At 53.9% G+C, this 56288-nt stretch carries 57 protein-coding genes, 1 tRNA gene and 1 pseudogene (1 of these 59 running past the window's edge); 34 read left to right on the forward strand and 25 right to left on the reverse strand.

Annotated elements, in window-relative coordinates:
* The first annotated feature begins 481 nt into the window (after window positions 1-481).
* The 3 genes from HMPREF3039_RS04195 (at window position 482) to HMPREF3039_RS04205 (ending at window position 3335) form a co-directional block, all read left to right on the forward strand.
* Window positions 482-1921, forward strand: coding sequence for a tetratricopeptide repeat protein (locus HMPREF3039_RS04195; protein WP_067569292.1), 1440 nt, complete (start codon window positions 482-484; stop codon window positions 1919-1921).
* Window positions 1922-2139: 218 nt separating this feature from the next.
* Entirely contained in the window at window positions 2140-2742 is a 603-nt protein-coding gene (locus HMPREF3039_RS04200; RefSeq protein ID WP_067569295.1) for a hypothetical protein, read from the forward strand.
* Window positions 2743-3011: 269 nt separating this feature from the next.
* Complete coding sequence (locus HMPREF3039_RS04205; protein WP_067569298.1) at window positions 3012-3335, forward strand: hypothetical protein; 324 nt, start codon at window positions 3012-3014, stop codon at window positions 3333-3335.
* A gap of 103 nt (window positions 3336-3438) precedes the next feature.
* Here the strand turns inward: HMPREF3039_RS04205 and HMPREF3039_RS04210 are convergent, their stop codons facing one another.
* On the reverse strand, window positions 3439-3954 hold the full coding sequence (locus HMPREF3039_RS04210) for a low molecular weight protein-tyrosine-phosphatase (protein ID WP_067569301.1): 516 nt from the start codon (window positions 3952-3954) through the stop codon (window positions 3439-3441).
* 867 nt (window positions 3955-4821) lie between these two features.
* On the opposite strand from HMPREF3039_RS04210, the gene HMPREF3039_RS13600 reads away from it, so the two are divergent.
* The 12 genes from HMPREF3039_RS13600 to HMPREF3039_RS04275 all read left to right on the forward strand — a co-directional run bounded on the left by HMPREF3039_RS13600 (window position 4822) and on the right by HMPREF3039_RS04275 (window position 17394).
* On the forward strand, window positions 4822-5427 hold the full coding sequence (locus HMPREF3039_RS13600; protein ID WP_147549912.1) for a hypothetical protein: 606 nt from the start codon (window positions 4822-4824) through the stop codon (window positions 5425-5427).
* Window positions 5424-6233: a sugar phosphate isomerase/epimerase family protein gene (locus HMPREF3039_RS04220; RefSeq protein WP_067569307.1), complete on the forward strand. Its 810-nt coding sequence runs from the start codon at window positions 5424-5426 to the stop codon at window positions 6231-6233. Before HMPREF3039_RS13600 ends, HMPREF3039_RS04220 begins: the two co-directional genes overlap by 4 nt.
* Window positions 6230-7375, forward strand: a complete 1146-nt coding sequence (locus tag HMPREF3039_RS04225) for an NAD(P)/FAD-dependent oxidoreductase (RefSeq protein WP_067569310.1) — start codon at window positions 6230-6232, stop codon at window positions 7373-7375. Before HMPREF3039_RS04220 ends, HMPREF3039_RS04225 begins: the two co-directional genes overlap by 4 nt.
* Window positions 7376-7383: 8 nt before the next feature.
* The gene (locus tag HMPREF3039_RS04230) at window positions 7384-8379 is read left to right on the forward strand and encodes a glycosyltransferase family protein (RefSeq protein ID WP_067569314.1); all 996 of its coding nucleotides are present in this window, start codon (window positions 7384-7386) and stop codon (window positions 8377-8379) included.
* Window positions 8380-8490: 111 nt separating this feature from the next.
* Window positions 8491-9327 (forward strand): glycosyltransferase family 2 protein, encoded by an 837-nt coding sequence (locus tag HMPREF3039_RS14535; RefSeq protein ID WP_067569317.1) that lies wholly within the window; start codon window positions 8491-8493, stop codon window positions 9325-9327.
* 21 nt (window positions 9328-9348) lie between these two features.
* A complete protein-coding gene (locus tag HMPREF3039_RS04240) occupies window positions 9349-11205 on the forward strand; it encodes a hypothetical protein (protein ID WP_067569320.1) in 1857 nt (618 codons plus the stop codon).
* A 95-nt stretch (window positions 11206-11300) separates the two neighbouring features.
* A complete protein-coding gene (gene guaB, locus HMPREF3039_RS04245) occupies window positions 11301-12752 on the forward strand; it encodes an IMP dehydrogenase (RefSeq protein ID WP_067569323.1) in 1452 nt (483 codons plus the stop codon).
* Between the two features lie 10 nt (window positions 12753-12762).
* Window positions 12763-14286: a glutamine-hydrolyzing GMP synthase gene (gene guaA, locus HMPREF3039_RS04250; protein ID WP_067569326.1), complete on the forward strand. Its 1524-nt coding sequence runs from the start codon at window positions 12763-12765 to the stop codon at window positions 14284-14286.
* 75 nt (window positions 14287-14361) lie between these two features.
* Window positions 14362-14967, forward strand: coding sequence for a sugar O-acetyltransferase (locus HMPREF3039_RS04255; RefSeq protein ID WP_067569329.1), 606 nt, complete (start codon window positions 14362-14364; stop codon window positions 14965-14967).
* Window positions 14964-15593 carry an HAD family hydrolase gene (locus HMPREF3039_RS04260; protein WP_067569332.1) on the forward strand — a complete coding sequence of 210 codons (630 nt, stop codon included), beginning with the start codon at window positions 14964-14966 and terminating at the stop codon, window positions 15591-15593. The genes HMPREF3039_RS04255 and HMPREF3039_RS04260 overlap by 4 nt, the downstream gene beginning before the upstream one ends.
* 73 nt (window positions 15594-15666) lie before the next feature.
* The gene (locus HMPREF3039_RS04265; RefSeq protein ID WP_067569335.1) at window positions 15667-16653 is read left to right on the forward strand and encodes an AEC family transporter; all 987 of its coding nucleotides are present in this window, start codon (window positions 15667-15669) and stop codon (window positions 16651-16653) included.
* Window positions 16654-17046: 393 nt separating this feature from the next.
* Window positions 17047-17394 carry a hypothetical protein gene (locus HMPREF3039_RS04275; protein WP_067569341.1) on the forward strand — a complete coding sequence of 116 codons (348 nt, stop codon included), beginning with the start codon at window positions 17047-17049 and terminating at the stop codon, window positions 17392-17394.
* A 134-nt stretch (window positions 17395-17528) separates the two neighbouring features.
* Here HMPREF3039_RS04275 and HMPREF3039_RS04280 read toward each other — a convergent pair whose 3' ends face one another.
* The 8 genes from HMPREF3039_RS04280 to HMPREF3039_RS13605 form a co-directional block, all read right to left on the reverse strand.
* Window positions 17529-18596 (reverse strand): 3-deoxy-7-phosphoheptulonate synthase, encoded by a 1068-nt coding sequence (locus HMPREF3039_RS04280; RefSeq protein ID WP_067569344.1) that lies wholly within the window; start codon window positions 18594-18596, stop codon window positions 17529-17531.
* Between the two features lie 158 nt (window positions 18597-18754).
* The gene (locus tag HMPREF3039_RS04285; RefSeq protein ID WP_067569347.1) at window positions 18755-19396 is read right to left on the reverse strand and encodes a type II secretion system protein; all 642 of its coding nucleotides are present in this window, start codon (window positions 19394-19396) and stop codon (window positions 18755-18757) included.
* Window positions 19397-19563: 167 nt separating this feature from the next.
* Window positions 19564-20040, reverse strand: coding sequence for a preprotein translocase subunit SecG (secG, locus tag HMPREF3039_RS04290; RefSeq protein WP_082770191.1), 477 nt, complete (start codon window positions 20038-20040; stop codon window positions 19564-19566).
* A 41-nt stretch (window positions 20041-20081) separates the two neighbouring features.
* Entirely contained in the window at window positions 20082-20420 is a 339-nt protein-coding gene (locus HMPREF3039_RS04295) for an aspartate 1-decarboxylase (protein WP_067569353.1), read from the reverse strand.
* A 73-nt stretch (window positions 20421-20493) separates the two neighbouring features.
* Window positions 20494-21429 (reverse strand): riboflavin biosynthesis protein RibF, encoded by a 936-nt coding sequence (gene ribF / locus HMPREF3039_RS04300; RefSeq protein ID WP_067569356.1) that lies wholly within the window; start codon window positions 21427-21429, stop codon window positions 20494-20496.
* Between the two features lie 4 nt (window positions 21430-21433).
* Window positions 21434-22168: a tRNA pseudouridine(55) synthase TruB gene (gene truB, locus HMPREF3039_RS04305; protein ID WP_067569359.1), complete on the reverse strand. Its 735-nt coding sequence runs from the start codon at window positions 22166-22168 to the stop codon at window positions 21434-21436.
* Entirely contained in the window at window positions 22165-23133 is a 969-nt protein-coding gene (locus tag HMPREF3039_RS04310) for a DHH family phosphoesterase (protein WP_231863844.1), read from the reverse strand. The genes truB and HMPREF3039_RS04310 overlap by 4 nt, the downstream gene beginning before the upstream one ends.
* 131 nt (window positions 23134-23264) lie before the next feature.
* Complete coding sequence (locus HMPREF3039_RS13605; protein ID WP_156469858.1) at window positions 23265-23432, reverse strand: hypothetical protein; 168 nt, start codon at window positions 23430-23432, stop codon at window positions 23265-23267.
* Window positions 23433-23654: 222 nt separating this feature from the next.
* Between HMPREF3039_RS13605 and HMPREF3039_RS04315 the strand changes: the two genes are divergently transcribed.
* A complete protein-coding gene (locus HMPREF3039_RS04315) occupies window positions 23655-24506 on the forward strand; it encodes a metallophosphoesterase (protein ID WP_067569366.1) in 852 nt (283 codons plus the stop codon).
* 82 nt (window positions 24507-24588) lie between these two features.
* Entirely contained in the window at window positions 24589-25644 is a 1056-nt protein-coding gene (locus HMPREF3039_RS04320) for an SIR2 family protein (protein WP_082770192.1), read from the forward strand.
* 16 nt (window positions 25645-25660) lie between these two features.
* Here HMPREF3039_RS04320 and HMPREF3039_RS04325 read toward each other — a convergent pair whose 3' ends face one another.
* The 4 genes from HMPREF3039_RS04325 to rfaD are packed head-to-tail and all read right to left on the reverse strand — an operon-like array spanning window position 25661 to window position 29634.
* Window positions 25661-26638 (reverse strand): glycosyltransferase family 8 protein, encoded by a 978-nt coding sequence (locus HMPREF3039_RS04325; RefSeq protein ID WP_067569373.1) that lies wholly within the window; start codon window positions 26636-26638, stop codon window positions 25661-25663.
* Between the two features lie 18 nt (window positions 26639-26656).
* Window positions 26657-27682 (reverse strand): glycosyltransferase family 2 protein, encoded by a 1026-nt coding sequence (locus HMPREF3039_RS04330; RefSeq protein WP_167506774.1) that lies wholly within the window; start codon window positions 27680-27682, stop codon window positions 26657-26659.
* Between the two features lie 22 nt (window positions 27683-27704).
* A complete protein-coding gene (locus HMPREF3039_RS04335) occupies window positions 27705-28628 on the reverse strand; it encodes a glycosyltransferase family 9 protein (protein WP_067569393.1) in 924 nt (307 codons plus the stop codon).
* Window positions 28629-28647: 19 nt separating this feature from the next.
* Entirely contained in the window at window positions 28648-29634 is a 987-nt protein-coding gene (gene rfaD, locus HMPREF3039_RS04340) for an ADP-glyceromanno-heptose 6-epimerase (RefSeq protein WP_067569396.1), read from the reverse strand.
* A gap of 303 nt (window positions 29635-29937) precedes the next feature.
* On the opposite strand from rfaD, the gene HMPREF3039_RS04345 reads away from it, so the two are divergent.
* The 5 genes from HMPREF3039_RS04345 to HMPREF3039_RS04370 all read left to right on the forward strand — a co-directional run bounded on the left by HMPREF3039_RS04345 (window position 29938) and on the right by HMPREF3039_RS04370 (window position 35906).
* Window positions 29938-31068, forward strand: coding sequence for a glycosyltransferase (locus HMPREF3039_RS04345; protein ID WP_067569400.1), 1131 nt, complete (start codon window positions 29938-29940; stop codon window positions 31066-31068).
* Window positions 31069-31149: 81 nt separating this feature from the next.
* A complete protein-coding gene (locus HMPREF3039_RS04350; RefSeq protein ID WP_156506013.1) occupies window positions 31150-31923 on the forward strand; it encodes a hypothetical protein in 774 nt (257 codons plus the stop codon).
* A 173-nt stretch (window positions 31924-32096) separates the two neighbouring features.
* Entirely contained in the window at window positions 32097-33383 is a 1287-nt protein-coding gene (locus HMPREF3039_RS04355) for a glycosyltransferase (RefSeq protein ID WP_147549923.1), read from the forward strand.
* A gap of 90 nt (window positions 33384-33473) precedes the next feature.
* Complete coding sequence (locus HMPREF3039_RS04360) at window positions 33474-34472, forward strand: glycosyltransferase family 10 domain-containing protein (protein WP_067569409.1); 999 nt, start codon at window positions 33474-33476, stop codon at window positions 34470-34472.
* Window positions 34473-34874: 402 nt separating this feature from the next.
* Window positions 34875-35906 (forward strand): glycosyltransferase family 10 domain-containing protein, encoded by a 1032-nt coding sequence (locus HMPREF3039_RS04370; RefSeq protein WP_067569415.1) that lies wholly within the window; start codon window positions 34875-34877, stop codon window positions 35904-35906.
* A 41-nt stretch (window positions 35907-35947) separates the two neighbouring features.
* Here HMPREF3039_RS04370 and HMPREF3039_RS04375 read toward each other — a convergent pair whose 3' ends face one another.
* The 10 genes and pseudogenes from HMPREF3039_RS04375 to HMPREF3039_RS04410 all read right to left on the reverse strand — a co-directional run bounded on the left by HMPREF3039_RS04375 (window position 35948) and on the right by HMPREF3039_RS04410 (window position 43491).
* Window positions 35948-36499 (reverse strand): hypothetical protein, encoded by a 552-nt coding sequence (locus HMPREF3039_RS04375; protein ID WP_067569418.1) that lies wholly within the window; start codon window positions 36497-36499, stop codon window positions 35948-35950.
* A gap of 48 nt (window positions 36500-36547) precedes the next feature.
* Window positions 36548-36787 (reverse strand): hypothetical protein, encoded by a 240-nt coding sequence (locus HMPREF3039_RS04380; RefSeq protein WP_067569421.1) that lies wholly within the window; start codon window positions 36785-36787, stop codon window positions 36548-36550.
* A 117-nt stretch (window positions 36788-36904) separates the two neighbouring features.
* Entirely contained in the window at window positions 36905-38770 is a 1866-nt protein-coding gene (locus tag HMPREF3039_RS04385; protein WP_067569424.1) for an SLC13 family permease, read from the reverse strand.
* 222 nt (window positions 38771-38992) lie between these two features.
* A pseudogene (locus tag HMPREF3039_RS14590) lies at window positions 38993-39131 on the reverse strand (DNA-binding response regulator); the annotation flags it as partial.
* A 401-nt stretch (window positions 39132-39532) separates the two neighbouring features.
* Window positions 39533-39685: a hypothetical protein gene (locus tag HMPREF3039_RS13615; RefSeq protein ID WP_156469859.1), complete on the reverse strand. Its 153-nt coding sequence runs from the start codon at window positions 39683-39685 to the stop codon at window positions 39533-39535.
* Window positions 39686-39965: 280 nt separating this feature from the next.
* A tRNA-Tyr gene (locus HMPREF3039_RS04390) sits at window positions 39966-40051 on the reverse strand.
* A 101-nt stretch (window positions 40052-40152) separates the two neighbouring features.
* Complete coding sequence (locus HMPREF3039_RS04395) at window positions 40153-40638, reverse strand: bifunctional nuclease family protein (RefSeq protein ID WP_067569428.1); 486 nt, start codon at window positions 40636-40638, stop codon at window positions 40153-40155.
* Window positions 40639-40658: 20 nt separating this feature from the next.
* Complete coding sequence (locus HMPREF3039_RS04400; RefSeq protein WP_231863845.1) at window positions 40659-41186, reverse strand: gamma carbonic anhydrase family protein; 528 nt, start codon at window positions 41184-41186, stop codon at window positions 40659-40661.
* A gap of 148 nt (window positions 41187-41334) precedes the next feature.
* Complete coding sequence (locus tag HMPREF3039_RS04405; RefSeq protein ID WP_197483300.1) at window positions 41335-42567, reverse strand: transglutaminase domain-containing protein; 1233 nt, start codon at window positions 42565-42567, stop codon at window positions 41335-41337.
* Between the two features lie 21 nt (window positions 42568-42588).
* Window positions 42589-43491 (reverse strand): hypothetical protein, encoded by a 903-nt coding sequence (locus HMPREF3039_RS04410; RefSeq protein ID WP_156506014.1) that lies wholly within the window; start codon window positions 43489-43491, stop codon window positions 42589-42591.
* Between the two features lie 418 nt (window positions 43492-43909).
* On the opposite strand from HMPREF3039_RS04410, the gene HMPREF3039_RS04415 reads away from it, so the two are divergent.
* Together HMPREF3039_RS04415 and HMPREF3039_RS04420 are read left to right on the forward strand one after the other, a co-directional pair.
* The gene (locus HMPREF3039_RS04415) at window positions 43910-44563 is read left to right on the forward strand and encodes a nitroreductase family protein (RefSeq protein ID WP_067569440.1); all 654 of its coding nucleotides are present in this window, start codon (window positions 43910-43912) and stop codon (window positions 44561-44563) included.
* Between the two features lie 7 nt (window positions 44564-44570).
* A complete protein-coding gene (locus HMPREF3039_RS04420; protein ID WP_067569443.1) occupies window positions 44571-45149 on the forward strand; it encodes a fused DSP-PTPase phosphatase/NAD kinase-like protein in 579 nt (192 codons plus the stop codon).
* Window positions 45150-45230: 81 nt separating this feature from the next.
* Here the strand turns inward: HMPREF3039_RS04420 and HMPREF3039_RS04425 are convergent, their stop codons facing one another.
* The gene (locus HMPREF3039_RS04425; protein ID WP_067569446.1) at window positions 45231-47159 is read right to left on the reverse strand and encodes a beta-galactosidase; all 1929 of its coding nucleotides are present in this window, start codon (window positions 47157-47159) and stop codon (window positions 45231-45233) included.
* 141 nt (window positions 47160-47300) lie between these two features.
* Here HMPREF3039_RS04425 and gpmA point away from each other — a divergent pair, with 141 nt between their 5' ends.
* The 5 genes from gpmA to HMPREF3039_RS04450 all read left to right on the forward strand — a co-directional run bounded on the left by gpmA (window position 47301) and on the right by HMPREF3039_RS04450 (window position 51721).
* The gene (gpmA, locus tag HMPREF3039_RS04430) at window positions 47301-48065 is read left to right on the forward strand and encodes a 2,3-diphosphoglycerate-dependent phosphoglycerate mutase (RefSeq protein WP_067569449.1); all 765 of its coding nucleotides are present in this window, start codon (window positions 47301-47303) and stop codon (window positions 48063-48065) included.
* A 13-nt stretch (window positions 48066-48078) separates the two neighbouring features.
* Window positions 48079-49098 (forward strand): 2-hydroxyacid dehydrogenase, encoded by a 1020-nt coding sequence (locus HMPREF3039_RS04435; RefSeq protein WP_067569452.1) that lies wholly within the window; start codon window positions 48079-48081, stop codon window positions 49096-49098.
* 153 nt (window positions 49099-49251) lie between these two features.
* Window positions 49252-49476, forward strand: coding sequence for a hypothetical protein (locus HMPREF3039_RS04440; RefSeq protein WP_067569455.1), 225 nt, complete (start codon window positions 49252-49254; stop codon window positions 49474-49476).
* A gap of 177 nt (window positions 49477-49653) precedes the next feature.
* Window positions 49654-50142: a carbohydrate-binding protein gene (locus HMPREF3039_RS04445; protein WP_067569458.1), complete on the forward strand. Its 489-nt coding sequence runs from the start codon at window positions 49654-49656 to the stop codon at window positions 50140-50142.
* Between the two features lie 169 nt (window positions 50143-50311).
* The gene (locus HMPREF3039_RS04450; protein ID WP_067569461.1) at window positions 50312-51721 is read left to right on the forward strand and encodes a DHA2 family efflux MFS transporter permease subunit; all 1410 of its coding nucleotides are present in this window, start codon (window positions 50312-50314) and stop codon (window positions 51719-51721) included.
* A gap of 24 nt (window positions 51722-51745) precedes the next feature.
* Here the strand turns inward: HMPREF3039_RS04450 and HMPREF3039_RS04455 are convergent, their stop codons facing one another.
* Window positions 51746-52216 carry an acyl-CoA thioesterase gene (locus tag HMPREF3039_RS04455; RefSeq protein WP_067569464.1) on the reverse strand — a complete coding sequence of 157 codons (471 nt, stop codon included), beginning with the start codon at window positions 52214-52216 and terminating at the stop codon, window positions 51746-51748.
* A 239-nt stretch (window positions 52217-52455) separates the two neighbouring features.
* Between HMPREF3039_RS04455 and HMPREF3039_RS04460 the strand changes: the two genes are divergently transcribed.
* The 5 genes from HMPREF3039_RS04460 to HMPREF3039_RS04485 all read left to right on the forward strand — a co-directional run.
* The gene (locus HMPREF3039_RS04460) at window positions 52456-52716 is read left to right on the forward strand and encodes a hypothetical protein (RefSeq protein WP_067569467.1); all 261 of its coding nucleotides are present in this window, start codon (window positions 52456-52458) and stop codon (window positions 52714-52716) included.
* A 630-nt stretch (window positions 52717-53346) separates the two neighbouring features.
* A complete protein-coding gene (locus HMPREF3039_RS04470) occupies window positions 53347-53916 on the forward strand; it encodes a chromate transporter (protein WP_067569472.1) in 570 nt (189 codons plus the stop codon).
* Entirely contained in the window at window positions 53916-54479 is a 564-nt protein-coding gene (locus HMPREF3039_RS04475) for a chromate transporter (RefSeq protein WP_067569475.1), read from the forward strand. The genes HMPREF3039_RS04470 and HMPREF3039_RS04475 overlap by 1 nt, the downstream gene beginning before the upstream one ends.
* Window positions 54480-54847: 368 nt before the next feature.
* On the forward strand, window positions 54848-55747 hold the full coding sequence (locus HMPREF3039_RS04480; RefSeq protein WP_067569478.1) for an SDR family oxidoreductase: 900 nt from the start codon (window positions 54848-54850) through the stop codon (window positions 55745-55747).
* 414 nt (window positions 55748-56161) lie between these two features.
* Window positions 56162-56288: the 5' end (the start) of an acyltransferase family protein gene (locus HMPREF3039_RS04485; protein WP_067569481.1), read on the forward strand. It continues 1025 nt past the right edge of the window; only the first 127 of its 1152 coding nucleotides appear in the window; its start codon is at window positions 56162-56164; its stop codon lies off the right edge, out of view.

Raw genomic sequence — 56288 nt, forward strand, 5'->3', positions numbered from 1 at the left:
ACTGAGCTAACGAGGCGTTTGATGATGTGCGTTCTCTATGAGAGCAACCGGATGGTACTCCGTCAAAGCCATCGATCCGGCGGGCACCACCACCGCCTATCTTCCCTGGTTTGTGATACCTCAGGAATTCGGGAAATCTCCTATGACGCCTATGGAAAAATGATCCAGGACACTTCCTTTGGGAACCAAATATCTAATAATTCTAGTTTAGATGTATGCATATTAGTAAAAAACACGTGAAGTAGCAGAAAAAAGATTGAAACAAGATTCTAGTGCTGTTAAAGCTAAATCCTTTGCAAGAATTATAGATGCATGACAGTGAAATTCACGAATCCAAAACGCTGGTCGTGATCTCCATGGCCCAACAGGCAACGAAAAACAGGCGCGATAGAGTTTCTAAATATTTGATTCAATCCCAACGTTATTACTTTGAATATCAGATTATAATATAATATATACAAAATTTAAACTTCATCAAAATATGATTAAATATATATTATATCTTTTCTATTTCTCCACATGCTCAATAGGGGCTGCAGAACTCAATACACTAGGTGATATACAAATTCGAGAAGAAGAAAATTCACAACCTTTCAGACTGGTTCTCGACGATTTCTACGATTGGAAAAATGATTTTTTCAACCCCACCGAAAAGGAAAGTAATGTCTATAACCTCCTTGACAACGCAAATATTCCTGTAAATAAAATTGTAGAAACCCTCCAATCTCTGGAGAAAACAGGAAACGATTGTGCGGCTCGTGCATTGGCCGGCATCTATTTACAAGGAACACAAGTCCCATATAACCGTGTTGAAGCCCTCAAAATCCTGCAAAAGGCAGCAATACGGGGAGACAAGATCGCCAAACGAATCACAGGACAACTGCTTCTTGACCCTCAATATACGGATTATTCCCCTCAACTTGCATTTTCCTATTTACAGGAAGCAAAAGAAGGGGGAGATGAAGAAGCCGGTGTTTTTCTTGCTGTCACACGCATCTTAGAGCTCCATCCCCAGAAAAATTCTGTAGCAGGACTTCAGGAGCTAACAGCACTGTCCAAGAAAGGGAACCCATTGGCCCAGATGTACCTGCTTCTTACAAACAGAGCTCTTCTCATGCAAGCGGGAAAAGACACGGAGAAGACGGATGCAGAAATGAACCAACTGGCTTCCTCATCCTCCCGCCTGACTTATATTGCAGCTCTGAACCAGAGCGGCGAACACCGGAAGGAGTACCAGGAAAAGCTTGCAAAGGCCAATCACCCCCTTGGAATAATTTTAAAAGCCAAATATTATATAGAAGAAGGGGATTGGAACATGGGGGCTTTCATGCTGTCCAAGCCACCTGTCGACAAAATACCGGAAGCTCAAAATCAATTGGGGGGATTTCTGTTTCTCTGCTTCATGAATCAACCCGACCCGGATCTTAAAGAACATCTGGGCAGGGAATTTATCTCTTTGTTTCAAGCCGCTTCTGCTCAGCATCATCAGAGATCAGAGTATAGACTTGCTTCCTTACTAATATTTGCAGGGCCATCTTTCATTAAAAACTATTCAGACCAGGAAAAATTGCGGATGCTTGAAATTTTAAAACGAGCAGCTCGTACAGATGACGCCGAGGCCCTGAACAATTATGGTTACCAGTACCTGATAGGTTTTTATACAAAGAAGGATTTGAAAGAAGGCGAAAAATGGCTGTTAAAATCAGCTGAAAAAAATTATGCCCCTGCTTTAACAAATCTGGCATTACTTTATTCAGGAGAATTAAATGACGAGGCAGGAGAAGCCACCCCCATTGATTACGAAAAATCAATAGAATTATTGGAAAGAGCAAAAAAACTGGGGGATGCTGACGCGCAAAGGCAAATCGACTATCTCAAAGAAATTTCTCTCAAACAGAATAAGGAAATACCTGAAAATTGACAAAATCAAAATCTTAACATACTTGCCAATCAGATCATTTTATTCATAAATATCCTTCAATATCATGTATTGATAGAAATAGGCGTAGCGGTAAAATGCACAGACCAGAAAGCTGGTCTTGATTTCCATTGTTCAACGCGTAGCGGAAAAACCAGGTAAGATGGTAATATAGTAGGCGCACATGGATGAAGTTTGTCTTCTTTATAAAATAACCTGTAATGAACCTCATCTACGTCACAATATTAATTGCATACATTTATACAACTGCATGCGATGAAGGCAATAAGGTGCCACCCTTAACTTTGGAAGAGCGTTCCAGGAACCTTCCTGAAACAGGAACGGCATTACACAATCATTCGGAGCTCCACAGTTTTCCCTCATCCTCTAAAATCTGGATTGACAAGGAGCTCACGACTCTGGAAGAACATAACATAAGTTCCAGCCGTCTCGGGTATTCCATACGAACCAAGTATCCTGAAATTCAGGAGAAAGTGAAAGGAGTTTTTGCTCACTCGCCGAACCGTATCTTCCCTCCGGGAAAGCACATTGAATTAAAAATAAGACCGCAAGATAGTGACAATTCCAAAGAGCAGATTGATCGTATTTTAAAAAGAATCAATTCAGTCTACCAGTGGTTGAATTATCCGATAATTTATCCGGATGATATAGAAGCATGGTGGCAAGATACGGAGTGGAAAGAAAAAGAAGGAATGCCGTATGACCGATATAGTATTAATGCCTTGATTCTAAAGAACGGATTTACCTTATTCATTTTTGACCGGCGTCCTGTACTGACTGAAAAAGACATTCGCCACTGGTAAGATTGTAGAATTATCTATATTTGTTGTTTCAGAATCTTTTCCACTGTCATAAAAAGATTTTTAGTATTCCTGTCTCTAAAATTTCTAGAGGAAATATTCTTGAATAAAAATCCAAATTATACTCCGCTCATACCCTGTTTTTATCTACCAGTATAAATCTGTATTATGAATTATTTGAGTGCAATTTATTTAATTATTGCTTTCACCATTATATTTATTTAAAAGGGTGGAAGAAAGGTACCGTTTTAGGATTTAGTACACTTGTTTTCATGATTTTATTATCTTGGGCTGAGGATGTCCTTTTTAATGACTATGCCATAATTACTGTTATGGTATTGCTTATACTGAGTTTTTTATATCAATATATAGAGAAATATATTAAATCAAATTATATTAATAAAGCCCGTGCCGAAATTCCGAATCCTCGCCGGCGTGAATTTTCAAATTCTCGATTTCTACATAGAGACCCCTATCATGCATTTTTCAGAAAAAAAATAATTGCCGCAAAGGATTGCAACGGCAAAAAAAGAATGTTCCTAATAAAAGTGATGCATCATGGCCTGAATAATTTAGAAATTACCATGTCCTTGTAATTTCATTTAAAAGCATGAGGGAGAGCGACTCCTATTCATTTCTCCCAACAGCCGTCATATCGGCAATCTTTTGACATCATGAAATAATAGCCTTAGACACCTCTCAGGGATTCATCTGTTTTTTCAAATGTTCCAGTAAACCGGAGCAGGCATCTTCCAGAAGTTTCACGACGTGTTCAAATCCTTCCCGGTCGCCATAATAGGGATCCGGTACCTCTTCATCCAGAAAATGGGTTGCGAAAAAGCACATGGGCACGATTTTTCGTTCTGCGAGCCCATTCTTGTCCATCTTCTTCAAATCGCGCAGGTTTTCCCGGTCCATACCCACAATCAGATCAAACTCTTCCAAGTCATTCTTCCGCACGGGGCGTGATTTGAGTCCCGGATTGTTGTAGCCGTATTTTTCCAGGGCTTCCAGCATCCGGGCATCGGGAGGGCATCCCCGATGGTAGCCGATCATGCCGGCGGAGTCGCTTTCAATCCTTCCATCCAGCCCCTGCTTTTTTACCATGGTCTTGAAAATGATTTCCGCAGCGGGAGAACGGCAAATGTTGCCGAGACAGACGAAAAGGATACGCCAGGGTCTGAAGGTATCCGTCGGGAACAACTCATTTTCCATCGGCGTTTCATAACCATGCGTACTATTTAAATCAAGCTAAAATTTTCCTTATTCCAAACAAAGATAAGAACAGTTCGTCCCTTTGTAAATTATATGCGCGGATTTACAATCCGGCTGACATTTTCATAAGAATAATTGAATCCTTCATCAATTGAGGTGACATCTTATGATTCGCCGCATTGATGATGCATTTCATCATCAATAATACTCATATATTATTAACAATAAGTGATTTTATTATTATAAAATCTAAAGAAAGAATGGAAGAATTTCTTCTGTATTGCACTTGAGGATTAATTTAATTCCAAACTAGAAAGGCCCCATTCCTCCGTAATATGGAATTCGTACAAATAAGAGCGAAAATTATCTCAAATGTTTTTTCCTTAGAACTGTAGCTTGACTCCGGATTGTAAATCCGTTAGCATTGCTCCCGCTTCACAAATTTTATTCCATTTCGAAACAAGAATAGGGTCCTTCCATATTCACTAACTGTCAGTTTAAACTCACCTTATGGATGCTCTCATCGGTCATACAGGTTTTGTTGGAAGCAATCTCCGGAAGCAGCACGAGTTCGATGTATTCTTTAATTCCCGGAATATTGAAGAAATTAAAGGAGGGGAATTTGACCTGCTCGTATGCGCCGGAGTAAATGCCGTCAAATGGTATGCCAATTTACACCCGGAGGAAGACAAGGCGGCCATTCAAATACTGATGGACTGCCTTTCCACGGTAAAAGCCAAACACTTCATTCTCATTTCCACGATTGATGTGTATTCCTCCTTCATTCCCTCTCCGGATGAATCTTCAATTCCTGACGAAACACGCCAGGACGCCTACGGAAAAAACCGCTACCGGCTCGAATGCTGGGTGAAAAAACATTTCCCCTCTTCATTAATCGTTCGCCTTCCGGCCCTCTTCGCCAACGGGTTAAAGAAAAACTTCATCTTTGATTTGATGCATCCTCTTCCCAGCATGATTTCCGCCGGCAAATGGATGGAACTGGTATCCTCCCTCAAGGATGAAGAGGTGAAACGGCTGGAAGCTGTCTATGAGGAAGAAGGGGACCACAACCATATCATCAACAGAGAATCTCCAGCAACTGAACAAAAAGTGGCTCTCGACATACTCAAAAGGTCTAATTTCACGGCATGGCACCTTACAGACAGCCGCAGTGTCTTTCCTTTTTTGGATATTTCAGATATCTGGCCATTAATCAAACGCGGTCTGGCAGAAGATTGGAAGATACTTAACATCGCCGTCGAACCACTTTCCTGTGCAGAAGTGGCGGAGGAATGTCTGGGACTTACCCTGCACAATCACATTCCCGGAAAAAAACCTGTTTATTATAACATGAAAAGCCGCCATGTGGAAGGAGGCTACTTTCAAGACCGTGAAAACGTTCTGAGGAGGCTGAAAGCCTTCCTTCATCAGCAGTCGGAACACGTCCACAACACAAAAGGAGGAATCGCATGAAACTGGCGGTCTCCAATATAGCGTGGAAGGAGCAGCACGATGAGGCGGTTTATGCCCTTATGAGACATTACGGCTTCACTGGGCTGGAGATTGCGCCAACCCGTTTTTTCCCTGAAGTCCCCTACTCCCAGCTTATTCCGATGCAAAAACTTGCTGCCCGGCTGCGGGAGCTCGGATTCACTTTGCCAAGCATGCAGTCATTACTAGCAGGACATCCGGAACTACGATTGTTTGAAGGAACAGAAAAACGGGAGGCACTGCTTGCCTACCTCAAACAGGCCGTACTTTTTGCTGAAGCAGGGGGTATCCGCAACCTTGTCTTCGGCAGTCCTAAAAATAGAATTTCCCACAATGAAAAAGACTGGGAGACTGCTATTGATTTTTTCACTAAGCTGGCCCATTTCGCTTCAGCCCATGGGTGCGTGATCGGCATGGAACCTAACCCGGGCATTTATGGCGGCAACTTCGTAACCTCCGTAAAAGAAGCCATTCATCTCTGCCAGGCAATCGCACATCCCGGCTTTAAATTGAATTTGGATATGGGCTGCGTAATTGCCAACGGAGAACTGCTCAGCCTGGTCGCGGATAAGGTCCATATGATCAGCCATGTTCATCTCAGCGAACCCATGCTTGCTCCCCTTACCCCGCGTAAAAGACTGCTGACAGATTTAAAGCGAATTCTGGAAGATGGGGGATACGAGCACTTTGTTTCCATTGAAATGAGCTGCCCGGCAAAAGGAGATCCTATCCAGAACATGGAAAACAGCCTCTCTCTTGTTGCCGGTATCTGGAACCAAACCCCATGAAAAAGGACATATACGACAGTATCATCATCGGAGGAGGGTTTTACGGGCTTTATATTGCTGATTTTATTGCCTCTCAGGGCAAGAGAGTCTTGTTGTGCGAGTACGAAGACTCATGCATGACGCATGCCAGTTACAATAACCAGGCTCGCATCCATTCAGGATATCATTACCCGCGCAGTCTTCTGACCGGCATGCGTTCATGCCTTTCCTTTCCACGTTTCATCAAGGAATTCCCAGATTGCGTCATTGATGATTTTGCAAAATATTACGCCATTGGCCGGATTTTAGGTAAAGTGACGGCTCAGCAGTTTCAAAACTTCTGCCAGCACATCGGAGCTCCCTGCCAGCCGGCTCCCTCAAACATTTGCAGATTGTTCAACTCCCATTACATTGAAGCGGTTTTCGATGCCCGGGAATTTGCTTTTGATGCCACTATTCTCCGTGACAATATTCTTCAGCGCTGCGCTTCAAACGGCGTAGAAATCTGTACAGGCACGCAGGTTCTGGAATTCCGCCAGATCGCAGGGGGAGGCTTGGAGACAGACATTACATCAAAAAAAGAAGGTGGACTTTTTACCGTCCGCTGCCGCAATCTCTATAATTGCACCTACGCCCGCATCAATAAACTGAATGCCGCCTCGGGAATCAGGCTAATTCCCCTCAAGCATGAAATGACTGAAATGGCCCTCGTCGAAGTACCGGAAGAAATTCAAAACCGGGGATTTACTGTCATGTGCGGACCATTCTTTTCCATCATGCCCTTTCCCAGTCGTCAGTTATATACCCTGAGCCATGTACGGTATACACCTCATTATGAATGGTATGATAAAGACGAAAACGACATTTATACCGACGCCTACCGGATATTGGCTGAAGATCCAAAACACAGTTCCTACCAAGCCATGGTACATGATGCCGCCCGTTACATGCCCAGCATCGGCAAAACCGTATACCGTGATTCTCTGTGGGAGGTCAAAACCGTCCTTCCCATAAGCGAAGTAGATGACAGCCGCCCCATTCTCTTTAAATCCAATTACGCAGGCATTTCCGGCTACCACTGCATCATGGGCGGAAAAATAGACAATATCTATGACTGTATGGATTTCATCCGCCAGATTGAACGGAGCCGGCCCCTCCTCTAGCTAACATCATGAAAAAAGACATTTTCATCTCCCTTGTTTTCAATGTGACCCGTCCGATGCAAACAGAAGAATTTCTTCTTCTATCGGATTTTCTCAATGCCCGCTATACGAACTCTGAAATCGTCATCTGCGATCCGCGCCGTCTGCTCAGCCGCAGCATATCGGAAACACTTTCTACCGTTCCCAGGCTGAGATACCTTCTTTTTTCCCACCGTCTTGCCGACGACATTTCTCTCGCGGCCGGCATGGAAAATGCTATTGGCGACATTGTCATTCTGGCCGACAATGAAAATTTTTCCACGGACGCACTGGAACGGGGAGTAGATATCTGCTGTCAGGGAAGCGACATCGTCTGTGGATGTGCAGATGTAAGGAAAAATACCTGCTACAGAATAGGATCATTCATCTTCCGCAAGATTTTCGGCCATATCGTCAAATATGAAATCCCCCCAAACGATACCGGTTTCCGAGTCATCAGCCGCCGGGCAGTCAATGCCGTCATGGAAGCTTTCTATTTCCATCACATGCTCTCTTACTGCCTCTTCCGCACAGGGTACCCCACCAATATTGTAGAATACACATTGCCCGCAGCCATCAGTCGTCAGGAAGGCATTATCGACGGGTATATGAAGGGGATGAACATCATCATTTACAACTCCACGCGCCTTCTGCGGGCAGTCAACATTCTCGCATTGTTCACAAGTTTCATAGCTTTTCTCGTCGCCGTTTATTCTATTGCCATTCGCTTTTTTTCCGATCATGTCGTTGAAGGCTGGACCACGCTGATGCTTACCTTGTCCATCTTCTTCATCAGCCTTTTCCTTATTCTTACCATCCTGGGGGAATACATACTCAGGCTCGTCATCCTCAATGCCAATGCAGCCGCATACCATATCGTCCAGGAAAGACACTCCTCCGTCATGTTGGACATGCAGGCGCTCAATGTCAGGGAAGAAAGCCAAGGCAGCCATAACAATAAAGTTCAAACCGGCCGCGACCGCTAATCAACCTTCCAAGAATCAATATATCCCTCCTTACCGGCTCCGGAAAACTGCCTCCCATCTCATGCGGCAGAAATCAACCGTTCTCCTTCAGCCAACCCAGTTACAAAAGCCATGACCAGTTCTTCAGACCCGGAAAACACTCCAGACGACTCTATATCAGTTCATTCTTCCATACCGGGAGTCCCCGCTTTTACGGTTCAAAGCTATCAGACCAAACAAAGCAAGTACTGCATTCTCATCCCTATTATCAATGAAGGAGAACGCATCCATCACGAACTGGAAAGAGCCACGAACGCAAGGATTCCATCTTTTGGGGACATAATCATTTGTGATGGGGGGTCCACAGACGGATCTACGGAAGAACACCTTCTGCGTCAATACGGTGTCAACACGCTTCTTGTCAAAACAGGCCCCGGCAAGCAGGGAGCTCAATTGCGCATGGGACTTTGGTGGGCTCTGCAACGCGGTTACGACGGATTCATTACCATTGACGGAAATGACAAGGACAGCATCGAAGACGTACCTAAATTCATATCCAAGCTTCAGGAAGGTTTCGACTTCATTCAGGGCTCGCGTTTTAGGAGGGGGGGGAAGGCTATCAACACGCCTGTCATCCGCCACGTCGCCCTGAAATTCATGCACGCCCCTCTCATTTCCCTGAGCGCGGGTCAATGGTTTACCGATACAACCAACGCCTACCGGGCTTATTCCCGTCATTATCTCGAGCACCCCGGAGTACAGCCCTTCAGGGATATATTCCAAACCTACGAACTGCTTGCCTATCTTTCCGTACGTGCCTCACAGCTTGGCTTGAAAGCCTGTGAAATACCCGTTACCCGCGCCTATCCTCCCAAAGGAAAGGTCCCCACCAAAATCAGTTTCTTCAAAGGCAACTTCAATCTGTTTGCCACCCTGGTGAAGAATCTTTTCCGGAAGTACCACCCATAAAAATCAGCCCCCTTGTAAATCATGGCTTCTACTTATCCCGCAAACGGCCAATTCGCCAAAAGTATATGCCGCTACTTCTTTGCATTCGCCGTCATTTGGGGCCTTCTCCTTTCCCTGTTCATTCATGAACTTCCCGTCCAAGGATATATAGCCATTTCCTTCATTGCTTTTCTTGCCGCGCATCAGATACATAAACGCTATCCGGCATTCATTGAAACTTCTTTTATTCCTTCCCTTTGGGGGGCGGTAGCTTTGGCTGCCTTCCCCTTCTTTCCTTCTTCGCTTCCCCTTTTCCAGGTATTCATCGTTCCCCTATGGCTGGCTGCCTACTACTTGAAGCAACATGCCCCTCTTAAAAAAATCATACCGTTTTCGGCACTGTCCTTTTTATGGGTCTTTTTCATTTCTGCGCTTTATGGACAGAATGTCAATTTCGATATATGGCAATTGTTTGATCTCTCAAAGTCATTTGAGAATGAATTTTACAAAATAAACTATATACGGCAAAATATTTATCCGACTTTCCAGGCAATCGGATTTCCTCCTCTTTACCCATTTCTCCTTTATATATTCAATCTTGTTTTTGAACAGCAAATCAACTCCTACCTGTACGTCAACTTTATATCCGTTTTCCTCTTTGCCTATTTCATACGGAAAATTTGTATTCTAAATGCCAACGACTCCTCCCTGTGGGGAATCCTTGTTTTGGCTATTTTCTGTTTCAGTCAATTTTCCCTGGAAGTCTGCGGCGGAGGCACCACCTCCTGGAGCCTCGTTTATATTTTAGGTACATTTTATTTTTATCTTGATAACCGGCTCAACGGATTTAACCTTAGGAATTCTTTTTTCACAGGCTTATTCCTTGGTCTTGGCGTCATGAACCGGTTTGACTTTATCGGATTCGCCGGATTAATCATCATCTACTATTTGTTCGTCTGCCTCAAAAAAAGAAATATCAAAGCAATATCAGTACTTTCCCTGACTTTTCTTCTGACCATTTCCCCATGGATTTATTATTCCATACATCATTTTGATGTTCTTTTCGTTACAGACAACGCCAGACGAATCTGGACCATTGAAGATACACGCCCTTCCACATTTTTCTGTGATAGCTGCCCTGCGCACACCATTCGCGACAATTTTTCCCTGTGGATGCAGGCTTTTCTGGTCCGCATGAAAAGTTCATGCACATCGCTGGTACACATGATCATCCCCGCGGCTTTTCTTCTCCTGGTATTCTATATTGGCTCCTTATTTTTGAGAAAATCAAAAACTTATATAGAACCATCCCCCATCCCTTCCGGAATATGGATCTTTTTCTGCATCATCCTCCTTTCCCTTGCTCCGATTATCATTACCGGATACCCCGACTCCCGTTATCATGTTCCCTGGATTTATACGGTTCTCATTACCATTATTCTCTTCCGTTTCCGCTTAGCCTCGGGGGAAAAGGACAACAAATTTCAAACAACAAATATCTTAATCGCACTCATCATCGCCATCGCTGCACTTTATATCAATAGAGGGCAGTTGCGCTCCCTCCTGTCGCCCTTTGACAGAGCTGAATTAATGACCATCCCGGAACCTGTCGCCCGGCAAATGGACACTTATCTGAAAGGCAATAATCCTGAAAACAAAGTACTCATGATGGACAGAAACTCGGCAATGAGTATCGCCAGATTCGCCTCTCTCTCAGGAATCCCCTTCACTCTTTCCCCTTCCAATCTCGGAAAGAAAAACGCCCTTCCCTTCTTTAAGGAATACAATGTCGGATATATCTATTTGGAAAACCCCGAAATCCTCCACGTCCTGCAGGAAGAATGCGACATGGAGAAGACCCCTGTTCCTGGCCTGTGGCGCATCATGCCGCAACGTTGATTCACCATTTCCGCGGCGCGGCGTTATCTCAAAAAAACAAACGCCCCTCTTGTGTTTCGGCTTGCGTCAGAGGGCATTTGACTGTAGATTGTCGCATGGCAGATTTCCCTCTTGGATTAAGTTTTGACGACGTGCTCCTGCTGCCCCGCCTGAGCGCGATTCTTCCCGGTGATGCGGACATCAGTTCCCAGCTCGTTCCCGGATTCAACATGAAAATCCCCGTGCTTTCTGCGGCCATGGACACCGTTTCCGAATCGGAACTGGCCATTGCCCTGGCACGTGAAGGCGGCCTCGCCGTCATCCACCGCAACAATCCTATCGACATTCAGGCGGCCATGGTGTCCCGCGTAAAGCGTTTTGAGAATGCCGTCATCCCGAACCCCGTCACGGTGAGCAAGGACATGACGCTTGAAGAAGTCCATCACGTCATGATGGACCAGGGTTACTCCGGCTTCCCCGTGGTGGACGCCAACCGAAAGCTGGAAGGCATCGTCACCGGCCGCGATATGCGCGGAGTGGACGATTACGAACACGTGCTGGTGAAGGATGTGATGACCCCTCTTTCCCGCCTGATTACCGCCGCCCCCAGCACCACTATTGAAGAAGCCCGCCACATCCTTTACACGCACCGCATTGAAAAACTCCCCCTCGTGGATGAAAACGGCGTTCTTGCCGGCCTGATCACGGAAACGGACATCCAGAAGCGCGCCATGTTTGCGGACGCCTCCAAGGACGACCACGGCCATCTGCGCTGCGGCGCTGCCGTAGGCGTAGGCCCCGACTACCTGGACCGGGCCAAGGCCCTGGTCGCCGCAGGGGCTGATGCCCTGTTCATCGACGCCGCCACAGGCCATACCACACGCGTGATGGATGTGGTTTCCAATCTCCGCAAGCTGACGGACCGCCCCATCGTGGCCGGCAACGTAGTCACTGCGGAAGGCGCTTCCGACCTGATCAAGGCGGGCGTTCAGGCTATCAAGGTGGGCGTGGGTCCCGGCTCCATCTGCACCACCCGCGTCATTTCCGGCGTGGGGATGCCCCAGTTCACCGCCATTAAGGAAGTAGCTTCCGTGGCCCGCCCCGCAGGCGTGACCGTCATTGCGGACGGCGGTATCCGTTATTCCGGAGACATCGTGAAGGCCCTGGCGGCCGGCGCCGACCTGGTGATGCTGGGCGGCCTGCTGGCAGGCACGGAGGAAAGCCCCGGCAAGGTGGTCCATTACCAGGGCCGCCACTTCAAGCAATACCGCGGCATGGGTTCCCTCGGAGCCATGCGCCGCGGCTCCGGCGACCGGTACGGGCAGAACAGTTCCGGCAAGCTCGTTGCGGAGGGCGTGGAAGCCCGCGTCCCGTACAAGGGCATGCTGGCGGACGTCGTCTTCCAGCTCATGGGCGGCCTGCGTTCCGGCATGGGCTACCTGGGCGCCCACAACCTCCGGGAGCTCAGGGAAAAGGCCCGGTTCGTCCAGATCACGTCCGGCGGCCTGAAGGAAAGCCACCCCCACGACATCACCATCACGGAAGAACCTATCAACTATTCCTGCTAAAACCTCTCTCATGGACGACAAACATCTCGTAGCCGTCATCGACTTCGGCTCCCAATACACCCAGCTCATCGTGCGCCGCGTGCGCGAATTGGGCTACATGGCCAAACTGTACGCTCTGGAAGACCTGGACCAGATCCACGAACCCGGAGCCGTCATCCTTTCCGGCGGTCCCAAAAGTACGACGGACGCAGACGCGCCGGATATCGACTTCAACTGGCTCCAGAGCCTGAACGTTCCCGTTCTGGGCGTATGCTACGGCATGCAGCTTCTCAACATCAAGCATGGGGGAAGCGTCAAAGCCAGCAACAAGCGGGAATACGGCCCCGCCGCCCTCATTCCGGAATCCTGCACGGGCCTGTATCAGGACATGTCCCCTTCCTCCCAAGTATGGATGAGCCATTCGGACACGGTGGACCATCTGGCGGAAGGCTGCCGGGTGATCGCCCGCAATGCGGAAGGAATTCCGGTCTCCCTGCAATGGGGGGAAACCACCTTCGGCATCCAGTTCCATCCGGAAGTGACCCACTCTCATGAAGGACGGACCATTCTGCGCAACTTCCTCTCCTGCACCGCCAATCTGAAAAAATTCGACATCGGCGACTTCAAGAGGGAACTCATCCGTGAAATCCGCGAACGCGTGGGCGACAAGCAGGTCGTCTGCGGCGTTTCCGGCGGCGTGGACAGCACGGTGCTGGCCGTTCTGCTGCATGAAGCCGGGGTAAACACGCGCGCCATCTTCGTGGACAACGGCCTTCTGCGGAAAAACGAGGCGGATGAAGTCCGCGCCAACTTCGCACGCATGGGCGTCAAGATTGAAACGGTAGACGCCTCCGAACGCTTCCTGACGGCCCTGGCCGGAGAGGGAGACCCGGAAAAGAAGCGCCGCATCATCGGCGGACTGTTCATTGACGTATTCTGGGATGCCGTAGGCAATGCGGAAATGCTTGCCCAGGGAACCCTGTATCCGGACGTGATTGAAAGCGCCTCCAACGCCAAATCCAAGGCTTCCGTCATCAAGACGCACCACAACCGTGTGGAACGCGTGCTGGAGCTTCAGGCGCAGGGGAAGGTACTGGAACCCCTGGCGGAACTGTTCAAGGACGAGGTACGCGAACTGGGAGCCTCCATGGGCATCCCCCACGACATTCTGTGGCGCCACCCCTTCCCCGGCCCCGGCCTGGCCGTGCGCTGCCCCGGCGTGGTCACCAAGGACCGGCTGGACATCATCCGGGAATGCGACGCCATCTTCATCGGCAACCTGAAAAAATACGGCTGGTATGAAAAAGTCTGGCAGGCCTATGCCGGCCTCATTCCCATCAAAACGGTGGGTGTCAAGGGGGATGAACGTTCCTACGAATGGGCCACCAATCTGCGCGCCATCGTGTCGGAAGACGCCATGACGGCGGACTGGGTGGAACTGCCTGCCGCCCTGCTGCGTGAAACCAGCAACCGCATCCTCAATGAAGTAAAGGGCATCAACCGCGTCCTTTACGATATTTCCACGAAGCCTCCGGCTTCCATCGAGTGGGAATAAAGACTCTCCTGCCCTGCCGCCGCCCGTGCGGCAGGGTGCAGCCCCTCTCTTCAACCAGACAATCATGAAACTGACATGAAGACCGAATTGGAAAAATGCATGGCGGGTGAATGGTATGATTGCCATGACAAGGTGTTTCTCGAATTCAAGAGCAAGACGCACCGCCTGTTGATGAAGTACAACTCCCTGCCTTATGACCGGAAGGAGGAAAAATACGAGGTACTGAAGGAAATGTTCGGCAGCATCGGAACCAAAGTCTCCATCGGCCACTCGTTCATCTGCGACTACGGCTGCAACATCCACATCGGGAACAACGTCACGGTCAATACGGGATGCACCTTCGTGGACTGCAACAAAATCACCATCGGGAACAATGTCCTGATAGCCCCGAACGTCCAAATATATACGGCTACGCATCCCGTTGATCTGAATGAACGCCTCGCCCCTGTTGAAACGGATGACGGCGTTGACTACATACGCCGTACATTCGCCCTCCCGGTGACGATAGAAGACGGCTGCTGGATCGGGGGCGGCGTCATTATTCTGCCCGGAATCACGATTGGAAAAGGCAGCGTCATCGGCGCCGGCAGCGTGGTCACCAAAAACATTCCGCCCGACAGCCTGGCCGCCGGGAATCCCTGCAAAGTTATCCGTAAAATCAACGGGAACCCCGGACAATGATTAAATTGATAGCATTTGATCTGGACGGCACGATCGGGGAAACAATCCCCATGTGCATCAAGGCGTTCAAGCAGGCGGTTTCACCATACGCGGGCCATGTGCTGAGCGAACGGGAAATTGTGCAGACCTTCGGCTTGAATGAAGCGGGAATGATCAAAATGGTTGCCGGAGAAAAATGGCAGGAGGCGCTTCATGACTTTTATCCGATTTATGAAAGGATGCATGAGGAATGCCCCAAACCCTATGAGGGCATTTGTGAATTGATAGAAACGCTGCAGGCCGCTGGAATACTGGTTGCCCTGATCACGGGCAAGGGAGAAAAAAGCTGCATGATCACGCTTGAAAAATTCGGCATGCAGAACCTGTTCTGTTCCATCAAGACAGGATCGGAAGACAAGCCGAACAAGGCGGAAGCCATCACGGAACTGCTGCACTTTTACCAACTCAATGAAGAGGAATTCTGTTATGTGGGAGACACAGTCTCCGATGTCGCCGCATGCAGAACCGCGGGCGTGACCTGCCTGTCCGCCGCCTGGGGTGCAGGCGCAGACGTTGCCGCCTTGAAAGAGGCCAACCCTTCCAAGGTATTTTCCAGTGTCAAAGACCTGTTGCATTTTTTGTGTTGAATGCCGGATGATGTGTCGTTAAACCATCCCCCGACGCCAGTTTCCGTCCATTTCCCCCACAAAAATCCCCGCCATGGACACCAGCTCCATCATCGTCGCCTCCTTTCTCTCCACTATTCCCGTTTACCTCTTCTTTGCCACGGGGTTTTACCTGCGGCACAAGCAGGTTATCCAGGCGGACCACGACGCTCCCATCATGCGGCTGGCCATGGACGTAGCCTACCCGTGCCTGGTCTTCCACAGCATCATGAAATACATGGTGCTCTCCGGCAATGAAACGCTCAGCAGCGTCTCCTTCTCCCTCCAGGCCATAGGTGCGGGCGCTTTGGAGCTCCTGCTCGGCATTGCGGCGGCATGGCTGGTAGCCAAAATGCTCCGCATGCGCATCGGCACCGGTCTGCGCACCTTCACCCTGACGGCAGGGGTGCAAAACTACGCCTTCTTCGTCATCCCCATCATCCAGATGCTGTTCACGGCCAGCAATGACCCCACACTGGGCGTTCTCTTCGTCCACAACGTGGGGTGTGAACTGGTGGTTTGGAGCATTGGCGTCATCATCATTGCCGGAGGTCCGGGCAACCTGAACATGGGCGTCTTCTTCCGCGGCCCCCTGCTGGCTGTCATCGTAGGCCTGACACTCGCATGGTCCGGCCTGGGAGCCTACGTCGCCCAGGCGCCCCTGATGAAAGCCCTGGAAATGATCGGCAACTGCGCCACCCCCCTCTGCCTGATCCTGTTCGGCTGTTCCATGCGGGACCTGTGGCACAACATGAAATGGGAGCCCAAGCCTATCGTCTGCGGCCTTCTGACGCGCCTGGGACTGGCACCGGCCCTGCTCCTGCTCATGGCGTACTTCCTTCCGGTTGACGACTACATCAAGCGGGTAATCGTCATCCAGGCAGCCATTCCCTCCGCCGTCATTCCGGTCATTCTGGCTAAACGTTTCGGCGGCCATCCGGACCTGGGCACGCAAATCCTGCTGACCACCACCGTAGCCTCCTTCCTGACACTGCCCTGCTGGCTCACCCTGGGGTCCATTCTGGTGGTTCCCTTATATTGATCCTGCCGGGGGTGGACGGTACTCACCATTCCCGTGCCGCCATCCGGGATATTGTTCGCCTTTCAACCTTCAATTCCCCGTCCGGCTCTGTAAACCGCCTCCAGTCCGGCGCCACTGACCGCCTGTCACGTTCGGAACGGGAGCGGCACCCGGCGGAACGGAAAAACCGTCCCAATTCCCTCTATCCGCAAACCATGGCACGGAGGGAGCCCTACCTTTGTGTTGACTCTCCAGGCGGATATGTATTGAATGTGCTTCATGAGATTCCCTGCCCCCTTTTGTGTCGCGGCCACGGTTCCGCTTCTGTTTTCCTGTGCAGGGAAAATCACCAGGATTGAACACGTGAGAGAAGTGCCTTTGAAAACTACGTCACTCCCGTCGGAGGACATAGGCATGCACCGTTCCCAGGCTACTTTTTTGCTGTACGGGGCCGTCTCGAACAAGGAACGCGTCCAGCGCCAGGGCCAGTACTACTTCGTCACCTGGTATGATGCGGATCCGGACCAGGCGGTCACGCTGGTCATGATGTACCGCCAGGGAAAAACGGGATCCAAAATCCTGACCAAATCCATTTCCTACCCTGCCGGGCGGAAAGGCGGCACGCAATCCCCCGTCTTTGAATTCATTGGGGACGATGCCAGGGAAAACGGCCAGATACTGGCGTGGAAACTGCTCCTGAAGGACCAAAACGGCAAAACCCTGTCGGAACGCCATTCCTACCTTTGGAACGATAAAGTTTAACCCTTCGGCTTCCCGCCGAAGGGTTAATAATAAAACTGGAATCGGAACGGCCTCTCCGTCAAAAGACGAAAAACTGCCGGCTCTCTCCGGCTTTTGCCGTTCTCCCGCCTCTTTTCATCCTGCCGCGGGAGGCATCAGGCTTCCTGACGCTTCGCGCGGCGCGTACGGACGGCGGCGGCGAGGTTTTCCAATACTTCCACCGTCGTGTCCCATCCGATGCACTGGTCCGTGATACTCTTGCCGTACACCAGATCGGAACTCAAAGGCTGGGCTCCTTCCACGAGATTGCTTTCAATCATCACGGCCGCCACCTGGTCGGAACCTTCGGCAATCTGCTTGGCGATAGCGGCGGCAACGCCCGGCTGGTTGCGGTAATCCTTGCAGCTGTTCCCGTGGGAGCAGTCAACCATGATGCGGTTGTTGATGCCGGCCTTCTGCAAAGCTTCCCCGGCATCCTTCACATGCATCTCATCGAAATTCGGGCCCAGAGAAGAACCGCGCAAAATCAGGTGGCAGGACTTGTTGCCCGTCGTGGAGACAATGGCGGAAACACCCTGCTTGGTCACGGAAAGGAAGCAATGCGGGCAGGAGGAGGAAATGATGGCGTCCACCGCAATTTGAAGGCTCCCGCTGGTGCCGTTCTTGAACCCGACGGGCATGGACAGGCCGGAGGCCAGCTCACGGTGCACCTGGCTTTCCGTCGTGCGTGCGCCGATGGCGCCCCACGTAATGAGGTCCGCAATGTACTGGGGCGTGATGGTGTCCAGGAACTCCGTTGCGGCAGGCACGCCCATGTCTCCCAGGCGGAGCAGAAGGCCGCGCGCCATGTGCAATCCACGGTTGATGTCGAACGTGTGGTTCATGAACGGATCATTAATCAGCCCCTTCCAGCCTACCGTAGTACGGGGCTTTTCAAAATACACGCGCATGATGATCACCAGATCCTTCTCAAAGCGCACCATCTGCTCCTTGAGGCGGGCGGCATAATCCACCGCTGCCTGGGGATCGTGGATGGAACACGGCCCCACCACCACCAGCAGGCGGTCGTCATGGCCGGAAATGATGTTCTCCGCATTCTTGCGTGTCGTAGCCACCATCTTCGCGATCTCCGTGGTCGCCGGATAATCCTTGATCAGGATGGCGGGGGAAATCAGGGGCTCGATGTCTTGAATACGTACGTCGTCTGTTTTGAACCAGTTCATGTCTGGGACTTATTGAGAGGTTTTTGACAGGGGTTGAAAAGAAAAAAATACGGTTTGGAGCCAGTATGCCTGAATAATCGCAGGGCCTTCCGGCGGCATGCCGGAAAGCCCTTTCAAAAAGAATGAACCCATTCGGAAACGAACGGATCACGAATGCGTTACCAGGACGTTACATTGTCATCCGTAAATTCCGGATTGTTGATATGTCCGTCTTCCGTGCTGCCCTGCTTGTCCTTGCCCACGCTGTAAACGGCCACGTTCTTGGTAACCATGCGGGAACCCACCTGGACGCGGGGGGAACGGTCGTCCGGATTGGCGTTCAGAACAATGTGGTAGGGAGATTCCCACGGATCTATCAGGCTCACACGCCCGCGGCTCTCAAAAAACAGGCCGGGAGCGCCTTCCACGTCCGTGGTGGTGGTGTTGAAGTAGGCAGTCTTCTTAGGATTGAGCTTCCTGTCTTCATCTCCACGGTCCATGTAATTCGTCAGAATGCTCATAATGCGGCTGTCATCGTCCAGGGCGGTGGTCAGGTAATACTGGCCGTCCTTGCGGGCCTTCCTGCTCATTTCCCGGCCGGTCCAGGCTACGGGGGGCCGGCCGTTGTCCATCATGTAATTTTCTATGGCTGTCTGCAATCCGTTGCAGTCGCTCCGCGCCGTGGTAATGCGGGATTTTTCCATCACGCCGTTCACCACGATCATGGAGATGCCGGCCAGCGTCAGGATAATGGCAATCACCACGAGCAATTCAATCAGCGTGAATCCCTTGGATTTACGGTTCAGAAAAGGTGCTTTCATACTTTGCCAAGAGTACCGCAATTACGATTGAGGGCAAGCGGAAAACTTGCCGGGCGCCCAATTTCAAAAGACGCTTCACGGCTATCCGGAAACACGCGCCGTTGCCTTATGCAAAAACATCCCCGGCAGACAAAAATCATGCCGGGGATATTTGGAAAAGCAAACTTCTATTGCTGAGGCGCCGGAGGCGTTTCGGGAGCCGGAGCCTCGGGAGTACCGGAAACGGGCGTTTCACTGGCGGCCGCCGCTTCAGCCTCTGCGGCGCGTCTGCGCAATTCCTCCTGCTGAAGCTCTTCCGGAGTCTTGACGGGAACGGAAGCTTCCTGCTTGGCGGCGGCTTCCTGCATTTCCGGACTCAGCAGACTTTCAGAACTCTTGACATGCTGGCGGTTGATCAGCATGGCCAGCACTAGGCAAAGAAGCATGAATGCGGACCCAAAATAAACCGTAGCCTTTTTCAGCACGTCCGTCGTGCGGGCTCCAAAAGCCTGGTCCGTAATGGCCGCGCCGAAGGCCGCGCCCAGGCCCTCCTGCTTGGGTCTCTGCATAAGTACCACGCCCAGAAGAAGAAGGGATACAACGATCAGAACGGCAAAAAGCAACTGAATGCTGATATTGAGTGAATCTGCTAGAAAAAGGTTCATGAGCGCAGGGAGTATGTGTGAATTCGAATGGTTTGTAAAGTCTAGGAAATGATTTCGTTATGCTCGTTGCAGACGATTTTCTTAGGAACAATGGGCTTGTCGGACAGGGCAAAGCTCATAATCACCACGCGTTCCCCCGTCTTGATCAGGTGGGCGGCGCCTCCGTTCATGATAATATTCCCCGTTCCCGCCGGGCCCTGCAAGGCGTATGTTTCCAAACGATTGCCAGACGTGACGGAGGCCACGAGCACTTTCTCCCCGGGCCACAAATCCACCGCCGCCATCAGATCGGCAGGAATTTCGATGCTGCCTTCATACTGAACATCGCCGCGGGTAATCATGGCACGATGGATTTTTGATTTTAACTGCTCAACCAACATGACGTGCGAACACAAAACCCCCGATCGCCCCCGCGGTCAAGCCGACATCCTTCATTTTACAATTTTTTGTGTCTTACTCTTCCCGTTCCAGAACTTCCGCGGCCTGCCGGGCATCCAGCGCAAGCTGGCTTTTCAGGGCGTCCAGGGAAGGGAATTTGGTTTCCGGCCTCAGAAACCGTACGGGCGTTACCTCTATCTGCGCTCCGTAAATATCCCCCGGCTGGCCGAACAGATGGGTTTCCAGCAGAAGCTCCCCCGCTTCCCCTTCCACGGTGGGGCGTCTTCCCAGATTGGCCACGCCGCCGTAACCCGTCCCGTTCACGCGGGCGCGGACGGCGTAAACTCCCTGGGGGGGCAGCAATTCGGTGCCTGGCTTCATGTTGGCCGTGGGGTAATCCAGCAAACGCCCCAGCTGGCGTCCATGAATCACCGTTCCCTGCCAGCGGAAGGGACGCCCCAGCAGCCGGGCCGCCAGAGGAAAGTCTCCGAGCCGCACGGCCTCCCGGATGCGGGTACTGCTGACCCGCTCCCCATCGCGCAGAATGGCGGGAATGGCCGTCACCTTGAACCCGTAATGTGCTCCCAGGCTGTGCAAAGTTCCCACATCGCCCGCACGGTCGCGTCCAAAATGCCAGTCCTCGCCCACGGCAACCTCAGCCACCCGGCAGGACGAACACAATTCCCCGATGAACTCTTCCGGGCTCATGGACGCCAGCGCCGCGGAAAACTCCAGGCTCAGCACCATTTCCACGCCCATTTCTTCCAGCAGGGCGAACTTTTCACGGTCCGCGGCCATAATGGCTGCTGGAGCCTCCTCCGGCCGGACGTGTGCCAGCGGATGACGGCGAAACGTCAGCACGGCGGGAATTCCGCCGTTCCTGCGGGCGCCTTCCACCGCGGCGCCAATCACCGCCGCATGGCCGACATGCAACCCGTCAAACATCCCCATGGCCCAGTGCACGGGGGAGGACACGTCCTTCAATTGCTTGAACTCCTGGTAAACAAACATGCTTTTACTTGGCAATCAGGATGGCCGCCAGTTCCTCCAGGGAAAGCATTGCCCGGAACAACTCCTCCCTGGGCGCGGTTTTCAGGGTTTCCACCGTAATGGCCCGGTCCAGCGTAAAGCGGCCGGACTGCGTGCGCCGCAAGGCGCTCAAATGGGCGCCGCAACCCAGCGCCTTTCCTATATCATAGGCATAGGAACGCACGTAAAAACCCTTGGAGCACTGAACGGTGAAATCCACTTCCGGAATGGCCATGCGGGTAATCCGGTGGCCGAAAACCTCCACGGGCCGCGGTTCACGGACAACCTCCTGCCCCTTGCGCGCCAGCTTGTACAGCGGCACGCCGTCCTTCTTGATGGCGGACACCATGGGAGGAATCTGCTCAAACCGCCCGTCAAACCGGTCAAAGGCATCCCTAACCTCCTCATCGGCAACACCTTCCACGGAATACTCCGCCACCACTTCCCCCATGGCATCCTGGGAGGAAGTCTCCACGCCCAGCGTCAGCGTACCGGCGTATTCCTTGTGCTCGCACATCAGCTTATCCTGAAGCTTGGTGGCCTTTCCCACTACCAGCATCAGCAGCCCCGTAGCCATGGGGTCCAGCGTGCCGCAGTGGCCGATCTTCTTGATCCCCAGGGACCGGCGCGCAATCGCCACGACATCGTGGGAAGTCATGTCCTGCGCCTTGTCGATCAGCAGCACGCCTGACGGAGTTTGTATGGAATCGGAATTATTCATGAAATCTGCTGTTGGAGCACGCGTTCCACTTCCGCCTGCATGGCCTCCAGAATAACGAGGCGCACTTCCTCAACCGGTCCCCTGATGCGCACTCCGGCAGCCATCGCATGGCCGCCGCCTCCAAAGCGGGAAGCCAGCTCGGCCACGGAAATTTCCGGTACCTTGGACCTCAGGGAAATGCGGATGCGCGGATCGTCCTCGGATTCCTCCAAATAAGCGGCCAGCCAGACGCCCTGAACGGAACGCAGCAAATCGATCAATCCTTCCGTATCTTCCGGGCGGCAGCCTATCCGGGCCTTGGCCTCATTTGTCAGGCAAAAAGTGCAAATCCTGCCGTCCGGCGTCAACTGCATGCCATTGAGCACTTCACGGAACAACTGCATCTTCACCCACGGTTTCTCCTGATAGAGCTGGCGGTTGATATCCTGCACATTGACTCCCATCCGGATCAGGTCCGCCGCCAGTTCCATCACGGCGGCCGTCGTCATCTGGTACTGGAAAGATCCCGTATCCGTACTGACGGCCACATAAAGGGCATCGCGCATCACCGGAGTAAAGGGAATCCCCAGGTACTTGAAAAAATAATAAAGCACCGCCCCCGTGGCGCATTCATCCGGCAGAACGCACTGCACGTCCCCAAACCTCTCATTGGTCTGGTGGTGGTCGATGTTCGCCCACACCTTGGCTCCGGCCAGGGCCCGCAGGCTCCGTTCCCCCAGGCGCTTCAAGGCGCCGTTATCCACGGAAATGGCCACTTCCACATCCACCGGCTCGTCAGGCGTGGAAATAATGTCCTCCACGCCGAGAAGAAAGGCCAGGCTGGCAGGAACGCCGTCCTCATTCATCATGACCACGTGCTTGCCCATGTTCTTCAGGGCATTCCCCAGAGCCAGCGTGGAGCCGATGGCGTCCCCGTCCGGATGGATATGCGCCACTACCGCAAAGCTGTCATAATTGCGGATCAAGTCCGCCAAAGGCGCAAATTCGGGACAATGTTTCCAATCTTCCATATGGTCTGCCCCGTTTGTATAGAAAAAGCCGCACCTGGACAATCACCAAGTGCGGCTTGAAAAGTTGTGTCAATCCCTGAAGAGGATTACTTCTTGGACTTCATGACCATGGGGACAATCTCGGTGCCCGGCTGGTTCAGGTCGTTGAACTTGGGAAGGGGAGTCAGAGGCGGAGCGCCCTGATCCTGGCAGCAGCAGGAAGCCATGATGCTTGCCGCGAAAGCGGAAAGAGCCAGAATGGTAATCTTCTTCATATGCGTGGTTAAATGATGGGTGATAAAGGATATGGAAATATCTTGGAGCATAAAAGCACACCATCCGGGCGGCCGTCAATCAAATTTGATAAAATCTGTCCCCCGAACACCTTCCGGCGAGAACCCCGGACGGAAACGGATGGCCCAGCAAAGGACAAGACACATAAATCTCTCGCCTCCCGGCAGGGAAAGGTATAATATCCACAAAGCCGTTTTTTTGCTATGCCCTTCTCCGTCAGAATACTCCGGTTTTTCGGCATCCTGCTGCTGGGTGTTTGCGCGCTGGGGGTAGCCGGCATAACCTGGGCTTATCTGATTGAGCCCAACCTGTTGTTCGTCCGGCAAGTGGATTACCGCATTCCCCAGTGGAATGGCCGCGGCAGGCCCCTGAAAATCGTTGTCGCGGGGGACTTCCATTTCATGCCCACCCCATTTGACGAAGTGAGAGCCCTGCGCTACGTTCAGAGAATCATGCAGCTCAAGCCGGACCTGATCCTGCTGGTGGGGGATTATGCCCGAGGCTCCAGTAAAAACGCCAGCATGAGCCCGCAAAAGGCGGCCCAGCTCCTCCAGGGACTGGAAGCACCCTGCGGAGTATTCGCGATTCAGGGCAACCATGACTTCACGTTTGGCTGGAACAACTGGAAAAAGGAACTGACCCGGATAGGCTTCAGAATTCTTGCCGACAAAAGCGTTCTCATCACGCTTAACGACGGGCGCAGACTCCAGCTTTCCGGGCTTCTGGACTCCTTCCGCTACTCAAAAAAACAACTCCCGCAGCGGCATTCCCCGAACATCCCCCACATCGTGCTGTGCCACCGGCCGGAAATCGACCGCATCCTTTCAGAAGGAGACGCGGACTTCATCATCAGCGGCCATACCCACGGCGGCCAGATACGCCTCCCTTTCAATCTGCTATGGTTTGAAGCCAGTCCGGACCATACCCAGCCCTATACCTACCCCTGGCACATTTCCGCCGGAAACAAATATCTGATCACCAAAGGCCTGGGCACCAGCACGCTCCCCCTGCGCTTCAACTGCCCACCGGAAATCTACCTGCTGACCTTGCACTAACGGCGGCAACCCGTCTCCGCATGGCGGCAAACAGCCGCAGATCTGTTGTTCACTGCTTGATTTTCTCCGGGCATATGCCAGCATGCAGAGTTCACCTGCCTCTCCATCCATGCCTGTTTCCACCAATAAAACACCCACAATAAAAAATGCCATCCTGTTCGGCAACGGGCTGATGCGCACCCTGGGAAGCCCCAGCAGCCCGGACCTCCTCAAACAGACCATTTGCAGCAGGCCCTGCGGAGAATGCGCAGGCTCCTATTGCCCTTTCACCGAGGAAAAAGACTGCCTCCCCTTTCCTCTGATCTATGAATACCTGATCTTGAAAGAGCAAAAACAATATCCGGAAAAGAACATGCGCGCCATCTCCGCCATGATGCGTGAAAAACTTAAAAAACAGTTGGAACAGTTCACTCCGCAGAACCATCCGGAATCCGTCCTGCACGCCCTCGCGGACCTCCGGGCGGATGATTACCTGACCACCAACTATGATACCTTTCTGCACCGGATTCTGGAATTGCGGGGTTATGAACAAGCAGCCAGCCAGAAGTCGGAAACCAAATACAGCATCCGGCGTCATGTTCTCATGAAGAAGCAGGAGACTTCACATTCATGCCGCCTCTGGAACATCCACGGCACCTACAATGACAGGCCGGATTCCTTCACTATCCAATATGGGTACGAGCATTATTGCGGATGCATCGGGAAGATCGACAATTATTTAAAAGGCACATACACCTATCAATTGCGCAAAAAGGAAGTCTCCATTCCGCCCATGTATAAAAAATTACAGGATGACAAGCTTCGGAAAGGAGAATCATGGATTGATCTCTTCTTTTTCTCCAATGTCCATATCCTGGGCCTGAACCTTTCCCCGGAAGAAATAGACCTACTGTATATCCTGAATCTCAGGTCACGATGGCTGCGCGACCCGAAAATCAAAAACCGCATTCGGAACCGCATCGTCTTTTACGGGCAGCCGACCAATGCTGTGAAAGCCCTGCTGGAACAATTCAGTGTAGAAGTCCGTTCCTCTTCTCCCAAACCACCTGGTAAAAACGCGGAGAAACAGGCATATGAAAATTATTACAAACGTGTTCTAAAAGTCATTAAATCCGGAATGCAGCAATCCGGAAATTGACCTTCCCACAGCTAAATCATCCCCTGTCCTCTTCATCAAACCGCTCCCGCAGCTTCAGAATCTTGTTTCCGGTCATCCTGTAAACCGGCTTGTAAAGGTATTTTTTCAGCACCGCCAGCGGAGTTCTGCCGGGAAGAGGGCCGCAGAGTAGCCCGGCGTCCCGCATGACCCGTTCATAGCGCTCCCCTTCGTAGCGCCAATTATACCGCCAGGGCTTGTGAATGCCCTGATAATGAAGAATTCCGGGCTCCAGGGCGGCTTCCACCGCCTGGCGCGGCGTCACGCCGCGCCAGAATTTCTCTGCGGGATCATTTTTCAAAATGCGGCGCGTCAGGCCGTCATGCCAGTTCCACCGGGGATGCAGGGGAGCCGTCAATTCGCACAAGGCGCCGTTCAGGGCGTCCTGGTCCGGGCAGGTAAGCCTGTCCCTGTGGCTGACGGCATAATCCAGCACGGCGCGCACCAGCCCCTTCTGCCGGAAAACATCCACATCCATCAGCAGCACTCCGGAATTGAAATACCCCGTGCAGCTCAGCGGCATGTCCAGCCGTTCGTTGAAATGGGAACCGAGCTTTGAAAAATTCTCAAACACCACCCCAACCGCCCTTCCGGCCAGATCCGTGCGGAAAAGCTCCGTCAAATCCCGGCAAACCAGAACATCAATATCCAGATAAAGGACATTGCCCTTTTCCTCCTTCAGCAGCTCCGGGATGAACACGCGTCCCCAGGCGGGTACGGGCCACTGTTGAGTATGGGGAAAATCGTGCTCCTCCAGAATATTGGAAATCTCAATAAACTCCAGCCGGCAGTCGAACGGAGCCGCCAGCTCTTCCAGCTTGCCGCGGTTTCCGGCATCAATGCCGTCGGAAAGTATGTAAACCTTGTAAAAAGTGTCCGGTCCCGCCGTGTTCAACAAAGAAAAAACCGTGACACTTAAGGGCAATATCCCCCGGTTGTCACTGGCAAGGACGACGGCAAATTCATTCTTTTTCATCGGAGGAAGCGGGTAGGATCAATGGCGGAACAGCTGAGGCATTCTCTTGCGCATCTTCTTCCAATAATAGGAAAAGCCCAGTTCGGACTTCCCGGCCAGCCAGGATTTCAGCAATTTGGCTTCCCTGGCGGTCAGGCGGCCGTCATCCTCTTGCGGACGATACAGGCCCTCTTCACGAAGCACGCGGCACACTGTCCGGGTAACGTCCTTCTGTTCGGAATGAGGCGCATACTTGCGTACATTGCGCACGCTCATCACCAGCATCTTCAGAAAAGCCGTCCTGTACTCCTCAATCAGTCCATCCTCCTTCCATGCTTCCAGAACCAGCAACGCTACTTTCAGGTAATCCAGGGATTTTAAAGAATGTCCTGAAGCAAACTCATCTGTGATGGACCCGGCCCTCTTGCGATATACGTACAGAGGTTCACACACAGTACAGGCGCGCCCGCAAAAGGGATATGTTGTATAATGGAAATAAATATCTTCACAAAGAAGGCCTTCCGGAAACCGGCGGCCGCACTTTTCCACAACGGAACGGCGGATCATCATGCCGTTGGCGCCATGGTGAATTCTCCCAATAGTGTCGGGTGTACAAAAAATCCAGTCTTTGTCCGGGCCTGCCGCTTCCTCCGGCAGGAAAAAATCCTTTCGCTCCGGCTCATCCTCGTAATGATAACGATAACCGCACGCAATTCGGTCCGCGTCAAAAATACGGGCTTTCTCATACATGCACTCCAACGCCCGGGGCTCCAGCCAGTCATCGGAATCCACCAGCATGAGAAACTCTCCCGTTGCATGCTTCAGGGCCAAATTCCGTGTCCGCGAAAGGCCGCCATTGGCAGAAGCGCTGAAAAACCTGATGCGGGAATCCTTCTCCGCCCATTCCTTCACGATGGATGCGGATTCATCCGTAGAGACATCATCCACGCAGATAATTTCCAGGTCTTTCAGTGTTTGGCTGCAAATACTTTGAAGACATGCGCCCACATACGGGGCTACATTGTAAACGGGAACCAGAACAGAAATTTTAACAGGCGGCATCATGGTCATTTTTTCATAAGGGCTATCACTTTAAATGGGGTTCCAGGGAGGCCCACACCTGGTCCACCGTGATTTCCTCAATGCCTCCCGGGGAAATCAGGTTCGTGATGCGGCGGGCCGTGATGGCGGACTTGCGCGTCCGCTGGCAGAAAATGGCCGTTACGGGTACGCCGGAATAGGCGCACATGTGCGTAGGGCCCGTATCATTGCCCACGCAGGCCAGGGAGCGCAACGCCATCTGCGGAATATCCATCAGGGAAGACTTGCCCAGAAAACTGACAGCCAGCGGAGAACTGGAGGCAATGGCCTCCACTTCCGCGGCTTCCGCCCTGGTGCCGATTACTACGGACGCTATGCCCCGCTCCGCCAGACGCCGCGCCAGGGAGCAGAAATTCTCCACCGGCCAGCGTTTGTAGGGATGGGAGGGGGAACAACCCGGAATCATCAGCACATAACGTTCCGGAAGCTCGTCAAAATGCCGGCCCTCCCCGTGCATGAAGGACAAATCCGTCAGGACGCGCTCCAGCCGGTACGGCGTCCTTTTCACCCTTCCAAGCCGGAAGCTATTTTTTTTCAACAACCTGCGGCGTTCACCGGAATTGCAGGCCACCCAGTCCATATCGCGGTTAAGCAGAAAGCGGACGGCCGGATAATAGCGCTTCCTGGTGCGGGAGGATTCCTGAAGGTCATATACTACATCAAAATTCCCTTCCACAATGGAACGGATGGCCGCCCAGGTGGCGCCCAGCTTCCAGTACGGAACCCGGTCATCCACGATGAACTCGTCAAACACGCCCAGCTGCCTCGTCATCGGAACGAACATCCCCATCGTCATCAGGCTGATATGGGCATCCGGATGCAGCTCCCGGAGGCGCTTCATCGTTCCCATGGCCAGCACCACGTCGCCCAGGGCCCCGTGCTTGATGATCAAAATGCGCTGTGCAGACATGAATAAAAACAATCCGGGGTTAAACGTAGCTGTCCTCCCGGTCCAGATACTTCTGCACATACTGCCGTACGCCGTCTTCCAGGGAAGTCATGGGCGCCAAGTATCCGGCGGCGCGCAGCCGGGAAAGGTCGGCCTGCGTGTAATACTGGTATTTGCCCTTGAGTTCCTCAGGCATTTCCCGGTAACCGATTTTTTCCTGAAGGCCCAGGGCATTGAACGCCGCCTTGGCCAGATCGTAAAACGAACGCGCCTCCCCGGAACCCACATTGAACAGGCCGCTCACTTCCGGATGGTCCAGCAGCCAGAGAACCACATCCACGCAGTCCCCCACCCACACGAAATCCCGGAGCTGCCAGCCGTCCCTGTAATCGGGATGGTAGGACTTGAACAGCTTGACGGTCTCATTCACTTTTACCTGGGGGAAAATGTGGGCCACCACGCTCTTCTGGCCGCCCTTGTGGTACTCATTGGGGCCGTACACGTTGAAAAACTTGAGGCCGGCATACTGGGGAGGAACCGGACGCCCCTCCCGCACTTCCCTGGCCACCTTCCGGTCAAACAGGGCCTTGCTCCATCCATAGGCGTTCAATGGCCGCAACGCATTGACATGCTCCAGGGACGGATTGTCGTCAAACCCCATGGAACCGTCCCCGTAAGTGGCTGCCGAGGAGGCGTAAATGAACTGCTTCCCATACAGGGTGCAAAATTCCCACAAGTACCAGCTCAATGTAAAATTCGTCCGGATGATCAGATCCGCATCCGTTTCTGTCGTCGCGGAAATCGCGCCCATGTGAATGACGGCTTCGATTTCCTCCGCGTGCGTTTCCATGTAATCAAGCATGTCTTCCGGCGGCACCACCGCACACAACTCCCGTTTGGCTATGTTCTTCCATTTGTCGGAGGAACCCAGCGTATCCACGACGACAATATCTTTTTTGCCGGCCTTCTCCAGGGCTGCGACAATATTTGAGCCGATGAACCCGGCTCCGCCTGTGACAATGATCATAACAGAAAAAGAGATAAAAAAATTGTACCGCCCTCTTTTACCACAGCCTCCCTGTCCTAGGCAACTGCCATTTGAGACGTTCCGGAACGCAACTTTTCAACGAATTTACGGTCCGAATACTCCAACTCCCATCCGGACAAGATGGAAATCCATGGGAATGAAACTGTCGCTGCCTGCTTATCATACTTTTGCCCAGTCCACCCGGATACACGCCTCCCTGTTGGAAAAGTCTTCAATGACCTCCTTGCAAAAAATTACCATTGACCACGCATTTTAAATCCGTTACATACAAGAAGCCTCTTTATGCCTCCCGACGTCTCCATTATCGTTCCCTGCTATAATGTAGCCGCTTACATAGATATCTGCCTGGAAAGCCTGACCCGGCAAACTCTTCGCAGCATAGAAATCATCTGCATCAATGACGGCTCCACGGACGGCACATGGAACTGCCTGCTCCAGTGGCAGGCGCAGGATGACAGAATCATCCTTCTGAACCAGCCCAATGCAGGCGTTTCCGCCGCACGGAATGCGGGGCTGGATGCGGCACGGGGACGCTACGTCGGCTTTACAGACCCGGACGACTATGCGGATCCCGAAATGTACGGTCGCCTTCTTTCCGGAGCACTGGAGCATGATGCGGACGCAGTGGAATGCGGAAACCATGTTTTTTCCGATACCACGGCGGAGCTGATCGCCTCCAGAAAAAGATCGCCCGCATGGAGCTTTGAACCGGATGCCTCTCCCTCCAACTTCTTCCGGGATTCCGTTTGGGGAAAAATGGATATCTGCGTATGGAGTAAGCTGTTCCGGAGAAGCATGCTGGAAACGCACCGCCTCCGGTTCCACACTGATCTGAAATATGGAGGGGAAGACGAAACATTCCGCCTGACAGTCCTTCCCCATGCTTCACGCCTTCTGTTCATTCCGGACTGCCTGTATTATTACCGCCTGATGCGCCGGGGTTCCCTTTCCAGACACCGCGATGACATGGCTCACGCCCAATGCGTGCAGGAATTCCAGAGACTGCTGTACATCGTGGACTACTGGAAGGAACACGGCTGGTTAAACGCCGGCCTGTTCGCCTACGGCGTGCGGAAGCTCAAACCCTTTTTCATCTCCAAGCATCCGCTCTTCAACCGGATGACCTCCCTCCAGAAGCGGATCATTCTGGCATGGTGGCATGAATTCTACCGGCAGGCCGGAGGCGACATCTTCCTATCCACCCTTTCCGAACGGGACAGGCAGCTGGCCGACCTGCTCAATGCAGTTCCTCCTCCCCCCAACGGCTTCAGCCGCATTCTGCTGTTGGCGGGTTCCTGTCTTCCTGGGCAAAAAGGAAGGTACTATTCCTGCAAACGGGTTCTTTCCACCCACCTTTCCGATGCCCCTCCTTTCTCAGGCCTCCCGGAAATTTCAGGGCAAAGGCCCGATTGACAATCCCTCACCTTCCCTATATAACGCAGCACATTAACTTGCCGCTTGATGAACCATTTTATTTCATTCGCAGACTCCCGCATGACGGACTCCCTGAACCGTCTGTGCCGTCAGGCGGAGGCCCTGGAGTTTTTCGATGAAATCACATCGTTCACGGAGCACGATCTTCTCCCGGAATTCACCAGCCGCATGGGAAAATACCTGATCCCCTCCTGCAAGGGATTCGGCTACTGGTCCTGGAAACCCTGGATCATCAGCCACGCCCTGCGGAAAATGAAGGAAGGGGACCGCCTCCTGTATCTGGATGCCGGCTGCCACATCAATCCGGAAGGCAGGAAACGCTTCCGGGAATACGTGGACATTCTGGACCGGCACAGCAACGGCATGCTGGTATTCTACAATGGACAGCCGGAATACAAATGGACCAAGGGGGATATCTTCCGCCATTTCTCCATCTCCCCGGAAAATACCCGCATCACGCATACCCAGCAAATCGCAGCCGGACACGTCTTCATCAAAAAAAGCCCATGGACGGTAGAATTGATCCGGGACTGGCTTCATATCTTCTACAACCATCTGAATCTGGTGGACAACTCCCCCTCCGTCTCTCCCAATCTGGAGGGCTTCGTGGAAAACCGGTATGACCAAAGCATTTTTTCCATCCTGTGCAAACTGCGTGGCATTACTCCGCTCGACTGTTCAGAAACCTATGCGGAAGATTGGAACCAGCTTGCCGCCTTCCCTTTCCAGGACCGGAGGGACATGGGGCTGCGGCCGCCCGGAAAAGGAAAGTGGATAAAAAAAATCAGGAACTTTTTCTCCTGCAAATCCAGCGGATTAGGAATCCGGAAATAATCCCCCGCCTCCTTCACATGTATGTAAGTCATGTGAACGGAAAATATTATAAAATGAAAGGCCGGAACGGACCAGGCACCTCATGCGCAAGCCTTGGCAGGCCCATCATTCTGTTCCACCTCAGGCACAGCCGTTTATATTGACTCCGGATTCCTAATCCACATAATCCCCATGTGCCTTTGCATCAATGTTCAAAAGTATTTCAGGTATCTCACAGCGTTTCATCCAGTTCCGCCCCTTATCGTCTGAACGATGCCCTGGCCAGAAATATTTCCGGTCTGGAATCCGTCCTGCTGCTGAGAAGAAAAAAAGAAATAAAAGGCATTGAAATCAAACGGTCCGCCCCAAGAAGAACGGCGGACGCCCTGCGCCGCCATGCGGCGGATGCGGTTAAAAGCCTTTTTCCGGACAAAAGGGAGGACCTTCCCTTTTCCCTCAACGTGTTCGGCATGGGATTTGATCTCTCCCAAATGGAACAGGCCGACCTGATTCATTTGCACTGGATAGGAGGGCGGACACTCGACTTCAGCAGGCTGGGCCGAATCCGCCGCCCGCTGGTCCATACCCTGCACGACTTGTTCGCCTGTACGGCGGGATGCCATTGCCCGCTGGAATGTACGGGGTTTCATGAAGGATGCCGCGGCAAATGCCCGCAACTGGGAACTCCCCGTCTGTTTCCGGGCCTGCCTGCATGGCTGTTTGACCGGAAGAAAAAAGCATTCGGCAACATCCGTTCCCTGACTCTTGTAACCCCCTCCCGGTGGCTCAGGCAGCAAGTGGAAAAAAGCTGCATGTTCCCCGGCAGGCGTATCGTACAAATCTACAACCCCGTGGATACGGAGATCTTCCATCCGGCAGAGGACAGGCAGGCCAAAAGGAAGCAAATGGGCATCAATCCGGAAACCTTCGTCATTGCGTGCGGCGCTACGGGCCTGTTCAATCCTGTCAAAGGCGGCCGCTTTATTCCTCTCATCCTGGACGAACTGCACCGCCGCGGCTACAGGAACATCCACTTGATCCTCTTCGGTTCCCAGGAAAAATCACCGAACTTTCCGTACGCCTGCACCAGCATGGGATTCATTACAGACGCCCGTGAACTGGCGGCCCTTTACAGCACGGCAGATATTTTCCTGAATCCCAGCCTTCAGGACGTACTTCCCAACGTCGCTCTGGAATCCATATCCTGTAAAACGCCATCCGTTACATTCCGGACAGGAGGAATTCCGGAAGTGGTGCTGGACGGCCTCACCGGCCTCATTGCAGACCAGGGCGACGTCCGGGCCATGGCCAATCATTGCGAACGGCTGATGCTGGACAGGAAACTGCTCCATTCCCTTGCGGAAGAAGGCCGGAAACACGCGGAACGGGTATTCTCCTATTCCGTTATTGCCGAACGGCACGCCAAACTATACGAAGAAACGCTCCAGGAATTCCATGCACGAAAAACGGAAAACAACTAGCCGTGCGCTACATTTCCTGCGGAAAGGGGAATATCCCTTTGGAATTGACAACAAAAGGCATCCTTCTAAACTCGTTCGTCCTGTCCTTCCATGAAAACGCTTAAAATTTCCTTTTTACAATCCACTCCGGACTTCGGAAAGGAAGGTTTCCGGCGGCTTCTTCAGGACCGGTACCACGTGGAGGAAAATGATTCCGACTTCGATTACCTAGTCGCCACGCCGTGGTTCTACGTCAATCGTGAAGCATTCTACGACTTTCTGGAACGCGCACCGGGCCATGTCACCATCATGTACGGCTGTCATGAAGCCATTGCACCCGACTTCATGCTGTTTGACTACTATATAGGAGTGGATGCCATCCCCTACTATGACCGTACCGTGAAACTCCCCAGCCTGCGGCCCCACCTGCAGGAAGTGCACGGGGCCAAGGAAGGGCTGAATGCGGAAAATCTTCTCGCCGCCAAAACGGGGTTCTGCAACTTCATTTACGCCAACCGCAAATCCCATCCCAACCGGGACGCCATGTTCCACAAGCTTTCCGGCTATAAATTCGTCAATTCCCTGGGAAGCCATCTCAACAACACGCCGGGAGACGGCCGCCGGGCGGAAGACTGGTACGCCTCATCCATTGAGATGAAAAAACCGTACAAATTCTCCATTGCCTTTGAGAATGCCTGGTATCCCGGCTACACCAGCGAGAAAATCGTCACCAGCATGCTTGCCGGCACCATACCCATTTATTGGGGCAATCCGGAAATCGGCAAGGAATTCAATACCCTTTCCTTCATCAACTGCCATGAATTTGCTACACTGGACGACGCTGTGGCCTACGTGAAAAAGGTGGATGAAAATGACGATCTTTGGTGTGAAATCATGTCCCGCCCCTGGAAAACGCCGGAACAGGAAACCCTGTTTCTGGAAGAAACGGCCCGGGAGACGGAAAAACTCTACAGGATTTTTGACCGGCCTCCGGAAGAAGCGCACCGCAAAGGGGACGGCACCTGGATATCCTACTACCAGCGTTTTCTGAAACGCGGCCACAAGGGCCGGCTGGCGTGGCACAGTCTGAAATCCCGTCGCCGGAAATAACGACCACGGCATCCCGCACGGACACTCCGCGTACAAGTCTTTTATTCCTTCCTGCCATCTCTCTCGCTTCCCCTCTTCATCCCTATCTGCAAATACCTTTCTGAAAACTTTTGTTCCCCTTTTTCCCGGCAAGGCCGGAGCCCCTTCGCGGAACATACTTTCCGCCCACCGATGCCTTGCGGCACCAGGAAAATGGTCGCCAGCGTCATTGACCGGCTTTTCCCGGAATGGGAGAATACGGCATCCAACTGACCTGCCGCCATTCGTGGAAAAACGGCGGACCCTTTGACATTGACAAGGCAGGTGCTCCCCCTACACTACGGGCACGAAGGCTCTCCGCGGCTTCGCCGCATTCCGGAAATGCGGCGCCTTTCCCGCCCCTTTCTTCAACACCAGTTTCATATGCAGGATTCCAGCAACCCCATACGCATTAAAGTCATCAGAAAATCCACCAAGGCCTCTCCCGACGAGACGGACTCCCTGCTGTGGGACGGCTGCCTGTTCTGCACGGATGCCGCCATGACGGACTACGACTGGGTGCTGGTGTACGACGAATTCCCCAGGCACGACATCGGCACCATCAGGAATGAAACGGAACCCCTGCTCTGCCCGCCGGACCAAACCATCCTGATCACGGTGGAACCGCCATCCATCAAAATATACAGCCGTGCATACACGCGCCAGTTCGGCACCGTCCTGACCACGCATTCCCCGACAGACCTTCCCCACCCCAACCACACGCTGGGCCGGGGTTGCCTGGAATGGCTGTACATCAAACCCATGCAGGAAATCCTGGATCAAAAGGAATTTCCGAAGACCAAAATGCTTTCCACCATCTGCTCCGCCAAGCAGCATACACACACGATGCATAAAATGCGCTACGACCTCACACGCTACCTGGCGGACAGACTGCCTGAACTGGACTGGTTCGGGCACGGCATCCGGGAAATAGACAACAAAACCGTCGCCATGGACGACTACAAGTACCACCTGTGCGTGGAAAACCATCTGGAGCCCCACCACTGGACGGAAAAGCTTGCGGACGCCTTTGTCGCCATGACCCTCCCCTTCTATGCCGGGGATCCGCTTGCCACGGAATGCTTCCCGCCGGAAAGCTTCATCCCCGTCCCCATGGACGATCCCGGGAAAGCCTTTGAAATCATCCGCAAATCCATGGACGACGGCGAATATGAAAAACGTCTCCCCGCCATCCGGGAAGCACGCCGCCTGGTTCTGGAAAAATACAACATGTTTGCCCAGACGGCCGCAGTCATCCGCAACCATCGCGGAACGGGAACCGTCCGGCCCGGCGCCGTTCTGAAAGGGCGCCACGTCCTGCGGCAAAACCCGGTCAATGCTGTCCGGGAATTGATCGACACGCTGGCCTATAAAATCCGGTCCCGCAAAAAACGTAAAACCGGAACCCCGGCATAACCCGGATTCCGGCTGTAACTTTTACGAAAAGCCTTGCTCCTTTACCAATAAAGAGAGCTGCTGGCGGGCATTCGGGAAATTGCCTTGCGGCAGGCGGAGCGTGCCGCCTCGGAACGGTGGTAGGACTCCCCGGGGGAACTTTCCCCTTGGTATTCCGCCAGCTTTTTGCCATTTAAATCATGCACGGTGACTGTGACCTTGATCTTGTATCCCGGCCGTGTGTCAGGCCCCGGAGTAGAGACAAAGTAAAGGCCCTTGCGGATCAGGGTATGTTCTTCCGCCGTTTTGTTGACGGCGACGACAGCCCCGTAATTCCCCTCTCCGGGATACATGACCCGGAATCCCTTGGCGGACAGGCCGGCCGTGGCCGTACCCCTCATGTCCCAGTCGGAGCACTGGACGCTGATATTGTGGTATGTGGCGCGGCGTTCGGCAGCGGCACGCTGGTTTTCCTCCATTTCCTTGGAAAACTGCGCCCATTCCTCCGCCGTACAGCCTGCCAGTAAAACCAGCATGCCGGCGGTACACCACCTGGTCCATTTCCCGTATCTCATCGTCTTAAAAATGTCCGGCTCTCCTGCGGCCTGAAACATGTTTCAGGCCGTTTTCATACGGAACACCGTGAATGAACCAGAAAAACATCAGTCGGACTTGCGGGAGCCGTGCTTCTTGGCTTCCCGTTCCTCTTCCTTTTGCTTCTTCAGGTCTTCCTTCATCTTGGCCTTCTCTTCCGCATCCAGCTTGCCGTCCTTGTTGGTATCATACTTTTCCAGCATGGCGGCCTTCTTCTCTGCGGAGGTCATCTTCTTGGGAGCGTCTTCAGCAGCCATGGACGGCAGCGCAAACATGGCGGCAGCGGCAATAAACAAATACTTCTTCATGATAAAATAAAAGGTTTTTATAACTACTCCCGTTCTACTCCCGGACTGCGCCCTTGTCTCTCTTTTTCTTGCAAAAAAACGGGAAATCCCTGCCATACTCCCCTGCTTATGCATACCCTACCCCTTGCCGAACGGGAAAAACAGGGGAATCACGACGACCATCACCAGCCCCATGATCACCTGGAGCGGCACGCCGACTTTCACGTAATCCATGAACGTGTACTTGCCCACCGGCATCACCAGGGCATTGGGAGGCGTGGAAAAGGGAGAGGCGAAACACATGCTGGTGCCCACGGAAACCGCCAGCAGCAGCGGATAGGGGCTGATTCCCATGCTCACGGCGGACTGCACGGCAATGGGCGCCAGAAGCACCGCCGTAGCGGTATTGCTGATGAACATGGTCAGCAGGGAAGCCGTGAAATAAATGCCGGCCAGCAGGGCCATGGAGCCGAACCCTCCCAGCCCCGCCACCAGGCCGTGGGAAATGGCTTCCGACGCCCCCGTCTTTTCCAGCGCCAGGGACATGGGCAGCATGGCCGCAATGAGTACGATGCTTTCCCAGTTGATCGTCTTGTACGCTTCCTGCACGTTGCGCAGACAGCCGCACAACACCATGAGCACGGCGGCAATCAGTACGGCGGCCACGGCCGGAACCCAGTTGAACACCATCGCGACGATCATCAGGATCATGATTCCGGCGGCCAGGGGAGCCTTGTGCGTCAGCGTCACCTTGGAAGCCTCCGCCAGGGGCTGGCCTACCACCACCCATTCAAACGTCTTTTCGCTCAGACGCGCGATGTCCGCCCACGTTCCCTGAATGAGAAGCGTATCCCCATATTGGAGCTTCACGTCCTTCAAATTGTGGAACAGGTAATGATTGTCCCTCTGGATGGCCAGAATATTGACGCCGTACTTGGCACGGAGCCCGGAAGACTTGACCGGGGTATTGATCAAGTCGGAATTGCGCATCAGCAGCATCTCCGCAATGCCGATTTCATCAAACTTCAACTTGCTCCTGAGCATGGAATCCGTATCTTCCGGCGTCTTCCGGTTGATCATCACGGCTCCGAAATCCCGCGCGAAACGGTCCACATCCTCAAACTCCCCCATCACGTAAATCACGTCCGCCTTCTTCACCCGCGTATCGGACCCCGCCATGGTCTGGCTGACCGTCTGCAGAAAGGAATGGCGGCCGGAATGCCTGCGGCGCACCTCCACAATGTTCACATGGTAGCGGTCCGGAATGTGCAGGTCGTGCAGGGGATGCTCCGTTAACTCGGAATCTTCCAGCACGCGCAGTCGGTACAGGTTACCGATGATCTGGTATTCGTCTATCAACTGGCTCAGGGACTTTCCCTTAGCCTCGTATTGTGGTTCCTCCCCGCGTTCGCCCAGAAACTTCCTGCTCAGGGGAATCAGGGCCAGAACACCCGTGACGATGCACACGATGCCGATGGGAGTGAAAGAGAAAAAGCCCAGCCCTTCCAGTCCGGCTTCCTGAAGCTGGTTGTTCACCACAAGGTTGGGCGGCGTGCCGATCAGCGTCAGCATGCCCCCCATGCTGCTGGCGAAGGCCATGGGCATCAGAAGGCGGCGCGTCTGAATCCCGCCGTCCGCCGCCAGGCTCACGAGAATGGGCAGCATCAGCGCCACCGTGCCCGTATTGCTGACAAACGCGCCTATCCCGGCCGTCACGAGCATCGTCAGCACCAGCAGGCGCAATTCGCTTTTTCCGGCCATCTTCACGATCCTGCCGCCTATCATTTTGGCAAGCCCCGTCCTGAAAATGGCGCCGCCCACCACAAAAAGCCCCACCATCATCACAACGATGGAGTTGGAAAATCCGGAAAGCGCCTGCTCCGGGCCAAGAATGCCGAACACCATCAGGCACAACAGGGAACACAACGCGACAATATCCGAACGAATCCTCCCCTGGACAAACAGAATGGCGGAGACTCCCAGAATAATCAGTGTGGTTAACATATCAAATCAATACAGCAGTTGGAAAAGGGAACCTTTTCTAACATATCCGGCCCCTCCTTGTCGACCAGACCAGAAGTCATCCATGCGGCATACTCACGGGCCTTTCGCCGGAACCGCAGCGGTTTTTCACTGCGGCAAGCTCAAGCCGTGACGTCTTTTAATAATCAAATTGGACAACCGGTCCCGCAGCCGGTCAGCCACACTCTTCATGAGCTGGGTTTTGATGCGCGCCAGAAGCTCTTCTGTATTAAACGGCTTGGTGACATAATCATCCGCTCCGGTCTCCGGAAACTTCATTCCTTGCCGTGAGCATGATGATGGGAACAGCCGCCGTATGGGGAGTGGACCTGAGTGTGCGGCAGCATGATATCCAGTAAAATAAGACCGGAAGTCCGGCTCAGCGCCGCTTCCAATCCGCTTACGCCTGAATTTTCAACGCATACGTGGCAGTACCCGTGGTAAGAAAGAGCTTGAGTATTTTCGCAATGTCAAAGTCATCTTCAACAATCAAGATTCAATCCTTATTCATCCTGCTTGCGCGGTTGGTCTGTGATTCATGGGTAGTAGGGAAAGGCCGCCGCAACATGAAAGGCAGGCAAGCGGGCATTCATCTTCCCGGCCAGCCAGCGGCGATAATTGGCGCGGCTGTTGTCCATGTGAGCGCGTTCCGGGGTGCGATGTCCAGAATGGCAAATCCTTCTTCTATCAGGGTATGAGCGCCGTTTTCCCGCGCGTAGTTGTCTCAAAAGTCCGGCCTATCCTTCATGTACTGCTTGCCACGCAAAAATTTCCTCCCTGCTCTCCCCCGGCAAGAACCTTTACCTTCTTGGCGTCCACCTGCTCCCTATTGGCGGCCTTTTCCAGCTTTTCAGCAATCAAACGGACCTTGGCTTCATTCTCCCTTCCTACAGCCATTTTGCTTTTCCCCGAAGGAATAACAGAAGGGATAATGGCTATTTTCGTCGTCTTGCGGATCTGCTTCCCTGCAACACTAAAAAGGGCAATCCAGAATTTTTACATTTGATCAATCCGGCCCTGTTTAACAGTGTTTTTGGATGATGCACACTTGGAGAAAGTGGAAATGTACACCTCAGTGTACACCTGTTTCATGCGTACTCATGATAGCTCATGCAAGCAAGAAATGAAAAAACCCTTGAAGAATCAAGGGTCGTGAGCAAGTATGAAAGAGAAAAAGTGGTGGGTAGAGAAGGATTCGAACCTTCGAAAGCGAATGCTAACAGATTTACAGTCTGCCCCCTTTGACCGCTCGGGAATCTACCCACTTGAAGTGATGTGGGCCGAATGTACAGACTTCCCCCGCGCTTGGCAAGTTTTTTTTCAGTTAAGCCGTATCCGGATGGAACAAAAGCTCATTGCCCCTCCTACAAGTCAGCCACATATACCGGAGCGCGGCTGTCCACGGAGTCCGTCTCCAGTTGTTCAAGCTGGGGGAAAATATTTTCCATGCTCTCCCATACGGCGGGGATGATCTTGATCCCGGTTCCAAAGCGGGCGGCAATCATCAGGGCATCGGACGGACGCGCGTCCAGTTCCACCAGCTTCTCCATGACTTCATTGACGGCTTCCACCGCCACCCGGGCATAAAAGACTTCATCCTTCCTTCCGTTAATCAGCACCAGTCTTACCCGGCACTCCATGGCGGAGAGCAGGTGCGCCAGCAGGGAGGAAGTGTCCGGCCGGGCCGGGCGTCCGCCCTTCAGCACCTGTTCCAGAGCCATGCCGTCCGGCAGCTCCATGAAAATGACGCCTACCTTGCCGGTAAGCGGATCACGCAGGCATACCCCCGCGCCTGCCCGCGTATAGAGCAGCGCATAAGGTTCCACGGTAATCAGCTTTTCTTCCGGCATGGCAGGCAAAAGTTCGGGAATTAAAAACCGGGATTGATGACCCGTTCCGTATAGCGGGTAGCCACCTTCACATATTTTTCCGCCCACTTGCGGTTGTTGGCCTGGGATTCCGGCCCCAGGTCCTTGACTACCTTGGCGGGGGAGCCCAGCACCAGGGAATTGGGAGGAATAATCGTGCCCTTAGTTACGAGGGAATTGGCGCCGACGACGGACCCGCGGCCGATAACCGCGCCGTCCAGAATGGTGGACCCCATGCCGATGAGGCACTCGTCTTCTACCGTGCAGGCATGCAGAATCACGCCGTGGCCCACGGTCACGTAATTGCCCACATAGCAGCCGTAATCGTCCGCCAGGTGAATACAGCTATTGTCCTGAATGTTGGAATAGTCTCCAATGACAATCTTGTTGATATCTGCACGCAGGGTGGTGTGATACCAGATGCTGGCGTGCTCTCCAATGGTGACATCGCCGATCAGGTCGGCGCTGTTCGCCACAAAAGCGGTATCCGCCACTTTGGGCCAGAAGTTCGCGTAAGGTTCTCTTGCCATATGGGACATGTATTAGTTGAAGATAAGACAGCATTCCAGCTTAAAAACGTTCATTCCACGGATATGCCGCAACCCGGGACAAGAGAGGCCGGCGCTCCCTTCCCGGCGGAAACGGAGCGTGCCTCCCCCACTCCGGCAACCGTCCGGATCAACGTTCCTCCCTGATGCCTTTCTTGCTGTTTTTCTCCCGCTTTTCAGCGTCTTTCCGCAACAAGGCAGCCTTCTTTTCATTACCTCCCTTCTCGTAATAGCCGGCAATCCTTTTCTGGATGGAGACTTCCTTCTTCACCTTGAAATAGTCGTCCGACTTCGTCCGGATATACCTGTTGTAGGAGGATTCCGCCTCCTTGGCCAGCTGGAGCACGGCGGCCTGGTCTTCCGAAATGTAGCGGTAATACTGCCCCATCAGGGCTTCAAACACTTCCGCACGGACGGCATAGTCCTTCATGGACTTCCGGTAAAGGGCCGCTACAGCCGCCTTGTCGCCTTTTTCCATCAGGATGTCCGCCTGCCGCTTGATGGCGGCGGAGGTCAGGTCGCTGCGGCCTTCGTCCGTTTCCTTTTCCAATTTTTTCAAGTCGCGGGCCACATTGCGCTTGTTCGTGGCGGCATCGCGCTGGGGGAAGATATATTCGTCCTCCACGCGCGCGGCCATGGCCAGATAGTCCGGCCGGGAGCGGAATTTCCGCTTGATCAGGGTGGCCAGCCTGTCCCATTCCTCCAGCTTTGTCTCGCTTTCAGGCCGTGCCATCACTTCAATCAGCCGTTCCCAGCCCAGGGGGCTGCCCGGCGTGTTCTCCGTGGCGGCCTCCAGCATGACCTTGACGCAATCCGGTTTCTGCATTTCTTCAAACAGGTCCGCCAGGGAGAGGTAATCCAGCGTGGCATCCAGCCTGGCGCCGTTCACTTTCCTGTCCATTCCCTGCAGAAGGGTAGATTCATGTTTGGACTTGCGGTTGTGCGGATGGGAGAAATGGCCCGTATTGTATCCGTAGCCTCCGTAGGACTGCCAGGTATCGTCCGCCGTCAGCAGATTCACCCAGGCATGCGCTCCGCGGTTGCCGTCGCCGGTAACGTATGCGGAGGGAATGCCGTTGCATTTGGCCGTGTTGACGGCAAAATAGGCCTGGTCCATGCAGATGCCGCCTTCATCCAGGATTTCCTGGAAGGAATAGGTATTGTACGGGTCTTTGCCCAGGGCGGCGCGATCCATGCGGTAGCGGATCATGGAGTAGGCGCCTCCCCACCCCTTGCGGGTCAGGCGCACCTTTTTGCGCGCCCAGTCCATTTCCGACCGCGGAAGACGGACATCCACGACGAACAGCAGCTCGGACGGGCTCAGCTTGGTGATGTCCGTCAGCAGTTCATGCTTCTCGTCCATTTTCATAAAATATTCGAATACCTACTCCAGCGTCAGGGGCGTCGTGGAAATGTTGCCGGAAGAGGATGCCCTCAATTTGGACGGACTGGAGGCAATGCCGGGGTGGAGCATGGCGCATGCCAGCGCCAGGGAGGAATATTTGCTGCGGGGCATGGCGGACGTTTTCATCCAGAATTCGGCCCATTTCCGCAGGATGCCGGCCCACTGTTCCTTGGGGGTCTGCTCCCGCGCCACCGTACGCAGAAAGAGCTTTACGGGATTGGATTCATCCGAAAAAAGCCACGGATAAAAATATCTGGGCGTGCTTTCCATGGTCTGCTCCCGGATGGTGTCCGGACCCACCTTGCTGATGAGCTGGTACAGCTCGTTGGCGCGCATGAGCATGGGGCTTTGCTTATACATGGTTTCATCAAATTTGCCGAATTTGATGACCTTCACGGCATCCCTTTCCAGATTGGTGCGCAGGAATTCCGCATATAAATCATAACGGCTCGTTTCCAGGGCCAGGTCAAAAGCGTCCTTGAACAACTTCCGGTTGGCGGCATCATTGGCTTTCAGGCTGACGAGCAGCACGGGCTTCTTGAAAATCTCCAGCCGGGGGTCCTCTTCCTGAACGATGGGCTCCTCCTTGGGCTCAACCGGAGCCGGCTTCACTTCCTCCGGCTCCTTCTGCTGTTTTTTGGCGGCCTCTTCGGCGGCTCGGCGTTCCGCCTCCAGCCGGGCCTTTCTCTCAGCCTCCGCAAGAGCGCGGGCTTCCGCTTCCTTGCGGGCGGCTTCCTGGGCTGCGGCTTTGCGCGCACGCTCGGCCTGGGCTTCCGCCTCTTTTCTGGCAGCCAGCTCTGCTGCCTCCGCTTTTCTTTGTTCGGAAACGCGGTAGTACACAACTCCGCCGCCCGCCAGGGCAAGTATCACGACAATCACCATGATTAATCCGCCGAAGGAGGATTTTTTACGTTTCGGCGGAGGCGGATTCCAGGAATGCGGGATATTCATAAGGCAGTTTAAGAAATTAAAGCAATTCAGGTAATTCAACAATTTGTAAGGAAGCAGCAGTACCTGGTTCCGTTTAACATAAAAGCGCAAGATTAACTCAAGGTCAATCCGAAACAACCTGTTCACAGAGACAAGTTTCCATTTGTCTTTCTTCCCGCATCTTCCGCGGGGAAAACAGGAAGACACGGCGCCTTTTCCGGCAAGGCATCCGCAGAAAAACAGGACCATTTCTTTTTTCTTGCACAACCCTATCCATTTCCTAGGATAACGGCTCCCCTTCTTCCCAAAAAAGTCCGGGAAACATCCAATATATATTCTGTTCAAAAGACTCTCCTATTATTTATCCCGCATGAATTTGTTCCGCATTCATTTTTTTGGCCTGTTTCTCGTTTCCGCATGGCTTTCCGCAGGAAACTCCCTTTGCAATGACATTATCCTTCCGGAGCCGGACAGGAGGGGCGGCAAGCCCCTCATGGAAGCCCTGCAGGAACGCCGGTCCATCCGGACCTTCGCGGACCGGCCCATTCCTCTCCCGGTACTCTCATCCCTGCTGTGGGCCGCCCAGGGAGTCAACCGCGAGGACACGGATTACCGGACTGCTCCATCATCCCGGAACTCCAATGAAATAGAAATTTATGTGATTCTTCCGGACGCGGCCTACCTTTACGAGCCGGAGACGCATAAATTGAAGAAGATGATACAGGGAGACCTGAGGGCTTCAACAGGTACGCAGGAATTCGTAGCCCAGGCTCCCCTTAATCTGGTGTATGTAGTGGACCAGTCCAAACAGCCCGGCGATTTTGACGCAAAAAGAAAATTGACGACGGCCTGCGCGGATGTCGGTTTTGTCGGCCAGAACGTTTATCTCTTCTGCGCTTCCGCCGGGCTTGGCACCGTCTTCCGCGCCATGCTGAATGAGGAAAACCTTCATGAGCGCCTGCAACTCAAGATGTTCAAGAAGGTTCTGTATGCCCAGAGCGTGGGTTATCCCGCCATACCCTGATGCCGCCATGCCTCTTAAGCCCGTTCTGTTGATGCTTTTTCTGCTGGCAGGCTGCATGCCGCCCATTCATGCGGATGCAAAAATAGCGGCTGCCGTACCCGTGTCTGTGAAAAACGTTAATAATTGCTACAAGCTCAGCCGGGAATTATACCGTTCCGCCCAGCCGGACGACGATGGTTTTAAAGCCCTGGAAAAACAGGGCATCAAATCCGTGCTGAACCTGCGGGAATACCACCGTGACGACAATGAGGCGCAGGGAACTTCCCTGAACCTTTACCGCATCAGGCTGGCCGCCGGAAAGGTAACCGCCCAGGATTTGATGGAGTGCCTGCTGCTGATTGATAAAGCTCCCAAACCCATCCTGGTGCACTGCTGGCACGGTTCCGACCGCACAGGCATTGTCTGCGCGGCTTACCGCATCGTCATACAGGGCTGGAGCCCGGAAAAAGCCGAGGAAGAATTGAAGGACGAACGGTTCGGACACCACAAGTCCTATTATTCCAACCTTTCCGAACTGCTGAGAACCACGGACTGGCAGGAGTTCAAGTCCGCCTTCCGCAAACGGAAGGCGGCGCAGGCGTCCTGACGGCAAAGGCAACGCCGGAAGAACTCCGGATTCTTCCCTGCCGGGAAAAAGGCAGCCATCATCCGCCCCGGCTATCCGCCCTTACCACTGGTTATCCAGGTTCTTCGTATTGACCTTGCCCGGTTCCTTGTTGCGCTCCGTCATGCCGCGGACGGGCCTGGGCTCCGTTTCGTGAAGGTCAAGGATGTCGATCACGTTCTTCCCTTTTTTCAGAAAAGGCGCGGGCACATACAGCCTCAACTGCGGTCCCACGTTCCAGTACCGTCCCACGTTGATGCCGTTGACCCAAACGTACCCCTTGGTATAGCGGGACATGTCCAGGAAGGTGTCGCGGGGGTCCTCAATGTTCAGAACGGCACGGAAATGGGCTCCCGCCCGCTTCTTGGACGATCCCTTCCCCCTGGGAGCCTGCGTGATGGAAGCGGCTGCCAGCGGCAGCGCCCTGACCGTCCATCCCTTCAATTCGCGTGTTCCCAGTTTCACGGTGCCGTGCAATCCCTTACGGTCGCTCTCCATGCTGATGTGGAAATTGATATGGCCCATGGCTTCCACCAGGATTTCCAGCGTTCCCGGTTTTTTGCGCTCCGGCAGAACCAGTTTTTTTTGCCCCAGGCGGCGATCCAGCGTGCCGATGAGTTCTCCGTTCAGGTACACCTGCGCGTAATCGCTGGCATTGGACAGTTCCAGCGTTTCGGAAGGCCCCGCCGGAACGGAGGTGCTGTAAATGGCCATGCCCTGGTTCTGATTCCACTGTTCAAAATAGGGCGGCTGCGGGAATTTGGAACGGAACGGCCTGGGCAGGTTCTCCCACAATCCGGCATGCACCTCCGGAGTGAATTCCGGTATCTCCATGGAAGGAATGTCCGCGGGAGGTTCCGGGACAGCCGCCTCCGCAGGCAGCTTGGCCAGAATGATCTCCCTCATCCGGGTGTAATATTCGTTCATGCGGCCGTGTTCATCCACAGGGGAGCCGTAGTCGTAGCTGGTGAGGTCCGGCTGATATTTCCCCGGCCCTCCATTGTTGGCTCCCGCCGTGAAGCCAAAGTTGGTGCCCCCGTGAAAAACGAACAGGCTGAAAGAACGCCCCTTGTCCATGAACCAGCGGACATGATTAACGATTTCGGGAGTCGGGTTCCAGTTGCCTTCCCCCCAGTGCCTCAGCCAGCCCGGATACGTTTCCGAGGAGAAGACGGGAACGCCCGGATTGCACTTGTTGGCAATCTTCCAATGCCCGTCGTTCAATCCGGGGTCCAGCCCCACGGCCACGCCAGGAAGCGTGACTCCCTTCAAGTAATGTTCCCCGGCGCCGTCGGACGTGTAAAACGGCCCGAATCCCTTCCGCGTCCAGAACGTTTTCAGCCATTCCATGTACTTGGGGTCCTTGCGCTGGTAGCTGCCGTATTCGTTCTCCAGCTGAGTCATCAGGATGGGGCCGCCATTTTTGGCCAGAAACGGCTCCGCCACTCTGGCCACCGCTTCCAGATACCGGGCCTGGGCCTTCATGAATTTGGCGTCTTCCGTTGTCCTCAGTTTGGCCTTGGGGTCTTTCAGCAGGTAATGAGGCAGCCCTCCCAGGTCCCATTCCCCGCAGACGTACGGCCCCGGACGGAAAAGTACCCACATGCCTTCCTCCTGGCAAAGTTTGAGAAACGCGGCCAAATCCCGGTTGCCGGTCTTGAAATCAAAGCTGCCGTCCGGCTGTTCATGGTCATTCCAGAAAACGTAAAAGGCGATTGTGTTCAGCCCCATGGCCCTGGCGGTCCGGATGCGGTGCCTCCAGTATTCCCTGGGAATCCGCTGGGGATGCATTTCCGCACCGCGTATCTGGAACGGTTTGCCGTTCAGCATGAATTCCTGGTTGTCCTCTCCGCCGAACTTGAAAACGGCGGGAGTTCCCCGGGAAGGAGCGGGCTTTTCCACATTCAGGACGGCTTCCGGCCCGGCCCATGCCAGGGCGGCCATGCCGGCTATCAGGGCGACGGCCCCCATGCAGCCATGTTGCTTCATCATCCCGAACTGTTACCCTTTTTGAAGACGCTTGCCAATCACATTTTCCCTTTCCGCACTGCCGGCGCGGACAAGTTCCCGAATAATGTCATACATCCCGTTTTTTGCACAATAACAGGGAAAAGTTTGTCTAAACTAACCGAGATGAAAACAATTGTTCTGCTGCGCCATGGAGAAAGCACCTGGAACCGGGAAAACAGATTCACCGGATGGACGGATGTGGACCTGACGGAAAAAGGGGTGCAGGAAGCGTACTATGCGGGCGACTTGCTGAAAGACAAGGGAATGGCTTTTGACCAAGCCTATACGTCCTACCTCAAGCGCGCCGTCAAGACGCTGAACTGCGTTCTGGACCGCCTGGACCAGGACTGGCTGCCGGTTGCCAAAAGCTGGCGGCTGAATGAAAAGCATTACGGCATGCTCCAGGGCCTGAACAAAAGTGAAACGGCTAAAAAATACGGCGACGAACAAGTCCTGGTCTGGCGCCGCAGTTATGACGTGGCACCCCCTCCCGTGGCGGAAGACGACATGAACAATCCCCGGTGGGACCCGCGATACAGGGAAGTGCCGGACGACGAACTGCCGCGCACGGAATCCCTGAAATCCACCATTGAGCGCCTGATGCCCTACTGGGAAGGGACCATTCTGGCCTCCCTGAAAACATGGGACAACATCCTCGTCGTGGCCCACGGCAATACGCTGCGCGGCATCATCAAGTACCTGAAGCATATTCCCGACGAAAAACTTCTTTCCCTGAACCTGCCCACGGCCATTCCGTACGTATTCGAATTTGACGACTCGCTGAACCTGCAGAAAGACTATTTCCTGGGTGATCCGGATGAAGTCCGCAGGCGCATGGAAGCCGTCGCCAGCCAGGGGCAGGCGTCCGGAAATACCCCCGCCACCTAACCCATTCCCTCCCATGACCGACCATCCCTGCCGCATAGCATTTTTCGACGCCAAGTCCTATGACCGGGACTCCTTCAACCCGATCAACGAACGCGAATACCATTACGATATCCGTTATTTCAAGGGGCATCTGAACACGGACAGCGTGCCGCTCACCCGCGGGATGGATGTGGCCTGCATCTTCGTGAACGACACGGCGGGAGAGGAAGTCATCCGTGCATTGAAGGAAAACGGCGTCAGGCTGCTGGCCCTGCGCTGCGCCGGGTTCAACAACGTGGACCTGGAAGCCGCGGAGCGCTACGGACTGCCCGTCGTGCGCGTGCCGCGGTACTCGCCTTACGCCGTGGCGGAACACGCCGTGGCCCTGATGCTGGCGCTGAACCGCAAAATTCACCGCGCCTACTGGCGCACGAGAGACGGGAACTTTTCCCTGCACGGCCTGATGGGATTCGACATGCACGGAAAGACGGCGGGCATCATCGGCACGGGCCAGATCGCCAAAATACTTATTCGCATCCTCAAGGGATTCGGCATGAATATTCTGGCTTATGATCCGTACCCGGACAAACGCTTTGCGGAGGAAACCGGCATCACCTACACCACACTGGACGGCCTGTACGCGCGGTCGGACATCATCTCCCTGCATTGCCCGCTCACGCCGGAGACGAAATACCTGATCAATGCCGACTCCATCGGAAAAATGAAGGACGGCGTGATGATCATCAATACGGGGCGCGGCAAGCTGATCCACACGGATATGCTCATAGACGGCCTGAAATCCAAAAAGGTGGGATCCGCCGGGCTGGACGTGTATGAGGAGGAAGGGGAATATTTTTACGAGGATAAATCCGACAAAATCATTGATGACGATACCCTTGCCCGCCTGCTCTCCTTCAACAACGTTATCCTGACCTCCCACCAGGGTTTTTTCACGAAGGAAGCCCTGCACAACATTGCGGAAGTCACCCTTCATAACATCCGGGAATTTCTGGAAGGGAAACCGCTGGAAAATCAGGTGGTTCTCGGCCAGTAGGATGAAATTCCCCCCTGTCTGGATGTTTTCCGGCCGTTTGCGCGGTTCCGGCTCTTCCTCACGGGGAAATTTTACGGGTTATGTTGGGCATGGACTATTTCCCATGGGCAACTAAGGGCATTTAAAGGAGAAAAGGAATACTCCCTCTACACGATGAAACTGTTTTTCCTTCTAACCTCATCCCTTTTTCTCTGCCTGGGCATCCAGGCCAAATTCCCGGCGGAAGGACTGATCAAAACGGCCAGTTCCGGAGTCATCCAGGGAAAAGCCGTTCTGATGAAGGCGGAAAACGCGGAACTGGCCGACAGCAAGCTGGAAAGAATACGCTCCAATAAATTCATTGCCGGCATGGCTAAAAAGGATTCCGGCGCCAGTTGAGAAATCAACGTTTCCAACGACGGCGAATACGTTCTTGAAATCTGGTACGTTTTCCCTTGGACGGCAAGCGCTTCCGCACAATATGAGCTGCAATGCGGCTCCTCCCCCTCTTTCCTGTGGAAAGTACCGACCAACGGCGGAGGCATCAATGACGGAAGCATTTACCATCCGGGGAGAATGAAGCTCACCAGGGGAAAGCAGACCTTTACCATCAGGAAAAAAGGAAAGGATGGCATTTATGTCCGTTACATCCGCCTGATTCCGACAGACATTTTTCCGGTGGTGCAGCCGGCGGCGGGAGGGAAAATCATCCTCACTCCGGAGAACTGCCTCATTTCCCACGCACAGGCCAAGGACCTCGGAAAATTCAATGTTTTGTCCCATTTCAGTTCCGTCACCTGGGACATTAAAACGAAGAAGGGAGGCACGTACACGGTAACGACGGATTACGCCATAGCCGCCCCTGCCTCCACCCTTCTCAAGATAGGTTATTCCGCGAACGGCAACCAGGAGGAATTCACCTTCCTAGGAACGGGCGGCTGGACCAAATTCACCAAATACTCTCCCGGCGCCATCACCCTGCCGCCGGGAAAATGCACGCTGACCGTAAAGGGAATAACGAGTGGCGCCGAAACAAAATCCATCATGCTCGTTCCGGAAGCCTGAACCAGGGTCCCATCCCCAGTTTCCCCTGACTAGGGGCCAGGGACCGCCGGTGATTGCGGGGACATGAAACCGCCGGAGCCGGGGCGGCGGGGAAGGCTGCCGAAAAAAGCCGGACAGACATCGGCCTTGCCCCCGCCGGGGAGACGCCGGATACTGGCGGGCAGCATTCATGGAAAAACTGCCGACATCATCCCGGTCCCTGCGCTACCTGCCTTTTCTGGTAGCATCGGCGTTCTTCATGCAGATGCTGGACGCCACCATCCTGAATACGGCCATTCCTACGATTGCGCGCAGCTTCCACACCCATCCGCTGCAGCTCCACTCCCTGGTCACCGCCTACATGCTGACGGTGTGCGTGCTGATACCGGCCTCCGGATGGGTCTCCGACAAATTGGGATCGCGCCGCACCTTCCTGTTCGCCATCTCCCTGTTCACGTTCGGCTCCCTGCTCTGCGCCCTTTCCACCTCCGTCGCCATGATGACGGCCTGCCGTGTCGTCCAGGGCATCGGCGGGGCGTTCCTGATGCCTGTGGGGCGGCTGGTCATCCTGCGCTCCTACCCGCGCTCCATGTTCGTCAACGTGCTGAACATCGTAACCATTCCGGCGCTGCTGGGGCCCCTGCTCGGTCCCGTGCTGGGCGGCATCATCGTGCAGTACATCTCCTGGCACTGGATATTCCTGATCAACATTCCCGTGGGACTGGCGGGCCTGTGGGCCACGCGGAAGCTGATGCCGGACCTGAAGGCCGTCAAGGAACAGAAGTTCGACTGGCCGGGGTTTCTGTTCTTCTCCGCTTCCGCCCTGCTGATCACGATGAGCCTTTCCACGGAAGGAGGGTCCCCGGACAAAACCCGGATGGGGATTCTCCTGACGGCAGGGATTCTTTTCCAGACCGTGTACTGGGCGCTGGCGTTCCGGTCGGAAACGCCGCTTTTCAGCCCCTCCCTGTTCCGCATCCGGAACTTTGCCATCGGCATAGCCGGAAACATCGTCTGCCGCCTGGGTGGGAGCTGCCTGCCTTACCTGATTCCCCTCTTCTTCCAGGTGGTGCTGGGGTATTCCGCCCTTAAATCCGGCATGTCCCTGATTCCGCTGGCCGTGAGCAACCTTCTGGCAAAGACGGTGGCGCCGCGGCTGCTCGGAAAATTTGGTTACCGGAACATCATGGTCATCAATACGTTCACGATCGGGACCCTGCTGGCGGCCTTCTACTTCATCGGCCCCGGCACCCATGAATTCACTCTTCTGTCCATGCTCGCCCTGCTGGGAGCGGCCAACTCCATCCAGTTCACCTGCATGAATACCCTGACGCTGATCGACCTGCCGAACGCGGACGCCAGCAGCGGGAATTCCCTGCTTTCCATGATCATGCAGTTGTCCATTGCCGTCAGCATCGCGGCGGCCTCCTTGCTGTTGGACTGTTTCGGCGGACATGCAGCCACCTCCGGACCTGCCGTGGAATCGGCCTTTCACGCCACGTTCGTCACCATCGGAACGATTGCGGCGGCAAGTTCCTTCATCTTCGCCCTGGTGGACAAGGACAAGGGGAAAACCCGCAAAAAGCGGAAAACCGCGTGACGTCGCACGGAGCTTCCCTCCCGTTCAGGAGCAGGAAACCTCGCCGCCCGTTTCAAGGGAACAGCACTGGGCAAACTGCGCGCGCGACTCTTCCAGGTCAATCGGCTTCTTGTCCGGCCCCAGAGCTACGTAAACGAGTTCGGCTTCCGTGATCTTGGCCACGTTGTTGCACAGCTTGGTCAGGCGCTCCGCATACACCACCACCTTCACCGTCAGGGAGGTACGCCCCACCCTGATAATGTCCGTGTAAAAGGAGACCACATCCCCCACCATCACGGGGGCTTCAAAAGTCAGGCTGCTGACGGCCCGCGTCACGATATAGCGGCTCAGCGCATAACGCATGGCCGTGCTGGCGCCCGCAAGGTCCACCTGGCTCATCACCCAGCCTCCGAACACGTCGCCGTGCTGGTTGGTATCCGCCGGCATGGGTTCCACGCGCAGGGCGGGCATGCGCCCTTCCGGGAGTCTGCTCTCCTCGTATATGGTGTCTTTCATTTTAGGAATTATTATAATTAACAGAAAAATGCTCGTATATTCCCCTCCGGGTGTAAAGAGAAAAAGGAGAAAGCGGGTTTTCCTCCGCAAAAGATCGTTTTTGTGGAATAGATTCGTCCGGTATTCACAGCCTTTTGGCAGCCATGGGAAAGGTGACCGTATTGGTTTGCTGCGTGAAGTATTGCGTCTTATCGGGCTTTTTCCTGCAATGATCTTCTTCCGGAACTTGTCTCACCCTCATGCAACAGGACCACCAGCCCAAGACAAAGGAAGTGGACGGCAAGGAATACCCCGCTTCCGAATTCGCCTATGTGCCTGATCCGGAAAAACCTTCCACCTGGAAGCTCCCGATTTTTGACGCCCACCATGTAGGCGGCGCCCTGGCCGCCATGACGAGCGACTACCGCGGCAATCCGGTGGAGATCCCGGAACGCGACCGGAAGGCCGTCATGGAAAAGATCATGGCGCGCAGGGACGAACTGGAAAAAGGCCGCCGTTGAAATCCGCGAAATGCGGGGAAGGCGGATTTATCAGGAACGGCGTCCGGCCCTGAAAAAACAGGGCCTGCCATGAATCATGCCCGTCAGCACGGCGACGGCTGTTTCGCATACCGGAAATGCAAGGGAACTCGATTCTCCATCATAGGTAGCACGCTCAGACACATATCCGCCACCAGGGATCGGAATCCTGGAAATGCCGCCAAAAAACATACATGAACAGGCGGGATATACGGTTCATGGCGCAGGTATTAATTACCTTCTTAAAATAAATTAATAAGTACTGCTTGATAAAAAAATGCCGCCGGTTAGTGGGTGATTACGGCCATTCCGCTGCCCGTCAAACGTGAAGTATTCCGGAACAGTCTGTTGGATACCGGTAAAAGCAGGCAGTCCCGGCGGTGGTTTTCCGAACCTCTCCATTTTATCTGCGGAGGCGGGCAATTCCCTCATTTTTCCTGTGAAATCGCATGCATTTTTCTTCCGGATGTGGTAACATGCCGTTACCATTGCACGGCGTATCGCAAAAACGGGCTTTCCGGTGTAAAGACATTTCCGGCAGCATGAAAAAATGGAGGAAAACACCTCTTACGTACATCCCCGGCGGTACCCCGCACATTCCATTCAGGCAGCATGTCCGGAGAAAAAATAAAAACATGCCTCTGGCTCTTCTGGATCAATTTGTTCATCGGTGCGTTCACCTTTGGGGGCGGCTACATTGTGGTCCCGATGATCAGCAAGTATTACGTCCGGAAAAAACACTTGTTCTCCAAGGAGGAACTGCTGTCCATGGCCGCCATCGCACAATCCACGCCCGGAGCGATCGCCGTCAACCTCTCCGCCCTGGCAGGCCACCGCACCGCAGGGCTTCCGGGTGTGCTTGCCAGTTGCCTGGGCGCCGTCATTCCCCCTCTGGTCATCCTGTCCGCCGTGGCGTCCTGGTATGAGGCATTCAGCTCCAGCACTGCGGTGGAAGCCGTCCTGCGGGGGATGCAGGCGGGCGTGGCAGCCCTCATCGTGGACATTGTGGTGGACATGTGGCGGATGATTCTCCGCAAAAAATCGGCCCTGCTGAACGCCATGGTACCGGGGGCCTTTGTGGCAAGCTTCGTCTTTCACCTCCATATAGCCGTTATTCTGGCCGTGTGCTGCATCCTGAGCCTGTGGCACGTCCGAATAAAACAGGAAAGGAGATCCGGATAATGCAGATGCTCTGGCAGCTCTTCAGCTCTTTCCTTCAAATCGGAGCGTTCAGCATCGGCGGCGGGTATGCCGTTATCCCCATGATCCGTGACCAGGTGGTCATTCATCACGGCTGGATCACGCAGAAAGTGTTTACCGACATCATCACGATCTCCCAGATGACGCCCGGCCCGCTGGCCATCAACACGTCCACCTTCGTGGGATTGCAGATAGCGGGTATTCCCGGTGCCATGATGGCTACGCTGGGCTGCGTCCTTCCCGGCGTGGCGGCGGCGCTGCTGCTGCACCTTTTTTTCCAAAGGCATCGGCGTTCCCTTTACATCTCCGGCGTTCTGGAAGGGTTGAAAGCGGCTTCCGTGGGCCTGATCATGTCCGCAGGCGGAACCATCCTGATGCTGACCTTCTGCGGCACCTTTGACTGGCAATCCGTGGAAAGGGTGGACATTCCCAGCTTCATCCTGTTTGGAGCCGCGCTGTTTGCCCTGAGAAAATGGCGTGTCAACCCCATCCTGCTGATGACTCTGACGGGAGCGGCCAGATACCTTGTTTACGGGCTGGGCTGAATCTCCGTCAATCCGCTCCTTTCTCCGGGAAAAAGGCATGGCGGCGGAAAAAACAGGCGGCCTTCTTCCCCGGCCTCCATAGCTGAAAATCTGCCCGGCGAATTTGTGCAGATCACGGAAAAGGTACGGTTGAGCCTGTAATCCCAACCAAGGCACAATATTGTTCAACTTGACAAAATCCTTGAAATATCAATGACATGGAACGCTTAAACAGCGTTTTCAATTGAACGGTCGTCCGTCTTTCAAGCCTCCACCCCTATGGGAATGCATGCAGGAGCAGCAAGCCCTGAGCAAGGTCCGGCATCAAATTTGCCCGGACTTTCCCCGGCCCGCGGCATTCCCCTCTGAACATCACGATTAATGGAAAAATGAGCAGCAAAGACATTCACGACATGCAGGACCCCCGCCATCAATTCTATGACGGGAAATATGAAAAACAGCAACAGGAAGCGCCCGGCCTTCAATCTGACATGACCCCCGTTCCCGATTCCGGCGAAAAAAGCTACAAAGGGTGCAACCGGCTGGCCGGCAGGAAGGCGCTGGTGACCGGAGGAGATTCCGGCATCGGTCGGGCGGCCGCCATCGCCTACGCCCGGGAAGGAGCGGACATTGCCCTGAACTATCTGCCGGAAGAGCAGAGCGACGCAGAGGAAGTGGCCCGGCTGGTGGAAGCGGAAGGCCGCAACATCGTCCTTCTTCCGGGCGACCTCAGCGACGAGGAATTCTGCAAAAATCTTATTCACGATGCCCTGGAAAAGCTCGGCGGGCTGGACATCCTGGCCCTGGTGGCCGGCAAGCAGGTAGCGACCGAGGGCATTCAGGACATCACCACGGAACAGCTTGTCAAAACATTTGAAGTCAATGTTTTTTCGTTATTCTGGATTGCCAAGGCGGTCCTCCCCCACCTCAAGCCGGGAGCCAGCATCATCACCTGTTCTTCCATTCAGGCCTACCAGCCGGGCAAAAACCTGATTGACTACGCCTCCACCAAGGCGGCCATCATTGCCTTCAGCCGCGCCCTGGCCAAACAGGTGGCCTCCAAAGGCATCCGAGTCAACGTCGTGGCTCCCGGCCCCGTCTGGACGCCCCTGCAGGTAACGGGAGGCCAGTTGCAGGAACAACTGCCGGAATTCGGTCAAAAAACGCCTCTGGAACGGGCGGGACAGCCCGTGGAACTGTCCGGCCTCTATGTCTTCCTGGCCTCCCAGGAATCAAGCTTCATCACGGCTGAAGTCTTCGGCGTCACCGGCGGCATGCATTTGGCCTGATGCGGATTCCTTGTCCGCCAACAAATGCGGACTGCCGGATTTCCGTCGGCGCCGGGTATTCCCGGCATCCACGGATCATAAATCTCTACCGGCTTCCCTCTCCCAGCAGGGGGGAGGGAAGCCTTTACTTTTTCAAAAACGGCGCAGGCAGGATAATGAAGCGTGCTTCCTTTCCCATTTCAAACGGCATGTTTCCCGAAGCTCCCGGACAGAAAGCATTCGTCGCCCCTGGAAGAACTTTCCCTGTTCATCTCCCGGAAAAGAAACCGTACAAAATCATCGCTTTTCTTCCTTTACTCTGGGATATCAAAAAATATGATTGTGCCTTCGTACGTTTCCCCCATCGACTCTCTCGCGGCGACAGCAAGCCTCCTCCCTGTAAGAAAACAATCCCTGTTCACGTACATTCCGACCATGAGTACCTCTCTCTCCAACGGCGCCTCCCTGCTGGCGCCCAAGCCCCATTACGCCATCCTCGACGGCCTCCGGGGAGTGGCGGCCGTCATGGTCGTGCTGTTCCACCTTTTTGAAGGAAGCGTGA

The sequence above is a fragment of the Akkermansia sp. KLE1798 genome (assembly GCF_001580195.1).
Lineage (GTDB): Bacteria > Verrucomicrobiota > Verrucomicrobiia > Verrucomicrobiales > Akkermansiaceae > Akkermansia > Akkermansia biwaensis.

Excerpts from the sequence above, each read along its gene's own strand:
- HMPREF3039_RS04195 (WP_067569292.1), top strand. The coding sequence starts at position 482 with ATGATTAAATATATATTATATCTTTTCTATTTCTCCACATGCTCAATA.
- HMPREF3039_RS04200 (WP_067569295.1), top strand. The coding sequence starts at position 2,140 with ATGAACCTCATCTACGTCACAATATTAATTGCATACATTTATACAACT.
- HMPREF3039_RS04205 (WP_067569298.1), top strand. The coding sequence starts at position 3,012 with ATGATTTTATTATCTTGGGCTGAGGATGTCCTTTTTAATGACTATGCC.
- HMPREF3039_RS04210 (WP_067569301.1), bottom strand. The coding sequence starts at position 3,954 with ATGGAAAATGAGTTGTTCCCGACGGATACCTTCAGACCCTGGCGTATC.
- HMPREF3039_RS04220 (WP_067569307.1), top strand. The coding sequence starts at position 5,424 with ATGAAACTGGCGGTCTCCAATATAGCGTGGAAGGAGCAGCACGATGAG.
- HMPREF3039_RS04225 (WP_067569310.1), top strand. The coding sequence starts at position 6,230 with ATGAAAAAGGACATATACGACAGTATCATCATCGGAGGAGGGTTTTAC.
- HMPREF3039_RS04230 (WP_067569314.1), top strand. The coding sequence starts at position 7,384 with ATGAAAAAAGACATTTTCATCTCCCTTGTTTTCAATGTGACCCGTCCG.
- HMPREF3039_RS14535 (WP_067569317.1), top strand. The coding sequence starts at position 8,491 with ATGACCAGTTCTTCAGACCCGGAAAACACTCCAGACGACTCTATATCA.
- HMPREF3039_RS04240 (WP_067569320.1), top strand. The coding sequence starts at position 9,349 with ATGGCTTCTACTTATCCCGCAAACGGCCAATTCGCCAAAAGTATATGC.
- guaB (WP_067569323.1), top strand. The coding sequence starts at position 11,301 with ATGGCAGATTTCCCTCTTGGATTAAGTTTTGACGACGTGCTCCTGCTG.
- guaA (WP_067569326.1), top strand. The coding sequence starts at position 12,763 with ATGGACGACAAACATCTCGTAGCCGTCATCGACTTCGGCTCCCAATAC.
- HMPREF3039_RS04255 (WP_067569329.1), top strand. The coding sequence starts at position 14,362 with ATGAAGACCGAATTGGAAAAATGCATGGCGGGTGAATGGTATGATTGC.
- HMPREF3039_RS04260 (WP_067569332.1), top strand. The coding sequence starts at position 14,964 with ATGATTAAATTGATAGCATTTGATCTGGACGGCACGATCGGGGAAACA.
- HMPREF3039_RS04265 (WP_067569335.1), top strand. The coding sequence starts at position 15,667 with ATGGACACCAGCTCCATCATCGTCGCCTCCTTTCTCTCCACTATTCCC.
- HMPREF3039_RS04275 (WP_067569341.1), top strand. The coding sequence starts at position 17,047 with ATGCACCGTTCCCAGGCTACTTTTTTGCTGTACGGGGCCGTCTCGAAC.
- HMPREF3039_RS04280 (WP_067569344.1), bottom strand. The coding sequence starts at position 18,596 with ATGAACTGGTTCAAAACAGACGACGTACGTATTCAAGACATCGAGCCC.
- HMPREF3039_RS04285 (WP_067569347.1), bottom strand. The coding sequence starts at position 19,396 with ATGAAAGCACCTTTTCTGAACCGTAAATCCAAGGGATTCACGCTGATT.
- secG (WP_082770191.1), bottom strand. The coding sequence starts at position 20,040 with ATGAACCTTTTTCTAGCAGATTCACTCAATATCAGCATTCAGTTGCTT.
- HMPREF3039_RS04295 (WP_067569353.1), bottom strand. The coding sequence starts at position 20,420 with ATGTTGGTTGAGCAGTTAAAATCAAAAATCCATCGTGCCATGATTACC.
- ribF (WP_067569356.1), bottom strand. The coding sequence starts at position 21,429 with ATGTTTGTTTACCAGGAGTTCAAGCAATTGAAGGACGTGTCCTCCCCC.
- truB (WP_067569359.1), bottom strand. The coding sequence starts at position 22,168 with ATGAATAATTCCGATTCCATACAAACTCCGTCAGGCGTGCTGCTGATC.
- HMPREF3039_RS13605 (WP_156469858.1), bottom strand. The coding sequence starts at position 23,432 with ATGAAGAAGATTACCATTCTGGCTCTTTCCGCTTTCGCGGCAAGCATC.
- HMPREF3039_RS04315 (WP_067569366.1), top strand. The coding sequence starts at position 23,655 with ATGCCCTTCTCCGTCAGAATACTCCGGTTTTTCGGCATCCTGCTGCTG.
- HMPREF3039_RS04320 (WP_082770192.1), top strand. The coding sequence starts at position 24,589 with ATGCAGAGTTCACCTGCCTCTCCATCCATGCCTGTTTCCACCAATAAA.
- HMPREF3039_RS04325 (WP_067569373.1), bottom strand. The coding sequence starts at position 26,638 with ATGAAAAAGAATGAATTTGCCGTCGTCCTTGCCAGTGACAACCGGGGG.
- HMPREF3039_RS04330 (WP_167506774.1), bottom strand. The coding sequence starts at position 27,682 with ATGATGCCGCCTGTTAAAATTTCTGTTCTGGTTCCCGTTTACAATGTA.
- HMPREF3039_RS04335 (WP_067569393.1), bottom strand. The coding sequence starts at position 28,628 with ATGTCTGCACAGCGCATTTTGATCATCAAGCACGGGGCCCTGGGCGAC.
- rfaD (WP_067569396.1), bottom strand. The coding sequence starts at position 29,634 with ATGATCATTGTCACAGGCGGAGCCGGGTTCATCGGCTCAAATATTGTC.
- HMPREF3039_RS04345 (WP_067569400.1), top strand. The coding sequence starts at position 29,938 with ATGCCTCCCGACGTCTCCATTATCGTTCCCTGCTATAATGTAGCCGCT.
- HMPREF3039_RS04350 (WP_156506013.1), top strand. The coding sequence starts at position 31,150 with ATGACGGACTCCCTGAACCGTCTGTGCCGTCAGGCGGAGGCCCTGGAG.
- HMPREF3039_RS04360 (WP_067569409.1), top strand. The coding sequence starts at position 33,474 with ATGAAAACGCTTAAAATTTCCTTTTTACAATCCACTCCGGACTTCGGA.
- HMPREF3039_RS04370 (WP_067569415.1), top strand. The coding sequence starts at position 34,875 with ATGCAGGATTCCAGCAACCCCATACGCATTAAAGTCATCAGAAAATCC.
- HMPREF3039_RS04375 (WP_067569418.1), bottom strand. The coding sequence starts at position 36,499 with ATGTTTCAGGCCGCAGGAGAGCCGGACATTTTTAAGACGATGAGATAC.
- HMPREF3039_RS04380 (WP_067569421.1), bottom strand. The coding sequence starts at position 36,787 with ATGAAGAAGTATTTGTTTATTGCCGCTGCCGCCATGTTTGCGCTGCCG.
- HMPREF3039_RS04385 (WP_067569424.1), bottom strand. The coding sequence starts at position 38,770 with ATGTTAACCACACTGATTATTCTGGGAGTCTCCGCCATTCTGTTTGTC.
- HMPREF3039_RS13615 (WP_156469859.1), bottom strand. The coding sequence starts at position 39,685 with ATGGCTGTAGGAAGGGAGAATGAAGCCAAGGTCCGTTTGATTGCTGAA.
- HMPREF3039_RS04395 (WP_067569428.1), bottom strand. The coding sequence starts at position 40,638 with ATGCCGGAAGAAAAGCTGATTACCGTGGAACCTTATGCGCTGCTCTAT.
- HMPREF3039_RS04400 (WP_231863845.1), bottom strand. The coding sequence starts at position 41,186 with ATGGCAAGAGAACCTTACGCGAACTTCTGGCCCAAAGTGGCGGATACC.
- HMPREF3039_RS04405 (WP_197483300.1), bottom strand. The coding sequence starts at position 42,567 with ATGGACGAGAAGCATGAACTGCTGACGGACATCACCAAGCTGAGCCCG.
- HMPREF3039_RS04410 (WP_156506014.1), bottom strand. The coding sequence starts at position 43,491 with ATGGTGATTGTCGTGATACTTGCCCTGGCGGGCGGCGGAGTTGTGTAC.
- HMPREF3039_RS04415 (WP_067569440.1), top strand. The coding sequence starts at position 43,910 with ATGAATTTGTTCCGCATTCATTTTTTTGGCCTGTTTCTCGTTTCCGCA.
- HMPREF3039_RS04420 (WP_067569443.1), top strand. The coding sequence starts at position 44,571 with ATGCCTCTTAAGCCCGTTCTGTTGATGCTTTTTCTGCTGGCAGGCTGC.
- HMPREF3039_RS04425 (WP_067569446.1), bottom strand. The coding sequence starts at position 47,159 with ATGATGAAGCAACATGGCTGCATGGGGGCCGTCGCCCTGATAGCCGGC.
- gpmA (WP_067569449.1), top strand. The coding sequence starts at position 47,301 with ATGAAAACAATTGTTCTGCTGCGCCATGGAGAAAGCACCTGGAACCGG.
- HMPREF3039_RS04435 (WP_067569452.1), top strand. The coding sequence starts at position 48,079 with ATGACCGACCATCCCTGCCGCATAGCATTTTTCGACGCCAAGTCCTAT.
- HMPREF3039_RS04440 (WP_067569455.1), top strand. The coding sequence starts at position 49,252 with ATGAAACTGTTTTTCCTTCTAACCTCATCCCTTTTTCTCTGCCTGGGC.
- HMPREF3039_RS04445 (WP_067569458.1), top strand. The coding sequence starts at position 49,654 with ATGAAGCTCACCAGGGGAAAGCAGACCTTTACCATCAGGAAAAAAGGA.
- HMPREF3039_RS04450 (WP_067569461.1), top strand. The coding sequence starts at position 50,312 with ATGGAAAAACTGCCGACATCATCCCGGTCCCTGCGCTACCTGCCTTTT.
- HMPREF3039_RS04455 (WP_067569464.1), bottom strand. The coding sequence starts at position 52,216 with ATGAAAGACACCATATACGAGGAGAGCAGACTCCCGGAAGGGCGCATG.
- HMPREF3039_RS04460 (WP_067569467.1), top strand. The coding sequence starts at position 52,456 with ATGCAACAGGACCACCAGCCCAAGACAAAGGAAGTGGACGGCAAGGAA.
- HMPREF3039_RS04470 (WP_067569472.1), top strand. The coding sequence starts at position 53,347 with ATGTCCGGAGAAAAAATAAAAACATGCCTCTGGCTCTTCTGGATCAAT.
- HMPREF3039_RS04475 (WP_067569475.1), top strand. The coding sequence starts at position 53,916 with ATGCAGATGCTCTGGCAGCTCTTCAGCTCTTTCCTTCAAATCGGAGCG.
- HMPREF3039_RS04480 (WP_067569478.1), top strand. The coding sequence starts at position 54,848 with ATGAGCAGCAAAGACATTCACGACATGCAGGACCCCCGCCATCAATTC.